The 57671-nt window shown below is 48.9% G+C and carries 56 protein-coding genes and 3 tRNA genes (1 of these 59 running past the window's edge); 49 read left to right on the top strand and 10 right to left on the bottom strand.

The window, feature by feature from the left end; genetic code table 11:
- Positions 1-120: the final stretch of an SDR family NAD(P)-dependent oxidoreductase gene (locus tag B2633_RS03130; protein ID WP_483169086.1), read on the top strand. 627 nt of this gene lie to the left of the window's left edge; only the last 120 of its 747 coding nucleotides appear in the window; its start codon lies off the left edge, out of view; the stop codon is at positions 118-120.
- 129 nt (positions 121-249) lie between these two features.
- Positions 250-555 carry a putative quinol monooxygenase gene (locus B2633_RS03125; protein ID WP_481041884.1) on the top strand — a complete coding sequence of 102 codons (306 nt, stop codon included), beginning with the start codon at positions 250-252 and terminating at the stop codon, positions 553-555.
- A 273-nt stretch (positions 556-828) separates the two neighbouring features.
- Here B2633_RS03125 and B2633_RS03120 read toward each other — a convergent pair whose 3' ends face one another.
- Positions 829-2796: a sigma-54-dependent Fis family transcriptional regulator gene (locus B2633_RS03120; protein WP_483169085.1), complete on the bottom strand. Its 1968-nt coding sequence runs from the start codon at positions 2794-2796 to the stop codon at positions 829-831.
- 852 nt (positions 2797-3648) lie between these two features.
- Between B2633_RS03120 and B2633_RS03115 the strand changes: the two genes are divergently transcribed.
- From B2633_RS03115 to gltA, 9 genes are all read left to right on the top strand, one after another.
- On the top strand, positions 3649-4116 hold the full coding sequence (locus tag B2633_RS03115; protein WP_483169084.1) for a MaoC family dehydratase: 468 nt from the start codon (positions 3649-3651) through the stop codon (positions 4114-4116).
- 55 nt (positions 4117-4171) lie between these two features.
- A complete protein-coding gene (locus B2633_RS03110; RefSeq protein ID WP_483169082.1) occupies positions 4172-4960 on the top strand; it encodes an enoyl-CoA hydratase-related protein in 789 nt (262 codons plus the stop codon).
- Positions 4961-4987: 27 nt separating this feature from the next.
- Entirely contained in the window at positions 4988-5839 is an 852-nt protein-coding gene (locus B2633_RS03105; RefSeq protein ID WP_483169080.1) for a 3-hydroxyacyl-CoA dehydrogenase family protein, read from the top strand.
- Positions 5840-5872: 33 nt separating this feature from the next.
- Positions 5873-6652, top strand: a complete 780-nt coding sequence (locus B2633_RS03100) for an SDR family oxidoreductase (RefSeq protein WP_483169079.1) — start codon at positions 5873-5875, stop codon at positions 6650-6652.
- A 23-nt stretch (positions 6653-6675) separates the two neighbouring features.
- Positions 6676-7983, top strand: coding sequence for a thiolase family protein (locus B2633_RS03095; RefSeq protein WP_483169077.1), 1308 nt, complete (start codon positions 6676-6678; stop codon positions 7981-7983).
- 101 nt (positions 7984-8084) lie between these two features.
- Positions 8085-9311: a CaiB/BaiF CoA transferase family protein gene (locus tag B2633_RS03090; protein WP_481041868.1), complete on the top strand. Its 1227-nt coding sequence runs from the start codon at positions 8085-8087 to the stop codon at positions 9309-9311.
- 58 nt (positions 9312-9369) lie between these two features.
- Positions 9370-11169, top strand: coding sequence for an acyl-CoA dehydrogenase (locus B2633_RS03085; protein ID WP_483169075.1), 1800 nt, complete (start codon positions 9370-9372; stop codon positions 11167-11169).
- A 185-nt stretch (positions 11170-11354) separates the two neighbouring features.
- Positions 11355-12200 (top strand): sulfide/dihydroorotate dehydrogenase-like FAD/NAD-binding protein, encoded by an 846-nt coding sequence (locus B2633_RS03080; RefSeq protein ID WP_481043050.1) that lies wholly within the window; start codon positions 11355-11357, stop codon positions 12198-12200.
- Positions 12188-13588, top strand: coding sequence for an NADPH-dependent glutamate synthase (gltA, locus tag B2633_RS03075; RefSeq protein ID WP_483169073.1), 1401 nt, complete (start codon positions 12188-12190; stop codon positions 13586-13588). The genes B2633_RS03080 and gltA overlap by 13 nt, the downstream gene beginning before the upstream one ends.
- An 80-nt stretch (positions 13589-13668) precedes the next feature.
- Here gltA and B2633_RS03070 read toward each other — a convergent pair whose 3' ends face one another.
- A complete protein-coding gene (locus B2633_RS03070) occupies positions 13669-13875 on the bottom strand; it encodes a hypothetical protein (protein WP_481041862.1) in 207 nt (68 codons plus the stop codon).
- A gap of 713 nt (positions 13876-14588) precedes the next feature.
- Between B2633_RS03070 and B2633_RS03065 the strand changes: the two genes are divergently transcribed.
- Positions 14589-15878 (top strand): MFS transporter, encoded by a 1290-nt coding sequence (locus B2633_RS03065; protein ID WP_481041860.1) that lies wholly within the window; start codon positions 14589-14591, stop codon positions 15876-15878.
- 381 nt (positions 15879-16259) lie between these two features.
- Here B2633_RS03065 and B2633_RS03060 read toward each other — a convergent pair whose 3' ends face one another.
- Positions 16260-16859: a TVP38/TMEM64 family protein gene (locus B2633_RS03060; protein WP_483169072.1), complete on the bottom strand. Its 600-nt coding sequence runs from the start codon at positions 16857-16859 to the stop codon at positions 16260-16262.
- Between the two features lie 271 nt (positions 16860-17130).
- On the opposite strand from B2633_RS03060, the gene B2633_RS03055 reads away from it, so the two are divergent.
- The 14 genes from B2633_RS03055 to B2633_RS02990 all read left to right on the top strand — a co-directional run bounded on the left by B2633_RS03055 (position 17131) and on the right by B2633_RS02990 (position 27310).
- A complete protein-coding gene (locus tag B2633_RS03055) occupies positions 17131-17763 on the top strand; it encodes a CvpA family protein (protein ID WP_483169070.1) in 633 nt (210 codons plus the stop codon).
- 67 nt (positions 17764-17830) lie between these two features.
- On the top strand, positions 17831-19213 hold the full coding sequence (locus B2633_RS03050) for an aminopeptidase (protein WP_483169068.1): 1383 nt from the start codon (positions 17831-17833) through the stop codon (positions 19211-19213).
- 56 nt (positions 19214-19269) lie between these two features.
- The gene (gene selD / locus B2633_RS03045) at positions 19270-20283 is read left to right on the top strand and encodes a selenide, water dikinase SelD (RefSeq protein ID WP_483169106.1); all 1014 of its coding nucleotides are present in this window, start codon (positions 19270-19272) and stop codon (positions 20281-20283) included.
- A gap of 21 nt (positions 20284-20304) precedes the next feature.
- Positions 20305-20505: a DUF951 domain-containing protein gene (locus B2633_RS03040; protein ID WP_483169066.1), complete on the top strand. Its 201-nt coding sequence runs from the start codon at positions 20305-20307 to the stop codon at positions 20503-20505.
- Between the two features lie 63 nt (positions 20506-20568).
- Positions 20569-20784 carry a hypothetical protein gene (locus B2633_RS03035; RefSeq protein WP_481041848.1) on the top strand — a complete coding sequence of 72 codons (216 nt, stop codon included), beginning with the start codon at positions 20569-20571 and terminating at the stop codon, positions 20782-20784.
- A gap of 130 nt (positions 20785-20914) precedes the next feature.
- Positions 20915-21208: a 30S ribosomal protein S6 gene (gene rpsF, locus B2633_RS03030; protein ID WP_481041846.1), complete on the top strand. Its 294-nt coding sequence runs from the start codon at positions 20915-20917 to the stop codon at positions 21206-21208.
- Positions 21209-21234: 26 nt separating this feature from the next.
- The gene (locus B2633_RS03025; RefSeq protein ID WP_481041844.1) at positions 21235-21678 is read left to right on the top strand and encodes a single-stranded DNA-binding protein; all 444 of its coding nucleotides are present in this window, start codon (positions 21235-21237) and stop codon (positions 21676-21678) included.
- Positions 21679-21696: 18 nt separating this feature from the next.
- Positions 21697-21921: a 30S ribosomal protein S18 gene (gene rpsR / locus B2633_RS03020; RefSeq protein WP_481041842.1), complete on the top strand. Its 225-nt coding sequence runs from the start codon at positions 21697-21699 to the stop codon at positions 21919-21921.
- 145 nt (positions 21922-22066) lie between these two features.
- Positions 22067-22381: a MazG-like family protein gene (locus tag B2633_RS03015; protein ID WP_483169063.1), complete on the top strand. Its 315-nt coding sequence runs from the start codon at positions 22067-22069 to the stop codon at positions 22379-22381.
- A 4-nt stretch (positions 22382-22385) separates the two neighbouring features.
- Positions 22386-23336 carry a DUF2232 domain-containing protein gene (locus tag B2633_RS03010; protein WP_483169062.1) on the top strand — a complete coding sequence of 317 codons (951 nt, stop codon included), beginning with the start codon at positions 22386-22388 and terminating at the stop codon, positions 23334-23336.
- Between the two features lie 3 nt (positions 23337-23339).
- Entirely contained in the window at positions 23340-23786 is a 447-nt protein-coding gene (rplI, locus tag B2633_RS03005) for a 50S ribosomal protein L9 (RefSeq protein WP_483169061.1), read from the top strand.
- A 14-nt stretch (positions 23787-23800) separates the two neighbouring features.
- Complete coding sequence (gene lonC / locus B2633_RS03000; protein ID WP_483169060.1) at positions 23801-25714, top strand: Lon family ATP-dependent protease; 1914 nt, start codon at positions 23801-23803, stop codon at positions 25712-25714.
- A 191-nt stretch (positions 25715-25905) separates the two neighbouring features.
- The gene (locus tag B2633_RS02995) at positions 25906-27183 is read left to right on the top strand and encodes an adenylosuccinate synthase (protein WP_483169058.1); all 1278 of its coding nucleotides are present in this window, start codon (positions 25906-25908) and stop codon (positions 27181-27183) included.
- Positions 27184-27235: 52 nt separating this feature from the next.
- Positions 27236-27310, top strand: a tRNA-Val gene (locus tag B2633_RS02990).
- 408 nt (positions 27311-27718) lie between these two features.
- Here B2633_RS02990 and B2633_RS02985 read toward each other — a convergent pair.
- The 6 genes from B2633_RS02985 to B2633_RS02960 form a co-directional block, all read right to left on the bottom strand.
- Positions 27719-29113 (bottom strand): PH domain-containing protein, encoded by a 1395-nt coding sequence (locus tag B2633_RS02985; RefSeq protein WP_483169056.1) that lies wholly within the window; start codon positions 29111-29113, stop codon positions 27719-27721.
- A gap of 19 nt (positions 29114-29132) precedes the next feature.
- Entirely contained in the window at positions 29133-29615 is a 483-nt protein-coding gene (locus B2633_RS02980; RefSeq protein ID WP_483169055.1) for a PH domain-containing protein, read from the bottom strand.
- A gap of 265 nt (positions 29616-29880) precedes the next feature.
- Complete coding sequence (locus tag B2633_RS02975) at positions 29881-30144, bottom strand: putative Se/S carrier protein (protein ID WP_483169054.1); 264 nt, start codon at positions 30142-30144, stop codon at positions 29881-29883.
- 8 nt (positions 30145-30152) lie between these two features.
- Positions 30153-31427: a double-cubane-cluster-containing anaerobic reductase gene (locus B2633_RS02970; RefSeq protein WP_483169053.1), complete on the bottom strand. Its 1275-nt coding sequence runs from the start codon at positions 31425-31427 to the stop codon at positions 30153-30155.
- Between the two features lie 33 nt (positions 31428-31460).
- Positions 31461-32231 carry an acyl-CoA dehydratase activase gene (locus tag B2633_RS02965; RefSeq protein WP_483169052.1) on the bottom strand — a complete coding sequence of 257 codons (771 nt, stop codon included), beginning with the start codon at positions 32229-32231 and terminating at the stop codon, positions 31461-31463.
- Positions 32228-33358 carry a double-cubane-cluster-containing anaerobic reductase gene (locus B2633_RS02960; RefSeq protein WP_483169050.1) on the bottom strand — a complete coding sequence of 377 codons (1131 nt, stop codon included), beginning with the start codon at positions 33356-33358 and terminating at the stop codon, positions 32228-32230. The genes B2633_RS02965 and B2633_RS02960 overlap by 4 nt, the downstream gene beginning before the upstream one ends.
- Before the next feature lie 354 nt (positions 33359-33712).
- Here B2633_RS02960 and B2633_RS02955 point away from each other — a divergent pair.
- From B2633_RS02955 to msrA, 22 genes are all read left to right on the top strand, one after another.
- Positions 33713-33788: transfer RNA gene (locus B2633_RS02955), tRNA-Asp, on the top strand.
- Between the two features lie 32 nt (positions 33789-33820).
- A tRNA-Gly gene (locus tag B2633_RS02950) sits at positions 33821-33895 on the top strand.
- Between the two features lie 538 nt (positions 33896-34433).
- The gene (locus tag B2633_RS02945) at positions 34434-36899 is read left to right on the top strand and encodes a sigma 54-interacting transcriptional regulator (protein WP_483169049.1); all 2466 of its coding nucleotides are present in this window, start codon (positions 34434-34436) and stop codon (positions 36897-36899) included.
- A 24-nt stretch (positions 36900-36923) separates the two neighbouring features.
- Positions 36924-37139 (top strand): hypothetical protein, encoded by a 216-nt coding sequence (locus tag B2633_RS02940; protein ID WP_483169048.1) that lies wholly within the window; start codon positions 36924-36926, stop codon positions 37137-37139.
- 256 nt (positions 37140-37395) lie between these two features.
- Positions 37396-38160: an SDR family NAD(P)-dependent oxidoreductase gene (locus B2633_RS02935; protein ID WP_483169046.1), complete on the top strand. Its 765-nt coding sequence runs from the start codon at positions 37396-37398 to the stop codon at positions 38158-38160.
- A gap of 92 nt (positions 38161-38252) precedes the next feature.
- Complete coding sequence (locus B2633_RS02930; RefSeq protein ID WP_483169045.1) at positions 38253-39683, top strand: MFS transporter; 1431 nt, start codon at positions 38253-38255, stop codon at positions 39681-39683.
- A gap of 67 nt (positions 39684-39750) precedes the next feature.
- Positions 39751-40509 carry a cyclase family protein gene (locus B2633_RS02925; RefSeq protein WP_481041806.1) on the top strand — a complete coding sequence of 253 codons (759 nt, stop codon included), beginning with the start codon at positions 39751-39753 and terminating at the stop codon, positions 40507-40509.
- Between the two features lie 193 nt (positions 40510-40702).
- Positions 40703-42001 (top strand): acetyl-CoA hydrolase/transferase family protein, encoded by a 1299-nt coding sequence (locus B2633_RS02920; RefSeq protein ID WP_483169043.1) that lies wholly within the window; start codon positions 40703-40705, stop codon positions 41999-42001.
- A gap of 44 nt (positions 42002-42045) precedes the next feature.
- Positions 42046-43188 (top strand): acyl-CoA dehydrogenase, encoded by a 1143-nt coding sequence (locus tag B2633_RS02915; RefSeq protein WP_483169041.1) that lies wholly within the window; start codon positions 42046-42048, stop codon positions 43186-43188.
- Positions 43189-43205: 17 nt separating this feature from the next.
- Entirely contained in the window at positions 43206-43631 is a 426-nt protein-coding gene (locus tag B2633_RS02910; RefSeq protein ID WP_481041800.1) for a MaoC family dehydratase, read from the top strand.
- Positions 43632-43658: 27 nt separating this feature from the next.
- A complete protein-coding gene (locus B2633_RS02905) occupies positions 43659-45128 on the top strand; it encodes a 4-hydroxyphenylacetate 3-hydroxylase family protein (RefSeq protein WP_483169040.1) in 1470 nt (489 codons plus the stop codon).
- Positions 45129-45231: 103 nt separating this feature from the next.
- On the top strand, positions 45232-45552 hold the full coding sequence (locus B2633_RS02900) for a hypothetical protein (RefSeq protein ID WP_483169039.1): 321 nt from the start codon (positions 45232-45234) through the stop codon (positions 45550-45552).
- 245 nt (positions 45553-45797) lie between these two features.
- Complete coding sequence (gene scfA / locus B2633_RS02895; RefSeq protein ID WP_483169037.1) at positions 45798-45944, top strand: six-cysteine ranthipeptide SCIFF; 147 nt, start codon at positions 45798-45800, stop codon at positions 45942-45944.
- 76 nt (positions 45945-46020) lie between these two features.
- The gene (scfB, locus tag B2633_RS02890) at positions 46021-47397 is read left to right on the top strand and encodes a thioether cross-link-forming SCIFF peptide maturase (RefSeq protein ID WP_483169105.1); all 1377 of its coding nucleotides are present in this window, start codon (positions 46021-46023) and stop codon (positions 47395-47397) included.
- Positions 47398-47550: 153 nt separating this feature from the next.
- The gene (locus B2633_RS02885; RefSeq protein WP_483169036.1) at positions 47551-48822 is read left to right on the top strand and encodes a peptidoglycan DD-metalloendopeptidase family protein; all 1272 of its coding nucleotides are present in this window, start codon (positions 47551-47553) and stop codon (positions 48820-48822) included.
- A gap of 72 nt (positions 48823-48894) precedes the next feature.
- Positions 48895-49803 (top strand): thioredoxin-disulfide reductase, encoded by a 909-nt coding sequence (gene trxB / locus B2633_RS02880; RefSeq protein WP_483169035.1) that lies wholly within the window; start codon positions 48895-48897, stop codon positions 49801-49803.
- A 68-nt stretch (positions 49804-49871) separates the two neighbouring features.
- On the top strand, positions 49872-50723 hold the full coding sequence (locus B2633_RS02875) for a peptidase MA family metallohydrolase (protein ID WP_483169034.1): 852 nt from the start codon (positions 49872-49874) through the stop codon (positions 50721-50723).
- A gap of 8 nt (positions 50724-50731) precedes the next feature.
- Positions 50732-51976 carry a UDP-N-acetylglucosamine 1-carboxyvinyltransferase gene (gene murA / locus B2633_RS02870; RefSeq protein WP_481043046.1) on the top strand — a complete coding sequence of 415 codons (1245 nt, stop codon included), beginning with the start codon at positions 50732-50734 and terminating at the stop codon, positions 51974-51976.
- A gap of 325 nt (positions 51977-52301) precedes the next feature.
- Complete coding sequence (locus B2633_RS02865) at positions 52302-53372, top strand: S1C family serine protease (RefSeq protein WP_483169103.1); 1071 nt, start codon at positions 52302-52304, stop codon at positions 53370-53372.
- 50 nt (positions 53373-53422) lie between these two features.
- Positions 53423-53902, top strand: coding sequence for a 23S rRNA (pseudouridine(1915)-N(3))-methyltransferase RlmH (gene rlmH, locus B2633_RS02860; RefSeq protein WP_481041785.1), 480 nt, complete (start codon positions 53423-53425; stop codon positions 53900-53902).
- A gap of 132 nt (positions 53903-54034) precedes the next feature.
- Positions 54035-55519: a methyl-accepting chemotaxis protein gene (locus B2633_RS02855; protein WP_483169031.1), complete on the top strand. Its 1485-nt coding sequence runs from the start codon at positions 54035-54037 to the stop codon at positions 55517-55519.
- Between the two features lie 275 nt (positions 55520-55794).
- The gene (msrA, locus tag B2633_RS02850) at positions 55795-56343 is read left to right on the top strand and encodes a peptide-methionine (S)-S-oxide reductase MsrA (protein ID WP_483169030.1); all 549 of its coding nucleotides are present in this window, start codon (positions 55795-55797) and stop codon (positions 56341-56343) included.
- Between the two features lie 208 nt (positions 56344-56551).
- On the opposite strand, the gene B2633_RS02845 is transcribed toward msrA, so the two are convergent.
- Positions 56552-56827 carry a hypothetical protein gene (locus B2633_RS02845; RefSeq protein WP_483169029.1) on the bottom strand — a complete coding sequence of 92 codons (276 nt, stop codon included), beginning with the start codon at positions 56825-56827 and terminating at the stop codon, positions 56552-56554.
- Between the two features lie 289 nt (positions 56828-57116).
- Between B2633_RS02845 and B2633_RS02840 the strand changes: the two genes are divergently transcribed.
- Positions 57117-57620 carry an RDD family protein gene (locus tag B2633_RS02840; RefSeq protein ID WP_483169027.1) on the top strand — a complete coding sequence of 168 codons (504 nt, stop codon included), beginning with the start codon at positions 57117-57119 and terminating at the stop codon, positions 57618-57620.
- Positions 57621-57671: the final 51 nt, after the last annotated feature.

Raw genomic sequence — 57671 nt, 5'->3', positions numbered from 1 at the left:
TTAGGACGGTTTGGACAGCCGATTGACATTGCCAATGGCATTATGTTCCTATGTTCGGAATATTCGAGTTTCATTACCGGATTTACTCTGGATATTAACGGCGGCATGTATATGCGTTAATAACTTAAATTCATAATTGGGGTTTTCTGTATCTACCGTAACTATTGCAATTAAGTTTATGAAGAACAAATTTATTTTTACTGTAAGCAATATTGTATTGGGATTATTGAAAATATTGGAGGCATATTAATGATAGTGCTTGTAGCTACTTTTAAAGCCAAAACAGGTTGTGAAATGGAGCTAGAAAATAAACTAAAAACCTTGGTCCAGCATGTGCAAGGAGAAAAGGATACCCTGGTTTATACTCTTCATAGAGGAATGGATGATATTAGCAAATTTCTAGTTTATGAAGTATACAAGGATAAAGAAGCGCGTGAGTTACACCGCAGCCAGCCTTATGTAAAAGAAATCTTAGGTTCTATAACAGACCTTGTCCAGGAGCCTCCAGCCATAAATCTTTTTGAAGATATATGTAGTATAGATGACAAAGTATAAGTTTTTCCTTGTAAACAAGCTCATTGTATGCGCCTAGTTTAGTTATATTTTATCGGAATGTTCCTGATATCCATTCCTTTTGCCAGACTTGTTAACCTGTCTAATCCTTTTTCTGGACCCAATTTATCGACAGAATTATGAAATGCATAGAAGAACGAAGCTACCAAAAACTATGGGACAAATGGTTATTCCAATTGTCCCATAGTTTTTGGCCTAAATTATAATATATGTCTTGGCAAAGCTGCCTGTAGGAAATTTAAGTATAAGGCGGGATTAATTCATATCGATCCCATACTTTTCCAATTTTCGGTATAGACTACTCCGAGATATATTTAAAGCTTTAGCCACATTCATTTTATTATTATTAAATTTCAACATATAAGTCCTTATCATCTCTTCCTCCATATTATCCTTAGTAATCGTATCTGCCCAAATTGATATCGGTTTTTTACCCCCCTCCCCTAAAATCTCTTTTGTTAAGAGATCCGGAGTAATAATGCCATTTCTGGTTAAGTTGATGGCGCGTTCAATATAATTACTCAGTTCTCTGACATTACCAGGCCAATCATAGTACATGAATAAATCCATAACCTCGGCATCAACTCGTTTTATTTTTTTCCCTAAGCGGTTGCTGAAACTCTGGACAAAATGATCGACCAATAGCGGAATATCTCCCCTTCTATGTCTTAATGGAGGTATGGATATTGATATTACACTAAGCCTGTAAAATATGTCTTGACGAAAGCTACGATTTCTAATTTCCTCTGACAAATCGCGGTTTGTAGCACTTATAAGGCGGATATTAACCGGGATGAATTCCCTCCCGCCAACACGCATTATTGTCTTTTCTTCCAAGACTCTCAATAGTGAGGCTTGAAGATCCATGGGCATTTCGCCAATTTCGTCCAAAAACAATGTTCCCTGATCGGCCAATTCGAATGCCCCAGGTTTCCCACCCTTACTAGCTCCGGTAAAGGCGCCTTCATTATAACCAAATAATTCGCTGGATATTAACTCTCTAGGAATAGCGGCACAATTAATGGCAAAAAATGGTTCACTTCTTCTACTGCTATAATTGTGGATGGCTTTGGCAAACAAGTCCTTCCCAACTCCACTCTCACCTAGCAATAAAACATTAGAATTATTTTCAGCCGCCATTTTAGCATGTTCTATGGCTTCTTTAAATGCGCTGTTTTCGCCGATAAGATTGTCAAAAGTTATATTTGATTTAGCCCCAATTATTTTGGTAACAACATGATGGAGCTCATGAAGAGTTATGACATTGCCTGATATGCTCTTGTCCTCATTTATTATGGGAGTACAATTCACAAGGAATTTCTTTTTACCACGCGTTGTATCAATATGCACTGTTTCGCCATAAACATGTTTGGCAGTTGTAATTAAATTGAAGAAATATTGATTATCCTTTGGTAATGCTTCCCAAATACTGCTATTAATGCAATCGCCTTTTAAATCTAACATCTTACAGGCTTGGGGGTTAATTAATGAAATGCGGCCTTCACTGTCTAAAGCCAATAAACCTTCCGCAATGGATTTCATAATTGCGCATTTAAGCATATTGGCATCTTTTACTTCATCGTATAAATTATTTAGGAATAACGACCGCTCAATAGAACGAGCTGCAGACACGACCATTCCAAGCGTGTGAGCATGAGCATTTTTGTAGGGTCCTGTTAAATCAAGCACCCCTATTATTGCGCCATTAGAGTCATGAATAGGTGCTGCTGAACAAGTTGATAAACAGGCGCATTTACAAAAATGCTCATATCCATAAATTTGACTAGCGGCGTCAGTAACCAAGACCATCGCTACTGCATTGGTGCCCATTATGTGCTCTGACCAATTCGATCCTTCTACAAAGTTGCTGTAGTCTGTAAAGTTCATTTCCGCCTGCTCGCCAATTCTCTTAAGAATGAAACCCTCATTATCGCTGATAGTAATGCAGAAGCCAGCATCCTTGGTAATAGAATGAAGGACATTCATATGTGGAATAGTTATAGAAAGAAGTTCTGAATTATGCTCTAATTTCTCTTCCAATTCTTTTTGGGATAAAATGATATCGTTTTTTTCCATATATCGATCAACGCCGTAAGCTTTACTACGCTCCCATGATAACTGTACCTCGGCAGGAATAAATAATTCTTCGGGATTGTGTTGGTTTTCATGGAGGTTCTGCCAGATTTCCATGATTTGTGCGGGACGCAATATTTTTGGATACATTATATTTCCTCCTCGGTAAGACCCTTAGTAACAACACAATTCATGGCTGAGAACACGATTATAAACCGATATGTTTCATTTTGATACACTTAGATATTACGATGAAGGATGCATCTATTCAATAACGTAATATTTGTAATTTAATCATTCCAATGAAATTTTGTCATAAAATAGGTTGTTTTACAAGAATTCCGGGCCGTTATTTCGGTTCAATTACATGGCGATAAAAAATTTGTAATAACCGAAAAAACAAAATGCAGCCAGAACAAACATTATCGTACCAACTACATTAATGATGAAATCATGAGCCTTCAGGCATTTTTTACACAGACCCGGTTTTGAGACCGGCTGGCTGCATTTTGAACAAACATGCTGATCATTCATAAAAAACCTCCTTAATATATTGATACAAAATATCTATGCAAATCTCATGCCTTCGCGAATAGTATTCTACAATATCGAATTGTATGGCTAGTATCAGTGATCAGCACCGGGTCGGTACCTTTGCGTGTCCCAAATCAGGACACACCTTTTCAAGCAAGGTGTTGTTACTACAGCAAGAACCGTTAGGATAAATAATAAAATTTTTAGTGCTTTAGTAGTCTCCAGCGTAGGCTTGAGACAGATGATGGAAAAAATAAATATGTGTATCGAAACAGGACGCCTCTAAGACGTCCTGTTTGTTTCATTATCGGTCTATTTCCTTAGAATTACCTATGTAACTGGCTCTGAGCACGGTGTATGACCCGCTGTGCTGCCGAATTATAGGAATCTGCAAAGTTTTATCCCGGAAAACTGTAATTGGCATATCTTTTGCGATATCTGTTGCAAATGCTGAATGGAGGCGTTTATATGCAGGGAAAAACTGTGCAAGAGATAAAAGTTGGGGATTCTGCACAATTTAGCAAGACCATTTCCGAATCGGATGTTTATTCGTTTGCAGGGGTTACGGGAGATATGAATCCAGTTCATATTAATGTCGAGTATGCTGGTGAAACCGTGTTTGGTAAACGGATTGCCCATGGCATACTGGCGATTGGCTTTATCTCCAACGTGTTGGGAACCCAATTGCCTGGACCCGGAGCTATATATCTAGAGCAGACTTGCAGATTCCTCAAGCCCGTTTTTATAGGGGACACGATCACCGCTACGGTAGAAGTGCTGGAGAAAGATGACGCCAAAAACCGGGTGCGGCTCCGCACCTATTGCACGAACCAAAGGAACGAAATAACTCTCGAAGGAGAGGCGTTGATGATGCCACGCAAGCAAAGCAAACTGGAAACCCAACGCGAATCGCTGTCGCCAGGCCTGGCTGGCTAAACCGCGCATCTGTAGCCATTTATTTATATTGTTCAGGAAGGAGGTGTTAACAATAATGGTATATCAGTACGAAAACCTAATTTGTTCTCTGGAAAACTACGTTATGTTAATTGAAATCAACCGTCCTGCAGTGTTAAATGCACTCAATTCTGCTGTTTTTAATGATCTATACTCAGTATTTCAGCAGATGAGAGAGGATGATGCTGTAAGGGTGGTTATTCTTACCGGTAGCGGAAACAAATCTTTTGCAGCCGGTTCAGATGTAACTGAAATGTCTGCCTGTAATTTGCTAGAAGGGCGAAAATTCGCTCTCGGTGTCTACCGCGCGCAACAGGCCATAGCCTTATTTCCCAAGCCTACCATCGCCGCCATTAACGGTTTCGCTTTTGGCGGAGGGCTTGAGGTAGCAATGTGCTGCGACATACGCCTTGCGTCCGAAAAAGCCAAAATGGCCAATCCTGAGATTAATGTAGGGATTATTCCGGGGGGGGGCGGTACTCAACGGTTAGCCCGGTTAGTAGGAGCTGGAAGGGCCAAGGAGATCATCTTCACCTGTCAGACTATAGATGCGGCAACAGCCTATAGAATCGGTTTAGTCAATCATGTCTTTCCGCCCGAACAACTCATTGACGAAGCAAGGAAAATGGCGAATACGATTGCCAGCAAATCACCTGTATTAGAGGCTTTAGCCAAACAGGCCATCAATATAGGGCAAGATCTCGACCTTGAAAATGCACTCAAAATGGAGGTCGAGTTATTTGCCCAATGTTTTGGAACGGAAGACGGCAAAGAAGGTCTGCTGGCATTCGTCGAAAAGAGGCAACCCAATATCACAGGGAGATAATAATTGATTGAAAGGTGGGACCAATTCATGGAAGTAAACACAATTGCTGTTATAGGAGCAGGAGCCATGGGCAATGGTGTAGCCCAGGTAAGTGCTGTAGCAGGGTACACCGTGGTTTTGAACGATATCTCAGAAGAGGCTCTTAAGAGAGCTATGGCTACCATTGAGAAGAACCTCAATAAGCTGGCCAGCAAAGGCAAAATTGCCGAAGCCGATGTAAGTTCTGCGATTTCCAGGATTACTGTTACTACTGATCTGGCAGAGGCATGCAAAGATGCCGATCTGCTGGTGGAATGTGTATTCGAAAACCTGGAGCTTAAGAAGAAAATGTTCGCAGAATTTGAAAGGCTCTGCAAGCCGGAAGCCATACTGGGAACTAACACCTCGGCTATCCCGGTTACCGAAATTGCCAGCGCTACCACTCGGGGAGACAAGGTCATCGGTATTCACTTCATGAACCCGGTGCCGCTAATGAAAGGCGTGGAAGTCATTAGAGGCCAGCTAACTTCTGAGGAGACCATGCAAGCTACCTTGGACTATATTAAGAAGATTGGTAAGGAATCAGCCATAGCTGTAGATTTTGCCGGGTTTATCGTCAGCAGGCTGCTGGATGTTCTCATGAATGAAGCCGTTAAACTGGTACAAGAAGGCAACTCCCCCGAAGATATCGACAAAGCCATGCGGCTCTGTGCCGGGCATCCTATGGGACCCTGCACGTTGCTGGATTTGGTAGGAGCTGAAATTGCCATGCACGGAATGGAAACTATGGAAAGAGATTTTGGTGACCGCTACAAACCGCATCCATTACTTAAAAAACGCGTTTTGGCTGGTCTCTTAGGTCAGAAGTCCGGAAAGGGCTTTTACGATTACGAAAAATAATGTTAATAATAGCCCGTGAAAGGAGGTTATAGCTTGAGAAGCAATACGGAATTATTCGATTTATCAGGTCAAGTAGCAATAGTAACCGGTGGGGCAGCCGGCATTGGTGTTCAAATGGCGTATGCACTAGGCGAAGCCGGCGCCAATCTGGTTGTTGCGGCTAGAAACCTTGAACGATGCCAAGAAATGGCTCAAAAGATGGAGAAGGATTTGGGGGTAAAAGTATTACCGGCCAGAGCTGACGTTAAAAATACTGATGAAATCGATGCTTTATACGATTTAGTAATGAAAGAATTTGGCCGGGTAGACATTTTGGTTAATAATTCCGGAGCAACCTGGGGGGCGCCATCGCTAGAGTTTCCTCTGGATGCCTGGAGAAAAGTAATTGACACCAATTTGACGGGTTCCTGGTACATGGCCCAAAAGGCGGGCCAGATTATGGCTAAACAGAATTATGGCAGAATTATCAATCTGGCTTCATTGGCCGCTTTTGTTGGAGCTCCCGCAGAAATCATGGATACGGTAGCCTATCAGGCCAGCAAGGCTGCTATTGCCGGATTGACCAAGGATCTTGCTGTGAAATGGGCTAAGCACAATATTACCGTTAATGCTATTGCCCCGGGATGGTTCCCGAGCAAAATGACCGCCGGGACGCTTGATAAAAGTGAAGAATTAATGTTGCAATATATTCCTGTTAAGCGTTTTGGCGCGGATGATGAGTTGAAAACCGTTACCTTGTTCTTGGCAGCTCCCGGCTCCGGGTATTGCACTGGTGTAATATTGAGTGTTGACGGTGGCTGGGTTGCCCAATAAGTGAAATGAAAGGAGCAATCGATATGGCATTCAAAAAAAGCAAAGATGACATAGTTGTAATCAGTGCGGCCAGAACCCCGTTTGGCAAATTCGGCGGCTCGATGAAGGATATTGATATCTACGATCTGGGTGCTATTGCCATGAAAAATGTTCTGGAGAAAATCGGCATGGCCCCTGAAGTCATAGACGAAGTCTGGTGGGGCTGCGGCGATACCACCAACTGCAAAGATCCCTATACCCCGGTGGTTGCTAGACAAAGTATGCTGAAAGCCGGCATCCCCCCTGAAGTACCTTCGCTGTATTATGATCAGGCTTGTACTACCGGTATGACTACCGTTAAATACGGCAGCCGCAGTATCAAACTGGGAGAAGCTAATGTGGTCATGACCGGTGGAGCTACCAGTTTCAGCACCGTTCCATTCCTGCTTCGTAATTTAAGATGGGAAGGCAAACGGCACAGTTCTTTCCTGGTTGAAGACCCCATTATTCCCTTGGGATACAAAGACTACGCACCAGTGGCTGTTGATTCAGGTAATGTTGCGATTGAATACGGTGTATCCAGAGAAGAACAGGACGAGTTGGCTTTTGCCAGCCATCAAAGATATGGCAAGGCGTGGGAGCGTGGTTTCTTCAAAAACGAGATGGTTCCTCTTGAAATAACTAAAAAAGATAGAAAAGGCAATGTTATCTCCAGCAAGGTTTTGGATAAAGACGAACAGTATCGGCCTGATATAAGCATGGAGGAACTCGCCCGGCTGAAGCCCATTTTCAATAATCCGACCTGCACCGCAGGCAATGCACCGGGAATGAACGATGGAGCAACCGCCCAAATTATCACTACCCGTGAAAATGCTGAAAAACTGGGGTACGAACCACTCTATACCGTTGTAGCTACTTCGGCCATCGCCTTACAGCCTAGAATTATGCCGGTTTCCCCGGCTTTCGCGATCAAGAAATGTCTGGACGATGCCAATTTGACCATTGATGATATGAAGTTTATTGAAATCAACGAAGCATTCGCCTGTGTACCGCTGGTAGCCCTTAAACTGCTGTCAAATGATCGCTTTTTGAAGAGCGATTACTGGGAAATGGTCAAGGAAGTTTCTTCCCAACCGATTCTTGACAATGATGACAGCAAATACCAGGCATTGAAAAATATACTCAATGTAAACGGGAGTGCTATATCGGTCGGGCATCCCAATACATCCAGCGGCGCGCGTATTATGATGACTGCCGCTTATAACCTCAAGGAAAATGGCGGCGGATTCGCCACATGCGCTATATGTGGAGGTTTAACCCAGGGTGGGGGAGCCGTCATCTGGGTGGAATAACTTTAGCTACGCAGCCCTCTTAATCCCCTTCTTCAAATATAAGCAGGGGGTCATTCGGACCCCCTGCACCCCTAACCTAAAAGCAAGGAGGTATTGGCAAATTGGACAAGAAGAAAATTCTGGAAGGCATCAGAGTCGTAGACCTCACTAGAGTTTATACCGGCCCATTCTGTAGTCAGATACTGGCTGATATGGGTGCAGAAATAGTAAAAGTTGAGGATGACGGTCCAAACAGCAACGAAAGAAGTTGGCCGCCATTCGCTCCCGGGACTGAAGAATCCACCTATTTTATTGGCTTAAACCGTGGCAAGAAAAGCATAGAACTGAATCTCAAAGAAGATAAGGCCCGGGAAGTATTCTATAAACTGGTTGAGAGTGCCGACATCGTTATGGAAAATTTCGCTCCCGGTGTTGCGGACAAATTGATGGTCGGTTATGAAGCCTGCAAAAAAATAAAACCCGATATCATTTACCTCTCCATTTCTGCCTTTGGACAGTATGGGCCGTTAAGCAAGCTGCCTGGTTACGATATGCTTGCCCAGGCTATGGGGGGAATGATGAGTATAACCGGATTTCCGGACACGCCACTGAGAGTAGGTTCGTCTCTGGGAGATGCTATTGCCGGGCTTTATGGCGCTATAGGAATCTTAGGCGCTCTGAATTACAGAAAAAACACCGGAGAAGGGCAGCACATCGACGTTGCTCTGGTTGACAGCATATTCACGGTATTGGAAAACAATGTACCTGCCTACACAATAACCGGAAGGCCTACTAAGAGACAGGGGAGCAGACATCCCGATGGCGGACCATACGACACTTATAAATGCAAGGACGGATTTGTCTGTGTAGTTGCCTCCAATGAAAAACTATGGGGAAGCATGTGCAAGATAATGGGAATGCCCGAATTAGCCGCCGATCCGAAGTTCGACAGCAATGTCACCAGAATGGAGAATATTGAGGAAATGACAGATATAATCAACAACTGGATGGGCAACTATGCGGTTGATGAGGTTGTATCTATGCTGCGCGAAGCTCGCGTTGCAGTAGCCCCGATCCTTGAAGTACCACAGATCTGTGCAAGTGATAATACCGCGGCACGCCATATGTTAATTGAATATGATCACGCCACGGCAGGTAAGGTTAAAGTACCTGGCAATCCTATTAAGTTTGGCGCTTATGAAGCTTTGGCTGAACTGCCGCCCCCTTTTAAAGGGCAACATACCCCGGAGGTCTTAAGAGAACTGGGCTATAGCCAGAGTGACATTGATAATCTTTTATCCGCTGGTGTAATCGGCGATGGTTTCATAACTAGAGCGAAAAAGAATTAATACAAGCGTTTTGGCGTTGCGTACTTTGAAAAAAGTACCAAGGGGAGGTTTACAAAGAATGGCCGAAAAATTCGCAAGCAGAAGGAATATTGATTTTTTGATCAACGAGGTCTTTAATGTTGTGTCATTAAATCGTTTTCCCTATTTCGAAGATCACGATGAAGAAACCTTCAAAATGATCCTGGACACTGCCATGAATATCAGTACAGACCTGATGTTCCCTTATTTCAAAGAAATGGATACCAATACCCCTTACTGGGAAGACGGCAAGGTACATGTCCATAAAGCTATCGTACCATTCCTTAAAGAAATGGGTGAGGGTGGTTGGATTCAATGCGAGAAGCCTTATGACATCGGCGGGCAACAACTGCCTCTGACCATAAAGGAGCTGGCTTATTTCCTATTCGGAGCAGCAAATTATTCAATGCATGTATATCCGATGCTTACTGCCGGTGCAGCCAATCTGATTTATCAGTACGGCGCCCAAGAAATGCAAGACATGTATCTGGAAAAAATGTACTCCGGCAAATGGCAAGGCACGATGGCACTGACTGAACCCGATATCGGCAGCTCTCTGGGCGATCTTACCACAACCGCAGAGCCAACCGATCAGGGGTACTACATGATAAAGGGGCAAAAGATTTTTATCTCTGCCGGCAACAGTGATATCACAGAAAACGTTGTTCACTTATTGATTGCCAGATTAAAAGACGGCCCGCTGGGTGTACCGGGAATTTCGTTATTTATTGTTCCGGAAAAGCGCATTAATGAGAATGGCGAGCTTGAAGACAATGACGTACAATGCGGCGGAATCGAGCATAAGCTCGGTTACCGGGGTTCTCCGATCTGTCAGCTTACTTTCGGTGAAGAGAAAAACTGTCGGGGCTGGCTGGTTGGTGAACTGGGTAAAGGCCTGGCGCAGATGTTCAAAATGATGAATGAAGAAAGAATTAATATTGGCATCGGCGCAATCAGTAAAATTTCAGCGGCATACTACGCGGCATTAGAATATGCTCAGCAGCGAAAACAGGGCAGAAAACCCGACCAGAAAGACCCTGCTACACCCATGGTGGAGCTTATCGAACATGCTGATATTAAAAGAATGCTTCTGTTCCAGAAGGCTGTAATGGAAGGATCACTGGCTCTAGCCCTGCAGCTGTCTTTGTATCAGGATCTGGCCATGGTTGGGCAAGACCCCGAAGAAAATGAAATGCTGGTGGACTTCCTGATTCCCATTCTTAAAACCTATCCGTCTGAAATGGGTATTCTGGCCACCAGTGCAGCCATTCAGATTCATGGCGGTTATGGCTACTGCGGGGATTTTCCGGTAGAACAGTACTACAGAGACATTCGCATCGATCCCATTCATGAAGGCACCACCGGTATTCAAGGCCAGGATATCCTGGGCCGTAAAGTAAGCATGAAAAAGGGAAAAGCATTCGAGTTATACATCAACGAGGTTGAAAAAGCCATAGCAGAAGCCAAGGCCTATCCGGAACTGGAAAAGCAGGTTGAGGCCCTGGAAAGTGCCATGGGGCTGATGAAAGACCTTACCGCAGAGTTGCTGGCAAAAAAAGCGCAAATTTCCAATGAGGCTTTTTTGGCTGATTCTGTGCTTTATTTGGACTTCATGAGCCAGATTGCCGTCGCCTGGCAGTGGCTGAAATTGATGACTGTTTCTGTAACTGCCTTAAAAGGCCAGCCCACCGATCAAGATAGGGTCTTCTATCAAGGGAAAATCTATGCCGGTCGTTATTTCTTTGACTATGAGCTCACTAAGATTGACAGCCTGGCCATCAGACTACGGTCAGATGACAAAGTGACGGTAGAAATCACAAAAGAATTTTTCGAGGATTAGTAACTTTCTAAAATTAGCCTGGCTGATGATTATTGAAGATATATAAGCTTGATTGTTGGTATGGCCGGCTAGTATTTGTGGCTTAGTAAACGGGTCGGGGTATGCCGAATGTTCGGTCAGGGAGTGAATATGACTTAAAGCAGTCGGCATACCTCTAAGACAGAATGGCAGCAAGGAGTGACTTCATGTACCAAATAATAGACAAACAAATTCTGGCGCCTGCAATCAAACAATTCATCGTTTGTGCTCCTGATATCGCGAAAAAGGCACAGCCAGGACAGTTCATTATTCTTAGAATCGATGATATTGGAGAGAGAATACCGCTAACAATTGCTGATTTTGATAGGCAGAGCGGGACAATAACACTGATATTCCAAGAAGTGGGCAGAACCACTTATGAGATGGGTAAACTCGATGCAGGCGATTACATTTTGGATTTGGTTGGTCCGCTGGGGAAGGCATCAGAAATAGAACCTTATGGCCATGTGGTTTGTATTGGCGGCGGTGTTGGAGTGGCTCCAGTATATCCCATCACCAGGGCACTAAAACAGGCGGGAAATCGAGTGACCTCCATCATTGGCGCTCGAAGTAAAGAGCATTTAATCCTCAAAGATGAAATGGCAGCAGTGAGTGATGAGTTATTTGTAGCTACAGACGATGGCAGCGAGGGGCAGAAAGGCTTCGTGAGTGATGTTCTTGCGCAAGTTATCCGCCAAAGTGACAGTATCGATTTAGTGGTTGCAATCGGACCGTTGCCCATGATGAAGGCTGTTTCAGCCGTTACCAAACCATTCGAGATTCATACCACCGTAAGCCTTAATCCTATTATGGTTGATGGTACTGGAATGTGTGGAGCCTGCAGGGTGAGTGTCGGAGATGAGACCAAATTTGCTTGTGTTGACGGGCCTGAGTTTGATGGCCATCTGGTAGATTGGCAGCTGGCACAACAGAGAGCCCGGATGTTCACCAATGAAGAGGGCATTGCTATGAAAGGTTTTTGTGCAGGGGGTGAATGTCAATGTCAGAAGTAAAAGCAGCTAAAACAATTCCTGCCCGCGAGGAAATGCCTGTTCAAAGTCCTGTATTAAGGATATGTAACTTTGATGAAGTTGCTTTGGGGTACAGTGAAGAGCAAGCATTGATTGAGGCATCCAGGTGTTTGAAATGCAAGAAACCCAAATGTGTCGAGAGCTGCCCAGTTGAGGTTGATATTCCGGCATTCATAGGACTTTTGGAAAAGAAAGAATACCAACAGGCCATAAACAAAATAAAGGAGAAGAACAATCTCCCCGCTATTTGCGGTCGAGTTTGTCCACAGGAAAGCCAATGTGAAAAGACCTGTATCCTGGGAAAGAAAATGGAACCGGTAGCTGTCGGAAGATTGGAACGTTTTTTGGCCGATTGGGATTTAAGATATGGGAAAAAGTCTATTCCTATAATAAAGCAGTCGGGAAAAAGGATTGCTATTGTTGGGTCAGGTCCCGCAGGTCTTACCGCAGCGGCAGATTTGGCCTTGATGGGACACCAGGTAACGGTATTTGAGGCTCTACATACTGCCGGGGGAGTCTTGGTATATGGCATACCGGAATTCAGACTGCCCAAAGCCATCGTGCAGAAGGAGATAGAAAGCATTCAGAAGCTGGGTGTTGAAATAAAAAACAACATGGTGGTCGGAAAAGTGAATACTGTGGATGAATTGCTCGCCCAGGGCTATGATGCTGTATTTATCGGAACTGGAGCAGGATTACCGTATTTTATGGATATACCGGGTGAGAATTTAAATGGCGTCTATTCAGCCAATGAATTCTTAACCAGGACGAATCTGATGAAAGCTTATCTTTTTGATGAGTTTTTGACCCCCATTAGAATTGGAAAAAGAGTGGCAGTAATCGGTGGCGGCAATGTAGCCATGGATAGTGCCAGAACCGCCTTGCGTCTTGGGGCCGAGGAATCTTATATAGTATACCGCCGGTCCATGAATGAACTGCCGGCACGAAAAGAAGAAGCGGAACACGCCCAAGAGGAAGGCGTAAGGTTTAAATTGCTCAGCAGCCCTATAGAGATAAAAGGCGATGATAATGGATGGGTCAAGAGTATTGTCTGCCAGAAGTACCAGTTGGGGGAACCCGATGCCAGCGGTCGGAGAAGCCCGGTTCCTATACCTGGAGAGACCGAAGAGATAGAAGTGGATACCGTGATTATGTCTATTGGCCAGGGGCCCAACCCGCTGGTACCGCATACTACTCCAGACCTGCAAACCAATAAGCATGGAAATATCGTAGCTGATGAAAAAACCGGGCAAACCAACAAAAAGGGAGTCTTTGCCGGCGGCGACATCGTAACCGGTGCGGCAACCGTAATATTGGCAATGGGAGCCGGGAAAAATGCAGCCAAGGCAATTAATGAGTATCTGATATAAGCATAATTAAAAATAGCAGTTGAGTTTGAGGACTACCCCGGCACCTTTAGGTTTGGTTCGCTGTGCCAACATGGTAATCTCTAATTCATGATTACAACTAACATTCCCTCACTTAAGGCGAAGATATACTGGTTTACAGTATTCTTCGCCACCTTCCTAATTGAGAGTGCCTTATTACCAGAAAATATTGTAAATGGAGAATCTATATTGTCATATAACTTTTTTTTAGCAGGATTTGCAATTTTGTTCTTATCAACGGTGTTTGTGCCTTTAACAATCATATCCATAACCTGGGCTATCAGAATCTTATATCCGTCATTCCCCAAAAGTATGCCGGGAAAGCATGAGCTGATGTTCTAAAACTCAGAAATCTGATGCTGAGAACAACATACTCATGGCTCTGCCATAAACATAGACTGCGCTTCGGCCTTCATCCCATTCAATCTCCGTATAGGTAATATACTTCAGCTTACTCCTATAAATAAAGCTTTGTAAGATTCTTTAGAGAAAGCAAATATGCTGTGTCGGCTTTCATAAATACAGCAGGCTAATCTATATATACTTACATTTCCCCGAATCAAGACCACAACCTCCGGCAAATGCACCAGATAAACGAATCACAGCAAATGTGTCCGGGAATGAGACACTATGATCAGCCCCCAATTGTATCATTTTTATACCATATAAAATGCCTGTGCAGTTTTTCAAATAATAATTTCCCAGAGCGCATACAAAAAATGGCTTCCTTTCTTCGATAATGCCCGATATTTGGAGAACGAAAAGTGATTGGTACTTCTCTGAAATAGCTTGAGTGCATGGCACAGTTATTGCTTGATTTAATCAATAGATGAAAGGGCGATGCATATGCAGCCATGAGAGTAGCTTCTAATGATGCCTTTGAGAAGAGGTTGGAAGCTATCAAAAGAATAGCCGGGAGGTGGAGTGAAAAAAGAAAAAATAAGGTCAATAGCGGGACCGAATGTATTAAGGAGGTATTTATTTGAGTAAAGAACGGTATGTGCCATTACCGGACAAGGATGCCCCACTTAACGGCCAAATGATCCTGATATGGGTATTTGCCTGGTTGGCCTTAGTATTGGATGTATTGGATTGGCAATTGGTGTCAGTATCGGCTACAGCTATCAGCAAAGAATTTGGTATACCATCTTCGATGATGGGATTTATTCTAGGCGCCCCTTTGTTAGGCGCGGGGGTAGGCGGACTCATTTCAGGGGTACTGTCTGACAAGTTTGGTCGAGTTAGAGTCATGTTTTGGTGTCTGGTCTGGTATTCGTTGTTTACGATCGCTTTCGCTTATGCTAATAATGCGACGACAATGTTGATTCTGAGATTCTTGGTAGGCTTAGGCTTAGGAGCTCAATGGGGTGTTGGAAACACTTTAGTTGCGGAATGCTTGCCTTCGCGAATCAGGATTATGTGTTCGGCTGTAATCCAGACCGGGTTCGCCTTTGGGCCTATGTTGGCCGCTTTCCTGGCCAGGACCATGCTGCCCGCCTATGGCTGGAGGCCTTTATTCTATGTTGGCGCCCTTGGATTAGTAGTAGCAATTCTTGCCAAAATGCTGATTCCTGAACCCGAGGCTTGGGTCAAGACTAGAGACCAGGCCAAAGACAGCGGTCTGCAGATGGGCAGTGTCAGTAAACTGTTCAGCACGGAGATATACGCTTTTACTGGAACAACGATCAGACGAAATACCCTGGGCGCCTTTTTCATGGTGTTATTCACATTGCTGGCATACTGGAGCGCAATGAGTTGGATTCCGAGCTGGCTCGCTACTGATAAACATATGGATATAGTAAAATCAATGAATTATATGATGTTTTTAAATATCGGTGGCATATTTGGTTATATATTATTTGCCTTCATTGCCGACCGCTGGGGGAGAAAGAAACCAGCTTACGTTGCCCTGGCCGCTTCCTTTGTAGCCGTAATGATTTTTGTAAGTATTGATAACAACAACACCCTGTTATGGTACGCCCCGGTATACTCGTTTATAACTTATCCAATCTTCGGCCTGTTCGGAGGTTATATGGCTGAGCTATTCCCCACTGAGGTTAGGGCAACAGGGGTTAACACTATTTATAATCTGGCGCGTATGACCAGTTTCTGGGGGCCGGCGATGTTAGGTGCAGTTGCGGCCGCAACTTCTTTCTCAGTTGCAATTGGAGCAAGTGCAGTCCTGTACGTAGCTGCTATAATTCCTTTGGCCTTCCTGCCTGAGACTATTAAGCGGACAAGTGCTATTCCATCTCAAAAACAGGCTGCATAAATAGTCGGTTAAACAATGGGGATCTATGGGCAGGCATGCATGGAATGGCGGGATACTACCGTCAACAAGAGCTAAAATGCAGTTGTTTGGACACTGGACCAGAAGATCGCCCGGGTAATTAGCCAATATTTTGAAGTATATTCAATTTACTTCGAAAATTGCATATCTAAACTCCTCTTCCATGAGCTGTTGAATTAAATTTCAACAGCTAATTTTTTCAATAAAATAAGGGTGTTTGGTGCAGAATGCAGCGAAATGTCCGAGGCAAGGGTTCGAGCCCCCCGACCTGCTTCAGTGAAAAACAACAACTTATGATCAATTAAATTATTTCCCGGGAAATAATTACATGTTTCGCACCCCGGATATACAAATGCTGTCGAGCTAATCCCGGGCTCGAGAGCAAACCGGTATGCGTCCTTTGGAGAGGTGGCGCCCGGTCCAGGCCAGGAGCAGGATCAAAGCGAGAATCAATATGGTTGACTTAATATCCCGGTTGCGCAACAGTGAGATGCCCAAACCCGTATAAAGGACGGCAGTAGGAATTTTCCCCAGGGCTGAGGAGAAAAAGAAACTCCAGAAGGGGACTTTGCCGATCCCTGCTACCACATTGATTACCGGGGTAGGGAAAACAGGAATGATGCGCGCCAATAAAATGCCCCAGAAAGCCAGCTCTTGGTCGAAATGGTTCACATCATAGCCCCAGCGGGATAGTATTTTCTGGCGAGCCCAGTTGCCTCCTGCCCAACGCGACAGCATGTAGGCCAGGCAGGCGCCCAGCAAGGCCCCTGACCAGGACAAAAAGAAGCCCAGTTTAAAACCGAACAACAAACCGCAGGCGCTGGCCAGTATCACATAGGGAAATACCGGTAAGGCCGCTTGTATGACAAAAAGTCCAAAGGCAGCCAGAGGGGCCAATATGCCAAAGGACTGCACATAAGTGATTACCATGCTGATGCTCACATTGCCTAAACCATAACCCATAGATCATCACATCCCCTGCTCATAGTAAGACGCCGTCAAACGGCGGTATTTACAAATATTCATAGAATAGTAATTTGGTGCATAATGAGGATATACATTGGATATACCCTATACCGGGTAGGTTGTAAAGAGGAATCTTCCCGTCTGTTTCGACAGGTTTCAACCAGCTGACCGCAGCCATAAATTGGCTGTAGTAACAATAGTTGTCCATATCCGTGCAAGTCCTGTTATAATTAGGGTGCAAAAGGGATTAAAGGCGGAGCAAAGAAGCATGGTGCCAAGCCTCCTGACATTTAATACGGTTGACTATCTGCTGCTGCTCATTCTGGTTTTGTGCGCCCTGACTGGATTGAGGCAGGGATTTGTCATGACCGTGGGCAGTGTTATAACATTCGTTGCCAGCATCGTACTGGCGGTCTTTTATTATGATGACCTCTCCATCTATATGGAACGCAGTGTCGGAATCGTCTCCAAGCTGGACCATTTCCTGAGTGAGCATGCCCCTCTGCAGGCTCTGGGGATTCCCTACAGCTTTCTGGTAAAAGGCTATACCATCGAGGAAGCCTTGCATAGTCTGGCCAACTGGTTGGTTCGCCTGGCTTGTTTTTTAGTCATCGCCTTGACCAGCCGGCAGTTGATCTGGCTCAGTTTGGGCTGGTTCGAAAACTTAATCAACGTTGGCCCGGGATCGACTTTGAATCGGCTCCTGGGTACGGTTTTGGCCGTGTTGCAGGGGGCGATCGTCTTGACGGTTTTAATCTGCTTCGCCTTACCGGTGCTTCAGACTGTTGCCCAAATGGGGGTTGATGGCGCCGGAGTCCTGCTGTCCAGCCTGAACCAATCGGTTTTGGTCAGCTGGATGACGGAAGCCTACCGCTGGGGGCAGGCAGCCCTGGGGATATAAGTATAAGAATAAGCCTGTATTAAGACAATAGAGATATAAATTGTGTTAATTTAAGGGAGGATCAGCATTGATAGAAAAACGCAACAACCGTCCCAATGTCTGGGACAGGGGTGACGGAAAACAGCATGCCGCCATTCACGACTTTAGCCGGGGCTATGTGGATTTTCTCAATCAGGCCAAAACCGAGCGTGAAGCCATAGACTATGTGCTGCAGAAGGCACAGGAGCAAGGGTTTATGTCCCTCGAAGCTCAGAATTCAGTCAAATCCGGGGATAAGCTATTTGTCAATCAGAAGGGCAAATTATGCGCCCTGATTATGGTGGGCCAAAACATGGCAGATGGCTTCAACCTGGTGGTTTCTCATGTAGACACCCCCCGCTTGGATCTTAAACCGCGCCCGCTTTATGAAGCGGATAATATGGCTTTGCTTAAGACCCACTATTATGGGGGAATTAAGAAATATCAATGGCCGGCCATTCCACTGGCCCTGCACGGAGTGGTGGTCAAGAAAAACGGAGAGCGTATTAAGGTGTGTATCGGGGAGAAGGAGGATGACGCGGTTCTGGCCATTACGGATCTTCTGCCTCATTTAGCCAAAGACCAGATGGAGAAGAAAATGAACGAGGGCATCAAAGGGGAGGACCTCAATATCGTGGTCGGTTCCTGCCCGGTGCAGGATCTCAAGGAGGATGCCTTTAAGCAGCACATACTGAACCTTCTGCAGCAGCAGTACGGTATAGAAGAAGACGACTTCACCAGCGCGGAATTGCAGGCTGTACCGGCTTTCAAGGCCAGGGAAGTAGGGCTGGATCGCAGTATGATCGGTGCTTACGGCCAGGATGACCGGGTTAGCGCGTATACCGCCTTAGAGGCGGTCTTGAACATGAAACAGCCGGCCCGAACCGCAGTGTGCTTGTTTGCCGACAAAGAAGAAATTGGCAGTACCGGCAACACCGGTTTACAGTCCCTGGCTCTGGAGAACATTACCGCCGAGCTGCTCTCCAAGGCTGGTTTAACTGATTATTATCAGGTGCGTAAAACCCTGGCCAAGAGTTACGCCCTGTCAGCAGATGTCAATGCCGCTGTAGATCCTACCTTCCCCGACGTTTTCGAAAAGATGAACTGCAGTTTTGTGTCTGCCGGAGTAGTTTTAACCAAATACACCGGCTCCCGGGGTAAAGCCGATTCCAATGACGCCAACCCCGAGTTTGTTGCCGCCATCAGGCGTCTGTTCGACGAGGAAAACGTAGTGTGGCAGGTTGGAGAACTGGGCAAGGTGGACATCGGAGGAGGAGGCACCGTAGCTCAATACCTGGCCCGTTACGGTATGGAAGTAGTGGATTGCGGAGTGGCCGTTTTGAGCATGCATTCACCCTTTGAGATAGTTAGTAAAGCCGATGTATACATGGCTTACCGCGCCTACCAGGCGTTTATGGAAAAAATGTCCTGAAAAGCGGATACCTTAAGAGGGGAGGGCTGGCAGTGGAAAAACGCAGATTAACCCAAATGGTCAGGGCTGCCGGGTGAGCTGCTAAAATAGGTCCGGGGACCTTGGAAAAGCTTTTACAAGACATCCCGGTTACGGTGCAGGAAAATATTCTGGTCGGGATGGAAACGCGCGATGACGCAGCTGTGTACCGCCTTGACCGTGATAAAGCCCTGGTTCAAACTGTGGACTTCTTTACCCCCATGGTGGATGATGCTTACCTGTTTGGGCAGATCGCAGCCACCAACGCTTTAAACGACATCTATGCCATGGGCGGTCAGCCGCTCCTGGCCTTGAATATTGTATGCTATCCGACCTGCGAAGATCTCCACACCCTGGGGCAGATCCTGGAGGGAGGCCTGGATAAGGTTAAAGAGGCCGGGGCTTTCCTGCTGGGAGGCCACAGCGTAGATGACAATGAGCCCAAATACGGCTTAGCGGTTACCGGACTGGTCAACCCCGAGCGGCTATTGACCAATGCCGGGGCCAGACCCGGAGACAGGATATACATCACCAAGCCGATCGGCAACGGTATTATAGCCACGGCCATAAAAGCGGAAATGGTTTCGCCGCAAGCGTATGACGAAGCTATATACTGGATGACCATGCTCAATAAGGAGAGCAGCGAGATAGCCGCGGAGATGGGGGTCAATGCGGCCACCGATGTCACCGGTTTCGGTTTGTTGGGGCATCTTGCTGAGATGGCTCAAGCCAGTCGGGTCACGGTGCAGTTGCATGCTGGGGCGGTGCCGCTCATAAGCGGTGCCTGGGACGGTGCTTCCATGGGCTTAATACCGGGCGGAACTTACAACAACCGCACTTACCTGGAAGAAAGAATTAGTGTAGATCCCGGGCTCAATCCGATCTGGCTGGATTTGCTGTACACTCCCGAAACCGCGGGAGGACTGCTTCTGGCAGTCAGTGCCGGGCAAGCCTCGATTCTGGAAGAAGCTATGCAAAAACGACAGATTTTTTGTGCACTTATCGGTAAGGCGGTAGAAGCCTGCTCTTACTCCATAGAAGTGATGGCCTGAAGGGCGGGGGAGGGGAAAACCATGCAGCGCAAAGAATTCAAAATCGGCGATGTGGTCAGGATGAAAAAAAAACATCCCTGCGGCAGCTTTAACTGGGAGGTTACCCGGATGGGAGCCGACATCAAAATAAAGTGCGTGGGTTGCGGCCGACTGGTGATGATTCCGCGGATGGAATTTGAAAAACGCATGATCAAAGTAGAGACCTCGGCTGAAAGTCAATAGCACTTATTTCCTGCTCAGCATAGAATATACTATATCATTCTATGGCTATAAGGGGGGTAAGAAGTGGAGGGTACAAGCAAAGATAAAATGCCCTTTCAAGTCGGGGACCTGGTAAGTGTAAAAAACATGCCCCGGGAAGAACGCTTCTGTATCATCGGATTTAAGAGCAGCCCGGAAGGGCAGCCTGTGGCTATACTGAAAGCGCTGTTTAATGATACCTTTATTACCGAGAAACCCGTATCCGAATTGCACAGCCTGTTGATAAGAGGGGTTTTATAATAAAACCTTTCCAGTATCTTGCATGCTGGGGTAAAATACTGTTATAATAATTTGAAGTCCCTGCTCCGGTTAAAAACCGGAGCCTTTACTCGTATTAGCACGAGTTAGTCCATAGGGAGGAGGTGTAACGATGCGCACGTATGAGATGTTGTTCTTGCTAAAACCCGATTTGTCTGAAGAGGCCATTGCCGAATCCAAGGAAAGACTGCGTACCATCATCGCAGATTTCGGCGGAGAGTTCGTCAACGAGGCCGAAGGCTGGGGCAAAAAACGGCTGGCGTACGCTATTGAAGATTATCATGAAGGAATTTATTCCTTATGGTACTTCAAAGGCCAGCCCGATACTGTTTCAGAATTGGACAGGGTTATCAAAATATCGGACAATTTCCTGCGCCACATCATCATCCGCCAGGATGAGAACTAACTAAAATTCAGGTGGGAGGGAATTTTGTGTTGAACCGAGTGGTTTTAATTGGTCGCCTGACCCGCGACCCCGAACTGCGTTATACCCCGAATGGGGCTGCAGTTGTCAGTTTCACCATAGCTGTCGACCGTAAGTTCAATCGCAACGAAGCCGACTTCATTCCCATTGTGGCATGGAATAAACTTGCTGAAAATTGCGCCAATTACCTGGGCAAAGGCAGGCTGGTGGCAGTGGAGGGCAGGCTGCAGGTACGCAGCTATGAAACCCAGGATGGTCAAAAACGCTGGGCAACCGACGTAGTCGCTGATGAGGTTAAATTCCTCGACAAAGGCGGGTCGTCAGCCAGTGCGCCTGGTTCAGCAGCAGCACATACCTCCTCTGGCCAGGATGGCTGGAATGATGTGGGACAAGAGTTAGTAAACGATATCGACTTCGTTGACCGCAACGGGGATGATGACATTCCCTTTTAGTTAGAGGAGGAATCGTATTTGAAAAAGGAAAAGCGCAAAAAAAGAAAACAGTGCAATTTTTGCGCCGATAAGATTGAGCACATAAATTACAAAGATATTCCTCGGCTGCGCCGCTACGTAACCGAACGCGGGAAAATTTTACCCCGTCGCATCACCGGCAATTGCGCCCATCACCAGCGGCAATTGACAGTATCCATAAAAAGGGCCAGAACCATGGCTTTGATGCCCTATACGTCCGAGTAAAGCTAGCTGACAAGCCCTCTTTTGAGGGCTTGTTTTTATTAGAGGATATCAATTGACCGGCCCAAAGGACTGTTCTCACTGTACCCGAGTTTTTAGGAGGAAATGACGGCTCCTTGTTGAACAGTTTGAAAAGGGGGTGTTATAAATGGCCTTAAAAGGCGATCTGGATATAACCAAAAACCTGAAGATGGTGGAATGGCTTAAGGCTGAATTAGTTCAATCCGTGGGGGCCTTGTTCAAGAGCCTGCTTAACGCCTCTGCCGAAGCAACCGCCGATAAACTTGCGGCTATCATCATTCTAATCTACCTCCTGGGATGCCGGGTGGGGGTGTCTTTTGCCGCCCTGGATCGCGCAGTTAAACTCAAGCTGGAACAGAGTCTGGCCGCAGCTCAGCTTGAAGACCGCTGGTATCAGGATATGACCGCTCTCAATGATCACTTGCGCCACAGAACGAGGTGATAAAATGCCCACCTTCTTAATATACCTGATTTTAACCGTGCTGGCCGGCCTGGTAACGATTGCAGTGCCTGCTCTGACTATGATTTCAGCCTTATTATGGGGCGCCCTGTTGATCATGGCCGGCCTGCATTTGGATGCCAAGAAACTCTTGACCTTATTCGCGGCCAATATAATTATTGTCACAGTCAGCGGGGGAACGGCCAACCTGATCTATTTACTGGCTTTTTATGGAATACCGGCCATGGTGATGGGATTTTTGACTTTAAAACAGGGCAGCTATTATGACGCCCGCCGCTGGGGAACCGTGGCCCTCATAGCCGGGGTAAGCCTGTACCTGGGGGCCTTATATCAATCCGGAGGAGGAAGCTACTTTGCCCAGCAGGTGAACGAGATGGTAATGCAGGCCAGCAGTTATTATGAGAACCAGGGCTGGACCCAGATATACCAGCAAGCGGGGCTGACCCAGGAGGAAATAAACCAGACCCTGCAGAGCATGGGCCTCAACATCTTGCATCATCTGCCCGCTATTTTCTATGTTCAGGGATTACTGGCAGTATTTTTAATGCTGTGGCTAGCCTCTTTTTTCACCTGGAACCAGCATGCCAGCCGTCTAAAAAAGAAACCTTTTGCGCAGGAACTGATGCCCTGGGAACTGGTATGGCTGGTAAATCTGGGTTTGGCTCTGTGGCTTTTAGGCTGGGATGAACACAGCCTCACCTATTATGCAGGCTCGAACATCCTGGTTATCATGGCGGTAATATCATTTTATTATGGCCTGGCCAGCCTGGTTTTTCGCCTTAAATACGAAAGGGGCCGGGGGAGGTCCTGGATGATTTTCCTGCTGGCAGTACTGGCGCTGTTCTTTCCGCTGTCAGCCCTGGGTTTCCTCTGTATTCTCGGCATATTTGACAGTCTCTTGGACCTGAGAAAACCATTTACCGGACAGGAGGTATAATGCGTGAAGGTTATATTGACACAGGATGTTAAAAAACTGGGTAAAAAGGGTGAAATTAAAGAGGTCAGCGACGGCTATGCCAGAAATTACCTCATTCCCAAAGGTTTTGCCCAGGAAGCTACCACTACCCGTTTAAAAGAAACCGAGGATCAAAAGCAGCGTCTGGAAAGGCAAAAAACCAAAGAAGAGAATCAGGCGAGGCTGGTCAAAGACAAACTGCATGGCAAAATGGTGTCAATCAAAGCCAAAACCGGCGGGGGCGACAAGCTTTTTGGAGCAGTTACCTCCCGGGAAATAGCAGAAGTCTTGCAACAGCAATTTGGGGTAATGGTTGACAAGAAAAAGATTGAATTAGGAGAACCTATTAAACATCTGGGTGAATACCCGGTGCACATCAAAATATACCCGGGCATACACGCAGATATACAGGTTAGCGTGGAACCCGGATGATAGGGGCGCATTAAGTGAAATTTAAAAGCAATAAAAAAGACCAGAAAAACCGGGCCCTGTACTGGCAGGTGGAAAACCTCTATCAAAGTCTGGACAGCCTTTACGGGACTCAGGGGCTGGTCTTGCGGGCCAGTAAACTGGATGCCATCGATTTGATCAAGTCAGAGCGTTTGGAAGAGAAGATCCTGGGGCTGCACCGCATACTGGCCGAAGATCCTACTATCAATGAACTCAAGTTTCACGGCAACCTGGAGCAGGAAACCGCTTACCTCGAGGAATTACTGGCCGAGGAAAGTGCCAGGCGCTCCGTAGAAGCGGAATGGCAGAAACGCATCCAGGAAAAGGTGGATCAAAACTATCAGGTCTATGTCAGGGACCTTCAGGTCCAGCTCTTCAAAGAGCAAAATAATTCCCCCGAAAACGCCCGCACTTTAAAAAAGCTGGGATTTATCGAAAAGATGGAAAGAACCGGCTTGAACCGCTCCGCTCTGGAGCTATTGAGGCCCGCCAACATCAAGGAACTGATTGGGCAGGAAAAAGCGGTAACTGCCCTTTTGGCCAAGTTGAACACCCCCTATCCACAGCATCTCATCCTGTACGGCCCGCCCGGGGTGGGCAAGACCAGTTGCGCGCGCCTGGCCTTGGAGATGATTAAAGGCCGGACCTCCAGCTGCTTTGCCGAAGAAGCCCCATTTATTGAAGTGGACGGCACCACCCTGCGCTGGGATCCCCGTGAGGCTACCAATCCACTGGTGGGGTCGGTGCATGATCCCATTTACCAGGGCGCTCGCAGCGACCTGGCCGAGGCCGGCATACCTGAACCTAAACCGGGCCTGGTTACCGAAGCCCATGGGGGAATCTTGTTTATCGATGAAATCGGGGAGATGGACCCTGAACTGCAGAACAAGCTGCTCAAGGTTCTGGAAGATAAAAGGGTTTATTTCGAATCCTCCTACTATGACCCCCACGACGACCGGGTGCCGCAATACATCAAAAAGATATTCGAAAAAGGACTTCCTGCGGATTTTATTCTCATAGGCGCCACAACCCGCAGCCGGGAAAACATCAGTCCGGCTTTGCGCTCCCGCTGTATGGAGGTATTTTTCGAGCCTTTAACCCCGCAGCATATACAGAAGATAGTGCAAATCTCGGCAAACAAACTGGGTATTGAAATGCAGCCCGGTGTACCCGAAATAATCAGCGAATATACCAGTGAAGGCCGCTCTGCCAACAAACTGCTGGTCGACGCCTATGCCCTGGCCTTAAATGAACCTGGGGATCACCGTGAGTCTCGCCTGGTATTAAAACGGCATGTGCATCAAGCCGTGCAGTTCAGCCGCATTACCCCGGTTTCGCCCCGGGTAGAGCTTGATAGCAGTGAGGTAGGCAGGATAATGGGACTGGGGGCTCATCACTATCACGGAGACGTTTTAGAAATAGAAGCCGTGGCTTTTCCCGCTTCCGCAAGCGGTGAAGGCAGTATCCGTTTTAATGACACTGCCGGTTCTATGGCCAGGGATTCGCTGTTTAACGCGGCTTCGCTACTGCGCCAGCAGCTGGCCGCCAACCTAAAAGACTATGATCTGCATATCAACATCGTAGGGGGCGGAAAAGTAGACGGTCCCTCGGCAGGCGCCGCCCTTTATCTAGTTGTCGTCAGCGCCATAACCGAAGTGCCCATAAGCCAGGATGTGGCCATAACCGGTGAGATATCTCTGCGCGGCAAGATCAAACCGGTAGGAGCCATATGGGAAAAAATCCAGGCAGCCAGGCAGGCAGGCCTGCGTAAAATACTGCTTCCGGCAGCGAACCTCAAGGATGTCCCCGCCGGAACCAAAGGCCTGGAAATAGTGCCCCTTGAATCCATCGATCAGGCCTATCCGCACATATTTGCAGGGCCGATTCCCCGCCAATCGGAACCCCTATAAGCCGCTGCCGATGCTATTGACAAAGCCGCCTGAGCAAGCTGTATACTCTTATACAGTATACAAAAACCCCGAGATTCCTTAACTTGCCTTGGTTGACACTAATAAATGGTAATGCTAATATGAGTTTGCCGGCCACTTCGCGAAGGCCTGGTGTGGCGGCTAACTGGTGAATATACCAAGGGGGTGGCCTGATGTCAGCAATCGTTTTGATAGGCAGCCAATGGGGAGACGAGGGCAAAGGCAAGATTACCGACTTTCTGGCTGAAAAAGCGGATTGTGTGGTTCGTTATCAGGGGGGCAGCAATGCCGGACATACGGTTGAAGTTTTGGACCAGCAGTTTAAACTGCACCTGATTCCATCAGGCATTTTATATCCCAATACCCAGTGCATTGTCGGCAACGGGGTAGTGGTGGATATGGGTGAATTAATCAAAGAATTGGATGAACTGGAGAGCCGGGGAATAGACACGAAAAATCTGCGCATAAGTCAGCGCGCCCCGCTGGTACTGCCATACCATAAGAGGATTGACAGCCTGGAGGACCGGGCTTCGAATATCGGAACCACCAAGCGGGGCATAGGGCCTACCTACGCGGATAAAATCAACCGCACCGGGTTCAGAATCGGAGATCTCTTAGATTCCCCGGCTTATTTTGAGCCCCGCTTCGCGGCTCAGGTAAAACAGAAGAACCGCATCATCGAAGAGATCCATGGCGAACCGGGCTTCGATTACCGGGAGCTGCTGGAGGAGTTGCGGGAACAAGTAGAACGCTTGCGCCCCTATATAGCCGATACCTCGTTATTGATTTACCAGGCCATGAAGAACCATAAAAAAGTGCTTTTTGAAGGCGCTCAGGGGACCCTGCTAGATATAGACCACGGCACCTATCCCTATGTCACTTCCTCACATCCCATCGCAGGCGGGGCTTGTGTGGGAGCCGGGGTGGGTCCTACCTGTATCGACCGGGTAATTGGGGTAGCCAAAGCTTATACCACCCGGGTCGGTGAAGGGCCGTTTCCGACCGAGCTGAACGATGCTGATGGGAATATGCTGCAGCAGCGGGGCATGGAATTCGGCACAACCACTGGCAGAAAACGCCGCTGCGGCTGGCTGGATGCGGTGATACTGCGCTATGCCGCGCGCTTGAACGGATTGACTGACCTGGCCATCACCAAACTGGATGTACTGGATGAGTTTGCGGTGGTCAAGATATGCACCGGATATAAATACAAAGGCACCATTATCAGCGAGTTTCCGGAAAGTATAGAGGTATTGGAAGGCTGCCAACCGGAATACATGGAGCTGCCTGGCTGGCAAGAGGATATCAGCGGAATTACCGAGTACGATAAGCTGCCGCACAATGCCCGCCGCTACCTGGATGTCATCTACGACCTCACCGGGGTCAAACAGACCCTGATCGCGGTTGGGCCCAAACGCAGCCAGACCATAGTTCAGGACCAGATTTTTTAACCAGGCCCAGGATTTGAAATAAGGCCGCAGAAATGATACACTATCTAGCAGCGGGCGCATAACTCAGCGGGAGAGTGCTACCTTCACACGGTAGAAGTCGCAGGTTCGAAACCTGCTGCGCCCACCATAGAAAGTAAGTGATACCGGGGTTTTAAAGCCCCGGTATTTTTTATTTTGGGGTATACCTTTTGGCCCCTGGGGGCAGATTTGGGGACAAACTGGTGCAGGATGATGCTGCCTCTACCGCTGTCCCGCCTGTAAGGGGTAACATTGGCCCAACGAAAAAACCCGGATTTCGGGCGGCCAATAAGGTTAAATAAGGCGCTTGGCTTTCATAAATGGTTCTGAGTTCTGGGCGCCTGAGGGACCGACGAATAGAAAGAAGACCCTAAGCCTAGGCGTGGAGACTATGCCGACTTCATCCTGGTATATGCTGGGAGAATCCGGAGGGGATACGGTTATTCTACAAGTAGCGCTGGCGCTTGCCGCATTTCTAATATTCAAGGGCATGAAGCTGGGGGGCGTAACGAATCGGTCAATGCCGTTGGGCAAATAGCCATTTCATAATAACGCTGCTTTTTTGTATATCCATTCCTCTTAACTGAACGGTGGCAGCGGCGTTGGATGAGGCCACCGCGATCCTTAAGTTGCTCAGGTTGCCGCGGGCCTGGAGGGGGTTCTGTGAAACATGCATAGACTGAACGCGTTGCTTGGGAATGATGAAAGTCACTCTGCCCAGATGGCGCGATCTGAGTAATAATCTATTATTCTCCACCTGATAACCGGCATCATTATACTGTGCGTTGCCCAGGGCTGCCCCCAGCAGAGGCAGAATAAACGCAACATATCCCCAGGGCAGGTAGACGGTGCATAAAATAGCGATGATCAGTGCCGGAATGGTGTTGATCAACAAATAGCCCCATTTTGATCTGGCAGGTAATCCGTGCAGTTTCATTGACATGGTGAATTCGGGTGCGATTTTCTCAACAAACCCGGGCAGCTCTGCCTTTGGCAATATTGGGAAAAGCACATTGCCTTCTTCTTTCATGCCGGTAGTACTCATACTTACCACTTGTAAACTGACCATACCCAACGGCTGTCTTAACAGTCCTTCAACTACTTTAATGGCCTGAATGCGTTTAATCGGTATGCTCATTTGATGTTTTTCAAAAAGTCCTCGACTTATAATGATATTATTGCCTTCTCTTCGCAGCTGAAAACCGCCGAATTGCATGATGGTTCCCAGCAGAGACAGAAGCCAGGCCAACAGGATTATGAGGAAGACAACCAGGATAATAAGGCTTATTTTCCCAGCAGCCAGATGACCGGCATAGGCTGCAAATTTACCCCAAACATCCGCTTTGGGAAAGAAATCGTCCAGCTGTGAAATGACAGCCAGGATGGCGCTTAAAACTATGCCAATGCCATTGGATGTGCTGGCCAAAACCAGCAGGGATCGGGTCGATAATTTGTATTCGATGTATTCTGTTTCATTACCGGGTTCCTCATGATGCTGCGTCTTTTCCTGCAGGATATGCTGCAGTTCCGCGGCAATATCTCGCGGCAGGGCCGCCAGCACAAACTCAGCCTGGCTGCCCCCGCCGGCGGTTTCGACCTGAACTTTTACCAGGCCAAACATGCGGTGCAGAATACCGGCAGAAATCTGTATAGTCTGAATCCGTTCGAAGGGGATATATCTTTTCTTTTTTATCAGAACCCCATATTCCACGCGCAGTTCTTGCCCACTGATATAAAATACATAGCACAGCCAGTAAAGGATGCCATAGGCAACCATGAAGGCCAGCAAAAGGGGGAGGCCCCAGAATAGCCAGCGGCGCATCTCTGGCTGGGCGAAGGCGATGAGAAGGAGGGGTATAAGCCCTTGCCCCAGCGAGTAGACAGTGCGCAGAGTAAATTGGAGTATAGCCATAGGGTGAACCCGCTGCGGTTTATACATCTTCTTCTACCACCCGGGCCAAGACTGAAATTCTATCTCTTAAAAGATCTGCCACTTCATCTGCCAGGGCAGGTATCTCATGGTTTCCCGCCGCAGTGGAGATGGTAACGGATGAAAGCCCGAAACGACGAAGCAGCGGGCCCTGCTTGGTATCCACATGCTGCACCCGCACCATTGGAATCAGGGTCCGGGTTTTAATGAATACTCCATGCAGTAAATCGATTTCCTGTTCGGATACTTCATAACGCCAGGTTCTCCAAGTAATCTCAGGTTGAAAAACCACTGCGAAGATATCATATGCCAGGGTAAGAAACAGCAGGACGAAAGTAATCCAGGTGGGCCAATGCTGCCAGTGTTGCTGCGCGATATAATAACCGCCCGGAATAAGAAGTAATAATACTGATTCTATGGCGGCAGAACACCGCCAATATGGCACCGCTTTGGGATCAATAGCTTGTGCGGGATAATTGCGCAAAATATCATCACCTCGCTTCTACGAAGCCTTTATCTTTTACGGTCCAAGCTGCCTGAAAAGACTGGAAAAGGTCAATAGAGCAGCAGTTGCTTGAGCACCTTGTAGTAGATTCAATTATAGTATTATTTCCCCGATAGTGGTAGTTAAGCAAAATGATGCGGAAGAACCGCTTCCGTGACGGAAAAACGCAGATCCAAGACCTGCGTTTTCCATTACCTGTTGCTATTCGATGGGAATGCTCGGAACCAGCGTTTTACATCACTAGCTAACAGCTGCGATATTTCCAGTCCCCGTCCCGCTTGGGAGCCGGAGCGATTTTTTCAACTACGATTTCATGCTCAGCGATCACCTGACTGGCCTCTTCTAAATCACCGCCCTTTACAATAAGGGATATCCCGCAGCAAGTGCTGAGTTGGCGCGGGGTTGGAGCAATCAAGTAATCGATGCCCCGCTCCCGCAGCAGTTGGCTTAATCGCAAGCCTTGATGGTGGTTGGGAAAGAGTATATAAAACCTGTTGTCTGTCTCCACCCTCCAGCCTACTCCCGCAGCATTTCCAGGAAGGCCTGTACCCGGGTGCGCAGCTGTTCGAAATCCTGCTCGCTGTAATCAGTCTCCAGATGCAGGACCGGTATATTCTTCTCAGCCAGGGCCTGTTTGACCAGGTGACTCTCGGTCGAATACAGGTTGCAGAACTGCAAATTGGTGTCAATGATGCCGTCGACCTTATATTCTTCGGCCAGGCGCAAGATATCATCGATGCGGGCCGAATTCGGGGTGAAACAAGCGCAATTGGTCTTCATGTAACGCTCCGCCAGGGCTCGGACTTGTCTTTCCAGGGTTGGGGCGGTTTCATCCACCAGATTTTCGAAATAGCGGGTTCCGGTACAGGATTCTTCAACAACCACTGCCGCCCCGGAAGTTTCTACGATATGGTGCAGCTTCCAGTTGGGGATGGCCATGGGGGTACCGGAGATCATTATCCGCAGGGTGTCTTCAGGGAAAACCCCTTCCTTGCGGCTGATACGCTCTTCCAGTTCTTCGCTTAGCTGGTTGGCCATCTGCGCGCAGCGGGAGGGGTCATCATAAAAAGCGATCTGGGTGACCAGCAGGGCGTCTTTGCCGCTGATGGGCACTGCTGCCGCTTTACGGGCCTCATAGAGGCGCTGCAGGGCTTTTCTTTTATTGTTGATCAGTTTGATGCTTTCACCCAGGGAATCGGCACTGATCTTGCTGCCGGTAAAATCCTCCACCACCTTGATAAAGCTGTGAATCTCACGCTCAAACGCATTGACATCCTGCGCTCGCTTCATCTGCGGGATGTCGATCACATGCATGGGGACTTCGGAAGCCAGAATCTCCCAGGCCTTCTTTTTGCCGTCGCAGGTGGTCTCCCCCACAAACATATCAGCGATGCGGAAAAAGGGGCAGGTTTTATCCAGCCTGGCCCCCACTGAGGCTTTTATCAGGGGACAGGTGTTGGGGGGCAAGACCTTTTCCCCTGCCGCTACCCAGAATTGCGACCCCCCGCATAACCCGGTGGCGATGCCCCCGGCGGCAAAAACGATTTCATCAGGCACATACACACAAAAAGTGCCGAAAACCTTGCCCCCCGACTTTTGGTGCTCAATCAACTCGGCCGGTCTGACCCCATGGATTTCAGATACCACAAAATCATAAAAATCCATGCCCCGAGGCCGTTTCTGCTGCGAAAGATACACTTCTCCAAATACTTCGGGCAGAACTTGACACAGCACATCATGTTTTTCCAGGTCCATGTCCAGATTTGACCACATTTCACGATAGTCAGCCACAAACATACCTCCCCTGTTATTTTGTTAAGATATTCACTGCTTCCCGGACTGGCAGGCCAGCAATGCAGCCCCCAGCGCGCCTGTATACTGGCAGCTTTCGACTACCATTACAGAGCATTCCAGTTCCTCTTCCAGCGCCCTCTTCACACCCCGGTTCAAAGCTACTCCTCCGGTAAAGGCCACCTGCGGTTTTACCCCCATCCGTCTGGCCATAGCGGCCACGCGTTTTCCCACCGACTGGTGCAGCCCGGCTATTATGCCTTCCTTGGGGTTGCCCCTGGCCAAAAGGCCTACAATCTCAGATTCCGCAAAAACGGTACACATGCTGCTCACCGCCAGCAGCTTGTTGGGGTCTTCCACGTTGCCCAGCTCGCTGACTTCCAGGCCCAAAGCGGTTGCCATCACCTGCAGGAAACGCCCGGTGCCGGCAGCGCATTTGTCATTCATGGCGAAGTCTACAACTTGTCCGCTGCTTCCCAGCTGAATGACCTTGCTGTCCTGCCCGCCGATGTCGATGATGGTTCGCACCTCGGGATACAGGTGGGAAACACCGCGGGCATGGCACTTGATCTCGGTTACTATCCGATCAGCGCTGTCAAACGCTACCCGCCCGTAACCGGTTACTACGACGCTTTCCACCCCATGGCGCTCAACTCCTGACAGAGCGAGTAATTTTGCAATAGCCTCATGGCCTGCAGCCCTGGGGTTCCATCCGGTGGGAAGTATAACCCGGTAATAGCTCTGGTCTTTGATCAAAACGCCTTTGGTGGCTATGGAGCCGATGTCGATCCCAATCCCCGTCATTTCTCAATCATCTCCAGCATGGCTTGAACCCTGACCTTAATATTTTCTTTATCCGAATTGGAATAATCACTCTCCAGGTGCAGGTAAGGCAGCCCTTTTTCTTTAACCAGTTTGCCCACATGGTAGGACTCTATATTATAGGTATGGCAGGCCTGCCAGGTGAGGTCGATCACCGCGTCGACCTTAAAATCAGCGATCATGCGCTCTATTAATTCCAGCCGCTGCGGGTTGGGGCTCATACACGAACAGGGAATGCCTAAATACATCTGCGCCAGAGCGATAATGGGGTCATCGATGGTATTGTCATATTGAAGATCCACAGTCTTGTACCCTGAACAGTTTTCCATGGCCACTATGTGGGCTCCCAAGTCTTCAGTTACAGTTATGACCTTTTCGCTTCCCAGGCCCACCGGACACCCGGTCAGGAGTACCCGGGGAGCCGGGGTACCGGTTGGCTTTTCGCGCACATTCTCCAACAACTGCTGCAATTGTCCAATCAGCCCACCTTTGTCGCTGCTGAAGTTGCGCGACCAGGAAACGGTAAGAAGCTCCAGCCCGGTAAACAAGGGCGGGTCTGCCTGGTTCAAATCGAACATCGCTTTAATAAATTTTCTCTCCTGGCCAACCAGTTCCATAGCCTGCCAGAGGGACTCATCCGTGATCCTGGTATTAAGCTCCTCTTCCAGACGTAATCTCAAACGGCGTAATTCATCGGCCCATAAGTCAAATGCAGCCGGACTGACATTGTTATGGGGCAGTTGCATGACGTGTACCGGTTTCAATTCGTGCATGAGCTCGAACATCTTTCTTTTGCCGTCACAAGTGGTCTCCCCGATAACCAGATCCGAGAAATGAAAAAATGGGCAAGTATCTGTGACCGCAAAACCGAATGATGATTTAATCAGGGGGCAAAGATTGCGGGGTAAAAGCACTTCTGCAGCCGGAATAGGTTCTTCCCGGGTTCCGCATAAGCTCACCGGTATGGCGCCCGCGGCCAGTATCAATTCCTGCGGGCAATAGGCGCAATAAATTCCCACCACTTTCCGGCCGCTGGCTTTAGCAGCCTTTATCTGCATAAGGTTAATGTCTCTAGCGTTTGAGAACGGCGCTATATATTGATTAGACATAAACATTCCTCCCCTAGACAGATATAGTGTAACACACAAAAAGTTATACATAAAATAACTAAATATTATCATTAGAAGCAGCCGCCCGGGAAGCCGTTTTTACGCAGATGTCTTCCGGCGGGATTAAGCAAGTGGGCGATCATCAGGTACTAAGCTCTTGATGATATCGCGGTTGTATCAGGAGGGGCTAAATGACATAAACATGAATTGTCGAGAATTTACCGTAATATATACTCAGGCAACGACGAGCGCTCATGCCTCAAGCCTGACCGGCAGGCCTTGACAGCGCGTTAACCCTTCAGGACTTGAAATTTCATGATGACTTTGTTAATATATCTATGCGATTGAAAATGCGGAGCCGTGGTGTAGCGGTTAACATGCCGGCCTGTCACGCCGGAGATCGTGGGTTCAAATCCCATCGGCTTCGCCAATTTTAAGTACATCGCCGATCATCTTAATTAAGCGGGAGTAGCTCAGTGGCAGAGCACCGGCTTCCCAAGCCGGGTGTCGAGGGTTCGAACCCCTTTTCCCGCTCCAGAAAGACCTGGCACTTTCAATATTTTGAGAGTGCCTTTTTTGTTATGGCCAAGGTATTATAGCCCGGGTATGATTAGGCTTATAAAAAGCGCCCAGTTTACGATGTAGCGGGGTTTTTAAGCACCGGCGTTTTTACCTCAAAGTATAATTTGACATAATGGAAGATAATAACAGGGACCTTGACAGAACATATGTTGTATTATATAGAGTGCTAAAAGGATAACAACACCGCTGGATAATCAAGCCGGCGATGGTTTAATAAGACATAAACTGACGCAAGTTAAGGGGTGTCAATAACCCCGTCAGGCTGTGTGAAAAGTCCCGAAATGGGCGATTTAATTCTCCAGAGTGGGAGAGGAACGAGTTATTCCGGTCAACAGACTAGCCTCCGCCCCGAATAAAAGCCAAAAATCGGCTGTAAGTGGGGCCCACAGAATAGTTTTCACACCGTCTGCCATTCTTGTGACACGCCACCCATGTAGTGCGGAGGTTTTAAATAACTCCGTTACCATGACATGGAGAAGGGAGGTATATAGCAATGAGAATAAATGATGTCATGTCGCACAGACCGATTACCATCAGTCCGGACAAGTCCATACAGGATGCTGCGGAGGTATTTTTAAAATACGGTATAGATGGAGCTCCGGTAGTAGATGAAAACCAACGTTTATTGGGGATGGTCACGGAATTGCATTTATATAAGGCTTTAGCCGGCCAGCAGCCTTTGAACGTGCCGGTTAAAGAAATCATGTGTACAGACGTGAACACCCTGGACGAAGAAATGCCGGTAGATATCATTCATGGCTTGACATTTGGCCGCTTCCCCGTGCTGCACAACGGCAGGGTTACCGGCATGTTGACCAAATCTGACGCCAACCGGGTGTATACTAGGGAACTTAAGGATATAACCAAGCGCATGCATGCCGTACTTGATGCCGCCTATAATTCCATTGTCAGCATCGATGAGGACAGGATCATCCGCATATTCAACCGGGCCGCCGAAGAACTGTTCGAAATGAAAAAAGAAGATGTGCTGGGGGCTTTGTATACCGATATATTTCCAGATGGCGCTTTAATCGATATTTTGGAGACTGGAAGGGTGGTAAAGGGTGAAAAGTTCAGCTATAAGGACAAAACCATCCTCAGCAACCGTACTCCCATTATTGGTTCCAATGGCAGCATCATAGGTGCGGTTGCGGTTGCTCAGGATATATCGGACATGGAGAGCATCACCAGAGAATTGAATATAGCCCGGGAAATGAAAGAAAGCATGGATTACTTTTTAAATGAATCACTGGACAGCTTTTTCGTTGCCGACAAAGAGGGCCGGGTTATAAATGTCAACAAGGCCTACACCCGCATCACCGGGCTCAAAGCTGAAGATATCGTAGGAAAATCAATGTATGACCTGGTTGAGCAGGGCTACTACAACAAGGCCGCTACCCTGATGGTTCTGGAAAGCAAACAACCGGTGATGTATAAAGAGACCACCTCAACGGGGAGAGTGGCGCTGTTTACGGGGCTGCCTATTTTTGATAAAGAAGGCGAACTCGCCAATGTGCTGGTCAACATAAAGGATATAACCGACCTGGAATCAGTGGCCGGGGAACTTGAAAAAACCCAGGACATGAAAGACGAATTGCAGGCCGTTATTGAAGCCTCTTTTGACGGAATATGCCAGACCGACGCGCAGGCTAATATCATCCGGGTAAATGATGCCTATGTGCGTATAACCGGGATGTCCCGGGAAGAACTGGTCGGCAAGAACGAGCAAGGACTGGCTGAAGAAGGTTATTATGATCATTCTGTTTCGATGATGGTGATTGAGCAGAAGAGGCCTGTAACAATTGAGCAGAAGTTGAAGACCGGAAAAAGGCTCCTGGTAACGGGCAACCCGGTTTTCGACGATCGCGGTGAACTGATCAGGGTGATAACCAATGCCAGGGATATGACAGAATTGGAACAGCTGCGCCAGGAAATGGAGCAGGCCCAGGAGCTAAGCCGCCATTACCAGGAGGAACTGCAAAAGATCAGGATCAGCGAGGAAAGCAATTTCATTGCTGAATCGCGTCAATCCAAAGATATTATCGACTTGATCGTCAGGCTGGGCCGGGTTGACTCCACGGTATTAATCCAGGGGGAATCCGGGGTCGGCAAGGAAATCATTGCCCGGGAATTGCATAAGAACAGTACTCGTTGTAAAAAGCCTTATATCAAGATCAATTGTGCCGCCATTCCCGAGAGTCTATTGGAATCTGAACTATTTGGGTATGAAACGGGAGCCTTCACCGGGGCCAAAAAGGGCGGCAAGAGCGGTATATTCGAGGTGGCCAACACCGGCTCCCTATTCCTGGATGAGGTGGGGGAAATCCCTATGCATTTACAGGTCAAGCTGTTAAGGGTTTTGCAGGAGAGCGAATTTACCAGGGTGGGAGGAGCGCAACCCATCAAGGTGGATGTCAGGGTTATTGCTGCCACTAACCGCGATTTATCCAAAATGGTAGCTGAAGGCAGGTTTAGAGAAGATCTGTTTTATCGTTTGAACGTAATTCCCATAAATGTTCCCCCGCTAAGAGAAAGAAAAGAGGAGATTGCCCCGTTGGTAAGGCATTTCCTGCAGATGTTTAATGACAAATACGGCTTCAATAAGACCATAACCGCCTCCGCCCTGGGTGTATTGATAGACTATGACTGGCCTGGCAATATCAGGGAACTGCGCAATGTGATTGAGAGAGCTGTGGTCACCAGTGCTGACACGGTAATTGAGGACTTCGGTTTTCTGCAACAGGGGCAAAAAGGCATAAAGCCCATAGTGGAAGGCGATTACCGGCCTGTAAATCTGAAACATGAAGTTGAAGAGTTTGAAAAAACCATGATCAAAAAGCATTTGCTCATACAAGGCAGTCTGCGCAAAGCTGCGCAATCTCTTGGAGCCAGCCAAACCACCATCTGGCGGAAGGCATCCCAATACGGAATCAAGCTGGATGACAAGCCGTCAGGATAAGCTGCTTGTAGAGGTGTAACGGAAATGGAACGGCTGACCCGCAAATGGGTCAGCCGTTTTTGCTCCGGCGGTGTTGGGCTTGTGCCAAAACAGAAAACCACCCTCGATCAGAAGCGATTCAATAATGGGTCGGGAAAAAGTGAAAAGGATAACGTGAACATGGAAATATTTTGGATGGATTTATCGTTTGAACAAAATTTTTTTTTCAATGATTTTTTGACAGATTACTCCATATATTGAGCTGCGGGCGCCTCGATAAGGCCTAGTTCATGGCCTCTGTAAAGCAGATCTACAATTTGTGAATTTACAGAAAAATACAGTTATATCAGCTCTCCTCAGCAGAGGCGGTTCGCTAACAGATTATCTGGCATGAAGGTTGCACAATAAGACAATGAGATTCTCCTGGAAGTACTTGCTGCTGACGAGCTTCAGGGAACAGGGAATCGAACCTTGCAAGGGAGAGCGCGAAAGTGGAGTGGAAAAAGAGGTGATGAGTATGTCTAATATCACTGTTGACCTAAACGGGAAAGTTGCAGCAGTAACCGGCGCTGGCAACGGTATCGGCAAAGCCTGTGCACTGGCCTTGGCCTCCAGTGGGGCGCAGGTGGCATTAATCGATATCTCGCCAGCAGCAGCGGAACAGACTCAGGCAGAAATTGCCGCTCTGGGAGGAAATAGCACCGTTTATGTGTGTGATGTCAGAGACGTGCCGGCTATAAATACAACTTACCAGGCTATAGCGGAGCAATTCGGCAAGCTCGATATTGCCGTCAACTCAGCAGGAGTTAATGTCCAGCAGCGTGGGGAGGATGTCACTGAGGAGGCCTGGGACAAAGTTCTGGGGATCAATGCCAAAGGGGCTTTCTTCTGCAGCCAGGCTGCCGGACGCATTATGATGCAGCAAAACCAAGGCAAAATTATCAACATCGGTTCGGCCATGTCGGTGGTGGGATATGTCAAGCGTTCAGCTTACTGTGCCAGTAAGGGAGCAGTCGCGCAGTTTTCCAAGGTATTAGCGGGTGAATGGGCCCCCTACAACATTACAGTCAATACTGTCGCTCCTACCTTTATTTATACGCCTTTTACAGAACCAATGTTTAAGGATGCGGAATTTAAGGAGGATGTGGAGCGCAGGATATTATTGAATCGCATTGGTGAGGTCAGTGATGTTACGGGAACGGTGTTATTTTTAGCTTCAGATGCAGCCGATTTTATAACCGGTTCAATTGTTATGGTCGATGGAGGATGGACAGCCTGGTAAAAACAGGTATGCAAACGTCTTTAATATACAGCCGCTTTGATTCAAAGCAGAAGCTTTACCCCAATCAACATTGTTAGGAGGACGAAAAAAATATGGCCAGATCAGCATCGGGTTTAATTTCCCAGCTTGATAATTCCCATCTAACCAAGAATCACTATAAAGTGATTAGTGCCGCCGTCCTGGGGGATATGCTGGAGTTTTTTGATTTTACTATCATCAGCTTTGTTATCGCCTTCATTATGGTTCCCTGGGGCCTGACCTACAGCCATTCAGCAGCTATTCTGCTGGCTTCCGGGTTCGGGGCTATCATAGGCGCGGCCGCATTTGGTTATATCGCTGACAAAATCGGACGCAGGCCGATATTTATCTTTACCATATTGTTTAGCGCAGTAATGACCGGTTTGATGTACTTTGTTCCCGAAGGGAACTGGTTGTTTCTGGTAGCGCTGCGCTTTCTGACCGGTTTGGCTCTGGGCGGCTTATACTGTGTTGACCTGCCCCTGGTGCAGGAATTTGTGCCTTCTCAGTACCGCGGCCGGGTCAGCGGAATTGTAACCGCATTTATTCCCATCGGCACCATGATTGCCAGCAGCAGTGCTGCCTTTCTAACCCCGTCTATCGGCTGGAGGGGACTTTTCCTGGTAGGATTGGTTCCCGCCTTGTTATGCCTGTTAATACGGATATGGGTCCCGGAATCACCCCGCTGGCTTATCGGCAACAAACGGTTTGACGAAGCTGAAGCAGCAGTCGATTGGGTTACCGGGCAACACCATGATTTCCGCCAGGCCACGGGTAAAAAGGATCAATGGGTCGACGACCTGCCGCCGGTGGTTAAACAAAGTTGGAGTGAGCTCTTTAAATATCCCCGCAGTATCATAACTACCTGGGGAACCAACATTGCTCAGCAGTGCGGGTACTATTGCTTCACCATGTGGGGGCCAGCATTGTTGGCCCTGGTTATAGGCAGGACACCGCAGGAAGCCGCCAAGCTTTATATATTCGTTACCCTGGGCGGTTTTATCGGCAGATGGTTCTGGGCTTTTATGTCCGACTTGCTGGGGCGTCGTACCAGTGGTATGGCCCTGGGCGCCGGAGCCGCTGTTATGCTGGTGTTCGCCATTTTCAACATCGGGAACTTTATCGGCGGAATCTCAGTGTTCTGGCTGTGCATGATCGGTATCTACTTCTTCGCTGACGGCGGTTTCGCCCTGGTAGGACCCTATGGTTCCGAAGTATGGCCTTCTCAGCTGCGCGCCGCTGGTATGGGGTCTGCCTACGGTATGGGCGGCATCGGCAAGTTGATCGGACCCATGATAGTCGCATTCTTTGCCGGCTCCTCCAACCTGGTAAGCCCCAAGGCAACCGCTGACGCCATCGGTTCAGTTTACCTCTTCCTGGCGGTATGTTTTGTCATCCAGGGTGTATTGTTCTATTTCGCCCGGGAGACCAAAGGAAAAACCATGGAACAGATTGATTTGGAACTGGAAGCGGAGAGAGCCAAGATGCAGCCGCAAACGGCTTAATCATAATCAACACCTGATAACCGCACGACTCTAAAACGTTTAATTATATTTAATCGGAGGGTTTATCATGAGTGAAAACAACGTAAAAATCGATGTAGTCGAATTTATGGGCAAAAAGCTTAATTTCCTGGACTTAGGCAAGGATATCAGTCCGGATATCCCGGTCTATCCCGGCCATATGAAAACTGACTTCTGGTGGCACAAGACTCATGAAGAAACTGTATTCAGCCTGGGCGACAAGAGCAACTACAAACTTGGCTTTGGGGTGAAAGGGATCATAACCTGCGACCACACTTCCACCCATGTTGATGCAGTTTACCATTTTGATCCCAATAAATCACATTTATCAGTGGACAAGATCACCCTGCAGGAGTTGATCACCCCGGCGGCTTGGATTGACCTATCCTTTGTGCCCAACCGCACCCATATAACCCTGGATGCTGTCAAGAAAGGCCTGGATGCCGCGGAAGTAACCCTGAAGCCCGGCATGAGTCTCTTGTACTGGACCGGGATCGAGCCGTATGGTGTGACCGATCCGTTCTATTATCTGAGCCAATATCCGGGATTGGATGAAGAGGCTACTACCTGGCTCCTGGATCAAGGCTTATTGAACATCGGCACTGATGCCGCCAGCCTGGATACCCCTGCTGATCTGGATTATCCCAACCATTCGGTTCATGCCGAAAGAGAGGTAATCCATACCGAGAGCCTGGTGAATATCACCAAGATCCCGCGGCACAAGGACTTCTATTATGCTATGTTCCCGCTTAAATGGGTCGGCTTAACCGGCAGCCCGGTAAGGGCCTTCGCCATCTGGGAAGACTAGGCGGATAATAAACAAAACTAAATATTGAGGGCAACTGGGGGTCCCGGCAGCCCTGGAAAGCAGCCCAAGGCTGTCCCCCCTCTTCTCCAGGGATGAATTGCAGCAAAAATCATTACCAGGACCGGGACCCCATTTTAACTCAATATAAATATTTTTTTAAACAGGTATTTCCTTTGGCACTGGAGGGTGAGGTATGAAATGGCAGGAGCATTATAAGGACAGGACCTGTGCAGCGGCAGAAGCTGTGCGTTGTATAAAATCTGGCCACACGGTAGTGGTTGCCCACGCTTGTGGTGAACCGAGGTCATTGACCGGGGCCATGAGCGACAGGTACGACGAACTGGAAAACGTCAAAGTAGTGCACAGAATAGGTATGGGTGAGTGCAGATATGCTCAACCCGGAATGGAGCCGAGTTTCCGCCATGTGTCCCTGTTCGGCGGCCCTAATACCAGGCAGGCCATCAATAGCGGCCGGGCCGATTATTTACCCAGATTTATATCAGAGATTCCGGCGTTGTTTATAAATGGGATTATACCGGTAGATGTAGCACTAATAACAGTTTGCCCGCCGGACCAGCATGGTTATTGCAGCCTGGGAATTTCGGTGGACTACACGCTGCCTGCGGCTAGAAAGGCCAAAACAGTTGTTGCCGAGGTTAACGAGCACATGCCCAGAACCCACGGTGATTCCTTTATGCATGTCAGTGAGATCGATTACTTTGTTCACAGCAACCGGGAATTGATGGGTATAGAGCGGGCCCCATTCACCGCAGTGGAAGACGCCATAGGCAGCTATGTCAATACCTTGATCAAAGACGGGGATACCTTGCAACTGGGAATCGGAGCTATTCCTGACGCAATATTGTCTTATCTCAAGGGCAAGCATGATCTGGGGATTCACACCGAGATGTTCTCCGATGGGGTAATGGAGCTTACGGAAATGGGTGTGATCAACGGCTCACGGAAAACACTGCATAAGAACAAGATCGTCTCCACTTTTATGATGGGCAGTAAAGAGCTTTATGCCTGGGTAAACGACAATCCCTTTATTGAGATGCACTCGGAAGATTACGTAAACAATCCCTATGTTATCGGTCAGAACGATAACATGGTCTCCATAAACTCTGCTTTGCAGGTTGATGTTCTGGGACAGGTAGCGGCTGATCAGCTGGCTGGCCAACAATACAGCGGGGTAGGCGGACAGGTGGATTATATCCGCGGTATTCACCTCAGCAGGGGCGGCAGATCTATCATCGCCATGCCGTCAACCGCCGCCAAGGGTAAAGTCAGCCGCATTGTGCCCGCGCTGTCACAGGGAACAGCGGTAACTACCAGCCGCAATGAAGTGAGCTGCATTGTTACAGAATACGGAATTGCCATGCTGGAAGGCAAGACCAACCTGGAAAGACTTAAAGCATTGGTAGCTATAAGCCATCCTGATTTCAGAGATGAAATCATGGCGGAAGCCAAAATACTGTACTACGGCGCCTAAGACATTGATGCTGGTACCAACAAACAGAAAGGATGAATGGATAAATGGATTTCAAACTGGGTGAAGAGTATGAAATGCTTAGACAATCAGTTAGGGATTTCGCCGAAGGAGTCCTGGCTGCCGGAGTTGTTGATAGAGATGAAAAAGAATATTTCGATCGCTCCATTTACGAGAAGATGGGCGAACTAGGACTTACAGGAATACCTTTCGAGGAAAAATACGGCGGGGCCGGCATGGATTATCTGGCCTATGCTATCGCCGTGGAAGAACTGGGCCGGGTAGACGCTTCGGCCGCCGACACCCTTTCCTCCCATGTTAGCCTGGGGGCCTGGCCCATATGGAGGTGGGGAACTGAAGAGCAGAAGATGAAGTACCTGGTTCCTCTGGTCGAAGGCAAGAAATTGGGGGCCTTTGGTCTTACCGAAGCCGGTGCCGGCTCTGATGCTGTTGCCATGACCTGTAAAGCTGTTTTGGATGGAGACAGCTATATATTGAACGGAAGGAAAATTTTTATAACCAATGCCGAAGCTGCAGATACTTATGTAGTGTTTGCCCGCACCGGGCCCAAAGAAATGAGGAGTAAAGCTTTCAGCGCGTTCATAGTTGAAAAAGGAACTCCGGGATTCACTTTCGGCAAATTCGAAAAGAAGATGGGGCTCAGGGGCACGCAGAACTGCGACCTGGTCTTTGAAGACTGCCGCATTCCCAAAGAGAACCTGTTGGGCCAAGAAGGCGAAGGCTTTAAGATGTCTATGGAAACACTAGATGGCGGAAGAATTGGTATCGCTGCCCAGTCGGTAGGCATAGCCCAGGGGGCTTTCGAATTAGCCTTGGCTTACGCAAAACAGAGAGTGCAATTCGGCAAACCTATTTCAGCTTTGCAGGCCATACAGTTCAAACTGGCCGATATGGCTTTGGAAGTCAAGGCATCGCGCCTTCTAACCTACGACGCCGCCTGGAGAAAGAGCCAGGGTCTGGATTTTGGAACTGATGCCGCCATGGCCAAGCTCAAAGCTTCGGAAACCGCCAACCGGGCGGCCAATCAAGCTGTGCAGATTCATGGAGGCTATGGATACACCCGCGATTATCCGGCGGAAAGAATTATGCGGGATGCCAAGATAACCGAAATCTATGAGGGAACCAGCGAGATTCAGAGAGTAGTCATAGGCAACGCCATTTTACGTTAAGCGGAGGGAAGCAGAACATGAATTACAGCGAAAAAATCAAGCATTGGGAAGATATGAGTGTAGGCGATTCCGCTTCATTTACCAAAACCATCACCGAAACCGATGTTATTCTCTGGGTTGGTTTAACCGGGGATATGAACCCCATTCACATCGACAAGGAATACAGCAAGACTACACGCTTCGGGGATGTTATCGTACCTGGATTAATGGTGGCAGGACTTATTTCCACCACGGTTACCATGGCTACCTTTGGAAACGTTTATGCCAATCAGAACATCAAATTCCTCAAGCCGGTATATATTGGCGACACCATTACCGCCACCGCAACCATTATAGAAAAGCTGGAAGACAAGCACATGGTCAAACTGGAGACCAAGTGTGTTAATCAGAAGGGCGAAGCGGTCATGATCGGCCAAGGCATGGAGTATATCCTGAAGGAATAATGGAAAAATGGGGAGGGTTTGATAAAAATGGCCTTGAAGACAGCGCAACAATACCTGGATGATCTTAGATCAAGAAATATCGAATTATATATGTTCGGCGAAAAAGTTGAGAACTATGTGGATAATCCCATTATCAGACCGTCGATCAATTCTGTGGCTATGACTTATAAACTGGCCTTGGATCCGGAATATGAGGATATCATGACTGCAACCTCCAACCTGACCGGACAAAAGATCAATCGTTTCACCCATTTGCACCAAAGTACTGAAGATCTGATTAAAAAAGTCAAAATGCAGAGACTGATGGGGCAGAAGACCGGTTCCTGCTTCCAGCGTTGTGTGGGGATGGATGCTTTCAACGCCGTGTACAGCACCACTTATGAAATCGACCAGGCTTATGGAACCGAGTACCATCAGCGCTTCGTCAAATTCCTGGAATACGTGCAGGAGAACGATATGGTGGTAGACGGTTGCATGACCGATGCCCGGGGCGACCGCAGCAAATCACCTGCACAGCAGCCTGACCCCGATGCTTACCTGCATGTGGTGGAAAGACGGGAAGACGGACTGGTGGTGCGGGGCTGCAAGCTGCACCAGACCGGGATGATAAATTCACATGAGATACTGGTTATGCCCAACAACAGCCTCAAGGAAGACGAAAAAGACTGGGCAGTATGCTTCGCAGTACCCGTGGACGCGCCGGGGATGATCTATGTTTACGGCCGGCAGGCCAGCGATACCCGCAAACTGGAAGGCGGAAAGGTGGATATCGGCAATATCCATTTTGGCGGGCAGGAAGTAATGACCATTTTCAATAACGTTTTTGTCCCCTGGGAAAGGGTTTTTATGGATGGAGAAACCGACTTCAGCACTATGGTGGTGGAGCGATTCGCCGGTTACCATCGCCAGAGTTATGGCGGATGTAAAGTAGGGGTAGGCGACACCCTGATCGGCGCCGCCAAGGCTATCGCTGACTATCAGGGAGCCTCCAAGGCTTCCCATATCAAAGACAAACTGGTGGAGATGTGCCACTTAAACGAGACCCTGTATGGCTGCGGGATTGCCTGTTCAGCCGAGGGCAGGAAGACTGCGGCGGGAAACTATCTGATCGACCAGCTTCTGGCCAATATCTGCAAGCAGAATGTAACCCGTTTTCCGTATGAGATCGCCCGGCTGGCCCAGGATATAGCAGGCGGCTACTTTGTTACCATGCCCTCTGAAAAGGATTTCAACAACCCGGATATCGGACCTCTGGTCAAGAAATATTCCACCACCCAGAATGATGTGCCGGTCGAACACCGGCAGCGCATGGCCCGGCTGATTGAAAACCTGACCCAGGGAGCGGCCGCAGTGGGCTATCTGACCGAGTCCATGCACGGGGCCGGGTCGCCTCAGGCCCAGAGAATCATGATCACCCGGCTGGTGGATATGGAACACCGTAAGGAACTGGCTGAAAATCTATGCGGGGTGAGGGAGAATCCTGACATAGATTGGTAAACACCGTGGGCGTTGAAAACGCTGCGGGAGCAAAAAGGGGAGGGGGTATGCCCCTTCCCCTTTTGCTTCTGTTTGGATTCGGCCCATTGCAGAGAGGGAAGTTATGAAGTTGTATATCAAGTACTGCGGCGGCTGCAATCCCGTTATTAATCGCAAAAAGCTGGTCAACGAAGTTGTGAGCCAATTAAAACAGTACACTGCGCTTGAGCTTACAGAACAAGGAGCGGATGTGGGTCTGGTTGTAGGCGGGTGCCCGGTTTGCTGCGTGAACCTCGACGAGATCAAAGCAAAAGCCAGGAATTTCGTCCTGGTAGGAGGGGAGCTGGTAAACGGTATCAAGGTGCCTCCCGAGCAGCAAGCCGGCGTTGTAGTGCAGCAGATACTAAAGAGCGCTGATCATAACCGGCTGGGCGAGGTATCATGATGCACTCATCCGCAGTTCCTGGAAGGTAAAACAGAATACAGGCCCGCCGGGTGCTGACAGGCTTGACATAATTGACTAAACCCGGCCATATATTATAGAATATCCCTGTTAGATTGATGCTGTGGGAAAGCTGATTAAGAACCGGCTGAAACATGGATAAAAATTGGCGCCGCGTGGCCGGGGCAATGATTTCAGCACAGCTGGTCCCGAGATTTTTCTATATGTAATAGGGGGAGGATCCATTCATGAATAAACATATCGCTACCATCATCAAGCCCAGTATAAGAAAGTCTGAAAATACCACCAACTGCCGCGAATGTGCCACTTCATGCCAATCCGCATGTAAAACATCCTGCACCGTGGGCAATCAGGTGTGCCGCCAGGAAGCATAGCTTGATCATGAACAGGGGCAAAGCCCCTGTTTTGACGTGCCTATAATTTGCTGGCCGCGGTGGGAGGGATCGTCTTCTGTTCTGGCAAGATTATGACTACAAGGCCAACCTGCATGTATTTCCCTGGAAAGATGATTATTTTGCGGTCGATGTGAACAGCGGCGCGGTTCACGTCCTGGATCAGCCTGCCTATCTTTTGCTGGCCGCTCTTATGGAGACCAATGGCGATTGCCGGCAAGCCCGGAAAAGACTGGCAGATCAATTGCCCGCCCACACCCTGGATGAAGTCTGGCAGGAAATTGAACAGCTGCATCAACAGGGAGCGCTTTTTACCGAATTGGATGCGGTGCGGGTGGACACCGGCCAGATGGTCCTCAAGGCATTGTGCCTGAATGCGGCCCATTTGTGCAATATGAATTGTAAATACTGTTTCGCTGCACAGGGCGATTTTGGTATGAAACCCGGATTGATGAGTTTTGATGTAGCTCAAAAAGCGGTGGATTTCCTGATCGTTCACAGCAAAGGGCGCCGGCACCTGGAGATCGACTTTTTCGGCGGGGAGCCGCTGCTGGCAGCGGGGATGTTGCAGCAACTGGTTCAATATTGCCGGGCTTTAGAACCTATTCATAACAAGGAGTTCGCTTTTACTTTAACGACCAATGCCCTCTTGCTCGATACAGATATTATAGAGTGGGTAATAGCCAATAAAATCGGGGTGATTTTGAGTCTGGACGGACGTCAAAGGGTGCACGATCAATACCGTCCTTTAAAAGACGGGTCAGGCAGCTATGCTGCGGTTGTCCCCAAAATTAAGGCCATGGTGGCGGCAAATCCAGTCTCTTACTATGTACGCGGCACCTTCACCAGGCAGAATCTGGATTTTGCGGAAGATTGCCGGCATCTGCTGGAATTAGGTTTTTCAGCGCTTTCCCTGGAGCCGGCGGTAGGGCCTGACAACGGATATGCCATTCAGGATGCTGACCTCCCCCGGGTAAAGCAAGAATACGAGCGCCTGACCGAGATTCTGATGGAGCGTTCCCGATCGGGACAGGCGGTGCACTTCTACCATTTCAATCTGGATATGCAGAAAGGACCCTGCCTGGCCAAGCGCTTGACCGGCTGCGGCGCCGGGGTGGAATACCTTACAGTCACTCCGGAAGGGGACCTGTATCCCTGCCACCAGTTGGTGGGAGAAGCTGGTTTTTTGATGGGCAACGTTGTTCAGGGAGAGATTGATTACGGCATTAAACAACGTTTTTCGACATGCCAGGTTCATGATAAGGAATGCGTCCGGTGCTGGGCCAGATACTATTGCGGGGGTGGTTGCCTGGCGCAGGCCTATCTGCAGAATGGTGATTTGAACAAGCCTTATCCGGTGAGTTGCGAGATGCACCGCAAGCGGGTGGAGGCTTCGATTTTCCTGGATTATTATAGGCGAATAGGAAAAACATGATCAAAAAAGCAGGAAAAATAGTACCAGGCATAGAATATAGATAACGCTAAATAAAAAACTATGGAGAATTTTGTCATGCTTGCTTATTTACGACAACGGAAGCAGCTCGTGCCAGCTAGCTGTATTACCTTGGCTTTTACGATCTTTTCTTGTATGTGGCTACTTGCTGCCAAAGCCTCCGCCATCGCCGTAATCGTTGATGGTGAAACCCAATTTCTGGTAGCATCCCGCCAAGAAGTCCTGCAAACCCTGACGCAAATGGAAATAGACAAAGAAGGCCAGGTAGGTTTTGACCTGGAGATGGGCAATGAAGTGGAATTCAAAGAGGTTTTTGCTCTTTCCTCCAAGCTGGTTCGCGCCGAGCAGTTGGCGGCCTTGCTTGAACAGAAGGTTGACTTTAACGCCGTTGCGACAACTATCATGGTAAACGGCCAGGCTGTAGTCAGTCTGGTGAATGAGGACGAAGCCCGGCAATTGGTGGAACAATTCAAGGGCGAGTTTGGAAGTGTTGATCAAGGCGAAAAGCTCATTCAGCTGGGATTTGAAGAACAGGTCGAGGTAGTCGAGGAAAGGGTTGCGCTGGATCAGATCTGTACCCGCGAACAGGCCTATGATCTCATCAAGACCGGTACTCTCAACCCCGAGAAATATATAGTGCAGGAAGGCGACAACTTGTGGCTGATTGCACGGCGCAATGATACATATGTGGATGAAATCAAAAAGTCCAACAACCTTACTTCAGAAAATTTAAGCCTGGGTCAGGAATTGATTGTGGTCAAGACTAAACCCTTGCTCACCGTAGTCGCTCAGGTTGAGGGCGAAAAGGTGGAGGCCATTCCTTATGAAACCCAGGTGGTTGTGGATGCCAGCGCGCCGGCTACGGTCAGAGTAAGAGAACAGGGCAGTGACGGGGAAAAGAAGATTACCTACCAGGCGGTCAAAAAGAATGGAGTCATCGCAGAGCGAGAGATTACCAGTGAAGAAATACTCAAGAATCCGGTAGCCCGGGTTTTGGTCAAAGGCAATCAGGTGGTACAGGTGGCATCACGCGGCAGTTCCGGCATCAGCAAAGGCGTCCTGGATTGGCCGGTTTACGGGCCTATCAGCCAGTATTATCGGGGAGGACACCCGGCTATCGATATTACCGGAAAGACCGGTACCAGCCTGCGGGCCTCAGGCAGCGGGTATGTTGTATCCGCTGGCTGGAATGGCGGTTATGGCAACTGCGTCGTCATCGACCACGGCAATGGTTATTCCACCCGTTATGCGCATTGCAACAGCCTCAATGTATCTGTGGGGCAAAAGGTATCCCGAGGGCAGGTTATCGCTACCCTGGGCAGCACCGGACGCAGTACCGGCCCCCATTGCCATTTTGAAGTGATGTACAACGGTTCAACTGTGAACCCCTTGAGTGTTTTGAAGTAATGATAAATAATTCACCCTGGCCGTCTCTGGCCGGGGTTTTTATATTTTGTGTACTAAAAGGAGGCAGACCCAGTGTATGATGTAATAATCCTCGGTGCCGGACCAGCCGGGTTGACTGCGGCGATTTACACCGGACGGGCTAAATTGTCTACCTTGGTTTTGGAAGCGGCTATGGTAGGCGGCAATGCCGGCATTGCCGACCTTATTGAGAATTATCCCGGTTTTCCTGAAGGCATTAATGGCAGCGAGCTGATGGCCCGTTTTAGGCAGCAGGCCGAAAACTGCGGCGCCGAGATCCGCTATGATGAGGTCCTGGATATCGAGCGGTCAAGTCGAGGCATCCTGGTAAAAACCCGCTGTGGAGAGTTGACCGCGCGAGCGGTTTTGGCGGCTACCGGAGCCAGGCGCAGGGAACTGCAGGTCCCTGGAGAGCAGGAGTACTTGGGGAGAGGGGTTTCCTACTGTGCCACCTGTGATGGCGCCTTTTTCAGGAATAGTCCAGTAGCGGTGGTCGGGGGCGGAGATTCAGCAGTAAAAGAAGCCTTATACCTGGCCGGCATCGCTTCAGAGGTTTATCTTATACACCGCCGTGAGGGCTTCCGTGCCCATCAGGCTCTTGTGGAAAGAATGCACAGCAATGAGCGTATTGTTCTTAAGCTTAACCAGGTGGTACAGGGGATAGAGGGTGATCAGAGCGGGGTCAAACAGCTCCTGGTAAAGGATGTCAACGATGGCAGCATCAGAATTATACCGGTCGAAGGCGTATTCGTCAGTATCGGCATGGTGCCGGCCGTTGGCTTTCTTGAGAACCGCCTGGAGACGGACAGCGGATATATCGTGGTCAATGAAGAGCTTATGACTTCCATGCCCGGTGTTTTCGCGGCTGGAGACATCTGTTCCAAAAAGGTAAGGCAAGTTGCCACCGCAGTTGGGGACGGGGCTCTGGCAGGGGTAGCAATTACTGAGTATTTAAAGGAGTAGCACCAGGATTTGTCTTGTCATTCCCCAAGACCGGCATAGTATAATGGGATGCGAGGGGAGTGGGAATTTTGTCGTCCGTTAGATTTGATGGGGTCAAGGTGCCCCTGCTTTTAATTACTGTATTTATCATTATTATGATTTTGGTCAAGAACAGCCATGTTCTGCAAAGGTTTATGGTCAATCAGGAAATCCGTTTGAGCACCTCTCAATATGAGGTGACCAGCACGGAGCATTTTGACGTTAAATATCTGCCTATTGATGAAGCCTATGCCCCTATGGTGGCCGCTGTGGCAGAAGATGCCCGCCAATCGGTAAGCGGCATGTTCGGGGAACAGCCTCCAGAGCGAACTACCTTGATTATTTATCCCGACAGCGCCAGCTTGGCCAAAAGTTTTGGATGGAACAAAAACGCCAAGGCCATGGGGGTCTATTGGGGAGGATCGATCCGGGTCTTATCGCCCGGGGAATGGCTGAAAGAACCCAGTCAGGAGGCCTTTATCCGGGAAGGCCCGGTTTATCATGAATACGCGCATCTTATGGTGGATGAGGTCACAGAGGGGAATTACTCGCGCTGGCTTACCGAAGGCATAGCCCAGTATGTGGAAAAGCACCTGACCGGATTTGAATTTGCCAGTCCGGCGGTCAGGAACAGGGAGGTCACCCTGTATTCGCTGCGTCAGCTGGATAAAGACTTTGACAGCCTGGAAGAAAGCGTAGCTTACTGGCAGTCTTTACAGATAGTGGAGTATATTGTCGATCATTACGGAGAAGCTGCCATATGGCAGATCCTCAATGACCTGGGTGATGGTTATCAAATCGATGGAACGGTGGAGAAGACCCTGGGATTGAGTTATGAACGCTTTGAGGATGAAATGCTCACGGCTTTGGAAAAAGAATGGATTAGAGGGTGTAAGGTTTGAACAACAGGATGATTATAACTGGAGGTAATCCTCTTTTTGGCAAGGTGCGCGTCAGCGGCGCGAAAAATGCCGGCCTGGTATTGATGGCGGCCAGCATCCTGGCGGAAGGTGAGACCATACTGGACAATCTGCCCCGCATCCGGGATGTTGAAGTGATGACCCAGATCCTCAACGAGATAGGGGCCGACACCAGGTGGAACTCTGACGACAGCCTGTCTATACTGGTCCCCGGAGGGTTGCTTGGCCGCACCACGTCTTACGAACTGGCTAAAAAACTCCGGGCCTCCAATCTCTTGATGGGCGCCTTGCTGGGGCGCCAGGGAGAAGCGGTGATTTCCCTGCCGGGCGGATGCGATATCGGTTCCCGGCCTATGGATCTGCATCTTAAGGGTGTACAGGCCCTGGGGGCGATCACTCAGATCGAACATGGCTATATATACGCTCAAAGCCATAAACCGGGGGGAGCGCGGGTGTATCTGGATTTCCCCAGCGTCGGCGCCACCGAAAATATTATCATGATGGCCAGCCGCACCCCGGGTATGAGTGTGATCGAGAATGTGGCCAAGGAGCCGGAAATCGTCGATCTCGCCAATTTTCTCAACTCCATGGGGGCCCGCATCAGGGGAGCGGGAACCGATGTGATCAAAGTTGAAGGGGTTTCACAGCTGAAGCCCTGCCGCTACGCCATCATACCTGACCGGATCGAGGCCGGAACTTATATGGTTGCTGCTGCCATATCCGGCGGGGAAGTAAAGGTGCAAAACGTCATCCCCACTCATCTGCATCCGGTTATCGCCAAGCTGCAGGAGACCGGGGCCTATGTTGAGGAATGCGATGAGGGCATATTGGTCAGGGCCGGGGAAAACATCCATCCGGTAGACATCAAGACTTTGCCTTATCCTGGCTTCCCCACAGATATGCAGTCCCAGATGATGGCCCTGCTATGCCGCAGTCAGGGCTCAAGCGTCATCGTGGAGAATGTATTTGAAAACCGTTTCCAGATCGTTGATGAGTTGAAGCGCATGGGCGCCAACATTAAGGTAGAGGGCCATACCGCTATTGTAGAGGGGCAGCCCCTTTTGTGCGGCGCCCGGGTGAAAGCCACCGATTTGCGCGCTGGAGCAGCCCTGGTTTTGGCCGCCCTGGCCGCCAGGGGCGAGACCATAATCGACGATGCCGGCCATATTTTCAGGGGTTATGAGAAGATGCCCGAGAAGCTGACCAGACTGGGGGCAGCGGTGCGAACCGAGTAATTTCCCCGCTGATCAAATCCGGGCACATTGCTATAACCATATCAGCCCAGAGGCCTTCAGGCCTCTTCAGACCGTCGACAAAAGCGAATAACTGCGTTGCTCAATAGGTCCGCTCAATCAACGTACTATTTGTACGCCTCAATCGCGGTCTTATTGAGCGCCTTGCTCTTCGCTTCCGTCGTTCGCTCTGCCCAGCTTGTTGACTTTATCAACAAGCTGAAGAGGCCTGAAGGCCTCTTTTTTTATGGGCAGATATCATGGAATAATTAGTTCTCAGCAGCACAAGCTATAGGGAAAAAAAGCAGGGATTGGATGTGATTAGTTGATGAAAGAAGTGGGAGTAAAAATCTGGCTGGTCTTTGCCGGCTGTTTTTGCACCGGTTTGCTGCTATTTACCCTATTATACACTGGTTTGGGAAATAGCCAGCCAACGGTCGTTCCACAGCAGGCGGAGGGGAGCATCAGTGAGGTGGCGGCTGCAGTAAGCCCTTCGATTGTGGGCATCAATAATTTTCAGCAACAAGGGGATGTTTATGATCAAATCAGCGTTGAGAGCACCGGATCCGGCGTTATTATTGACTCTGAAGGGCATATCGTCACCAATAACCATGTGATCAAAGGGGCCGATCGCATAACCGTTACCCTGGCAGACGGAAATGAAAAGGAAGCGCAGCTTATTGGCGCAGATCCCCAGACCGATTTGGCTCTGATTAAAATACAAGTGGATGGCAAGCTTTCGCCCATCATCTTTGGCGATTCCGAGCAGTTGGTAGTTGGCCAGCAAGTAGTGGCAATAGGCAATCCCCTGGGTCTGCGTTTTGCTCGTTCGGTTACGGCTGGAATCGTCAGCGGCCTTAACCGCTTGCTGGCTACCGAGGAAGGCAGCGCTTTTCGCCTGATTCAAACCGATGCAGCCATCAACCCGGGCAATAGCGGCGGGGCTTTAGTCAACCTGGATGGGCGGCTGATGGGTATCAACACCGTAAAAATCGTCGAAGCCGGTTTTGAAGGCATGGGTTTTTCAATCCCTTCCAATCAGGTGCAAAAAGTGATCGATCAGCTCAAGCGTCATGGCAAAGTGATACGCCCTTTTCTGGGGATAAGAATTCTGGGGGAGATAAATGGAGAACAAGCCCGGCATTTCAGCCTTCCAAGCAGGTCCGGGGTAGTGGTGGAGCCGGTCGCTAAAAGCCCGGCCGCTAAAGCTGGAATCAAATCTTACGATATAATTATCAGCATCGATAATGAGGATGTGGCAACCGGCCTGGAGCTGCAGGAGAAGATCGCTAACCGCAAGGTGGGGCAGAGCATAGAAGTTAAACTGCTGCGGCTGGTGGGGGGCGACCTGTCTCAGGCTCAGGTGATAACCGTTCCAGTGGTACTCCAGGAAGGATAACCACCTGAGAAGATCCTGGCCACAGGCCTTTTAAAGGGAGCAGTGCAGTTTTGAAAATACGTATAATTTCCGTAGGGAAAATTCGGGAACCGTTTTATCAGGCCGGAATTCAAGAGTACGTTAAACGCCTCACCCCATACAGCAATGTGGAACTTGTAACCGGTTTTGAGGAAAAGGCCCCGGCCCGGCCTGGCGATCAAGACATCATTCAGGTAAAACAGAAAGAGGGGCAGCGCATCCTACAGCAGATCGCTCCCGGGGAATACCTGGTATTATGTGATGTGCAGGGACAGGCCGGCAGTTCTACGGAACTGGCAGCCAGGGTCGGGCAATGGATGCTGAGCGGCAAATCCCGGATTAACATTGTAGTCGGCGGTGCTTACGGACTGGACAGGGGAGTAATAGAAGCTGCTCACGAGCGGATATCACTCTCCAGGCTGACCTTTCCGCACCAAATGGCGGTGTTGATACTGGTTGAACAATTATACCGCACTTTTAAAATACTACGCGGCGAACCGTATCACCACTGACATTAACAAATGCCATATTCACCAAGATTAGAAATCATCTTGCCAAGATAAACTGCAGGCTTTAGAAGTTGATCAGAAATACGGGAGTATGGGCTTTAAAAAAGAGAAGGAGAAAGCGGGAGGAGGACTATAATGACAAACATAGTGATCGTAGGGGGAGGGATGGGCGGCAGTACCATCCTGAGGTCATTCCACGGTATCGACACATTCCGGGTTTTGGGTATTTGTGATGTAAACCCGGCGGCTCCCGGTATGCGGCTGGCACAGGAATTGGGGATACCGGCCTTTTCAGATTTAAAAGAGATGCTGCAATTGCCGGCACTGGACATTATCATTGAAGCCACCGGAAATGGCCGGGTGCGCGAACAAGTGATGACTGCCAAGCCCGATCATGCCACATTGATGGATTCTGCCGCCGCCAATCTAATGATGACCTTCGTAGAAGAGCATGAAAAGGTTTTAAACCGGGCGCGCAGCAAAAAGCAAGCCTTTCGCACCACCGCACCGTTTCTGGTGCAAACCTATGGACGGGACGGAGTGATCTATTTTAGCACTGACCTGGAACGTTTTGACTTTGTGGAGAACCATAATATCAACGTGGCCGGTATTCGTGTCGGGGAGCGCCTTAATCAGGACGGACCCATTCAGCGCTGTATCAGTCAGGGACGCGTTATTTCTCAAGCGGTTGATGAAAAAGTCTATGGCATACGCCTGTATGTGTGGGTAATGCCGATTTTCGAGGCTGAGGATGAGAAAAAACCGGTGATAGGCGCCTGTGGGGTATTTGCCCCCAAGCTCCATCCGGTTGCCAAGGCATTTGACATCTTTGCGCCTATCATCATTGAATCTCAGCCAGAAGGAGCCTGGGTGGGGGTGACGGACCTGGAGAAGGTCACACATCGCATGGGCTCTGACAAATTCGACCTCAAGGAGTTTGTAGCCGGAACCCCTCTGCAGGACGGAGACACTGGCTCAGCCACTATCAGAGCCCGGCGCAAGACCCAGGTGGATATCGCTACCAAGAAGTACGGCAATATGCGTATGTTGGGAATCCCTCTCTTTGACGAGGACAGCGGCGAGCTGGTTGGATCATTTGGCATTACCACCCCCAGAAATCTGGCCCGTGATCTGCAGGAAATGGCAGCCAAATTGAGCCTGACCACCGCAGAAATCGCCGAAGCCATGCAGGGTATTGCCGAATCAGCCGGCGAAATCACCCATACCGAAGGCCAATTGGCCCAGCATATCAGAGCTGTTCAGGACAATTCAGCCAGTATCAGTGAGATATTAGGCTTTATTAAGAGCGTGGCCGACCAGACCAAGATGCTGGGTTTGAATGCGGCAATTGAAGCAGCCCGGGCAGGAGAACACGGACGCGGATTCGGAGTGGTGGCCGAAGAAATCCGCAAGCTATCGGACCAATCCAAACAAACCGCCGATGAAATCGGCAAACTGATCCGGGAGATAGACAGCACCGTGAAAGAAGCAGTTGCGGCTTCAGAGGGTACAGTACAGCAGAGCCAGGAGCAAGCCGCTTCTACTGAAGAGATCACCGCTTCCGTGATGGAGATGGCCCAGATGGCGGAGAAGTTGACCGGAGTTGCCAAGACCCTTTAAAAAGGGCTACAAGGGGGCCGGACACAAGCCCGGCCCCCAGACCGTCGACAAAAGCGAATAACTGCGTTGCTCAATAGGTCCGCTCAATCAACGTACTATTTGTACGCCTCAATCGCGGACCTATTGAGCGCCTTGCTCTTCACTTCCGTCGCTCGCCTGCACAGCTTGTTGACTTTGTCAACAAGCTGGAGGCCGGACACAAGCCCGGCTCCTATTTTCATTCTGAAGGAAAAATACCCCGGTGGGGCAATATATTCTAAAAGGGGTTTTGAAATATGGAAAGGGAACTTAAATCGGTCCCGGGTGTGGCTACTTTTGCCGGGGGATGCTTTTGGTGTATGGCGCCGCCGTTTCTAAACCATCCCGGAGTCGCCGAGGTGATTTCCGGATACACCGGAGGTCATTTGGAAAACCCCAGTTATGAGACGGTATGCAGCGGCGGAAGCGGACACTATGAAGCCGTGCAGGTTTTATATGATCCGGCCCAGGTCAGTTATGAAGCACTCCTGCAGATATTCTGGCAGCAAATCGACCCCACCGACGCCGGGGGGCAATTTTATGACCGCGGGGAATCCTATCGGACTGCGATATTCTATCATGATGAGGCTCAGAAGAGCGCTGCCCTGGCTTCAGTTAAACAACTGGCCGGGAGCGGCCGCTTTAAATCTGCAGTAGTGACCAAGGTTTTGCCGGCCGAAGCCTTTTATCCCGCCGAGGATTATCACCAACGCTATCACGAAAAGAATCCCTTGCATTACAAAAGCTACCGTCTGGCTTCGGGAAGGGACGCTTTTATCCGGCATTATTGGAAACCGCCCCAATAGCCGAGAAAAGAAGGACTGTTTTCGGGCTGCATATAGGTGCAGTCCAGAATCAGGCAGTTTAATGATATGCCAGGTCTTATTTGAGGTCATGTAAATCGCAGGAATCCAGGGTTTGTTTATGTTATTATAGATGATATGATGGGCTACTGGCCGCAAAAGGCCGCTCCACGCTTTAGGATGCGCAGAGAAAGAAGGCTGTGCTCATTATTTATTTAAATAGCTGATATTCCTGCAGCAATCGATCGTGTTCGATCTGCAGCTGGGCGGATAGGCGCTCATTTTCAGGGCTGACAAATTGCTGGGCTTGATAGATGCGAAGCAATGCTTCATGAACCCGGTTTTGGGCATATTCGATCTCCTGCATGGTCAGTCCGATCTGGGCCTGCATTACACTTTGATGTGCTGACTGAGCGCAGTCAAGGGCTTCGCTTATGGATTGGCCGGCCTGCGCCAGGAATCTACCGCTGCGATCCAATTGTGTCAACATAAAGCCTCCTTAGCCAGTAGTCTTGCTTACTATCAATATTTCCCAAGAACAAGATTTTTATAGAATGAGGCTTAAAGTTTGAGGCATATAGTTAGCCTAAGACAAAACCGGGAGGGGTTGAAGGAGGATGCGTTGTCCATTTTGTAGAGAGAGGATTCCCCAAGGATTAACGGAGTGCCCGGAGTGTTATGAGTCTTTGTTGGTACAGCAGCCCGAGTATTGCCCGATATGCGGAAGCGTTTGGAGAGAGGGCAATTTCTATTGCCGGTTTTGCGGGTCGCGATTGATGTGGATGCTAAATGAAGGCCTGTTGGAGCAGGCGTGCCCTGTCAAGAATGAGGTCAGGGAAACCCCGGAGGGGCTGGTATTGGTGGGGTTTGTACACCGGGCTATCGCCGGTGTTTTGGACACGGTAGTCATTCTTGCTATCATAGGGTTTTGGATGCCTCAGGCGGCCAGCCTGACATTTACCTGGCAAAGCCTTGTTTCCGCCGCGTTTTGGGTGGGGCAAAGCAGGGCTTTATTGACCGTTTTTGGACTAATGGTGTTGTATTATACGGCTTTTGAAGGCCTGCTGGGCTTTACCCCCGGCAAGCTGATCGCGCAGATCAAGGTGGTCGGTCAGGATGGTTCCAAAATAGGGATATTTGCCGCCTTATTGCGCAATCTCTTGAGAATCGTCGACCTCCAGTTCTTCTGCCTGGTGGGGGCTGTACTTATATGGAAAACCCCCTTACAGCAGCGCTGTGGGGATTTGGCGGCTAAAACCATAGTGGTTCGATTACTATAGAAACAGGGGCCCTGGCGGTAACCCCAGGGCCCAGACCGTCGACAAAAGCGA

This window comes from Syntrophomonas sp. UBA1041, from assembly GCF_002316705.1.
Taxonomy (GTDB): domain Bacteria; phylum Bacillota; class Syntrophomonadia; order Syntrophomonadales; family Syntrophomonadaceae; genus DTU019.
This window is presented reverse-complemented; position numbering and strand designations above follow the sequence as displayed.

What these genes read in the sequence shown, in the direction of transcription:
- B2633_RS03125 (WP_481041884.1), top strand. Translation starts at nt 250, where the DNA reads ATGATAGTGCTTGTAGCTACTTTTAAAGCCAAAACAGGTTGTGAAATG.
- B2633_RS03120 (WP_483169085.1), bottom strand. Translation starts at nt 2,796, where the DNA reads ATGTATCCAAAAATATTGCGTCCCGCACAAATCATGGAAATCTGGCAG.
- B2633_RS03115 (WP_483169084.1), top strand. Translation starts at nt 3,649, where the DNA reads ATGCAGGGAAAAACTGTGCAAGAGATAAAAGTTGGGGATTCTGCACAA.
- B2633_RS03110 (WP_483169082.1), top strand. Translation starts at nt 4,172, where the DNA reads ATGGTATATCAGTACGAAAACCTAATTTGTTCTCTGGAAAACTACGTT.
- B2633_RS03105 (WP_483169080.1), top strand. Translation starts at nt 4,988, where the DNA reads ATGGAAGTAAACACAATTGCTGTTATAGGAGCAGGAGCCATGGGCAAT.
- B2633_RS03095 (WP_483169077.1), top strand. Translation starts at nt 6,676, where the DNA reads ATGGCATTCAAAAAAAGCAAAGATGACATAGTTGTAATCAGTGCGGCC.
- B2633_RS03085 (WP_483169075.1), top strand. Translation starts at nt 9,370, where the DNA reads ATGGCCGAAAAATTCGCAAGCAGAAGGAATATTGATTTTTTGATCAAC.
- B2633_RS03080 (WP_481043050.1), top strand. Translation starts at nt 11,355, where the DNA reads ATGTACCAAATAATAGACAAACAAATTCTGGCGCCTGCAATCAAACAA.
- gltA (WP_483169073.1), top strand. Translation starts at nt 12,188, where the DNA reads ATGTCAGAAGTAAAAGCAGCTAAAACAATTCCTGCCCGCGAGGAAATG.
- B2633_RS03070 (WP_481041862.1), bottom strand. Translation starts at nt 13,875, where the DNA reads ATGGATATGATTGTTAAAGGCACAAACACCGTTGATAAGAACAAAATT.
- B2633_RS03060 (WP_483169072.1), bottom strand. Translation starts at nt 16,859, where the DNA reads ATGGGTTATGGTTTAGGCAATGTGAGCATCAGCATGGTAATCACTTAT.
- B2633_RS03055 (WP_483169070.1), top strand. Translation starts at nt 17,131, where the DNA reads ATGGTGCCAAGCCTCCTGACATTTAATACGGTTGACTATCTGCTGCTG.
- B2633_RS03040 (WP_483169066.1), top strand. Translation starts at nt 20,305, where the DNA reads ATGCAGCGCAAAGAATTCAAAATCGGCGATGTGGTCAGGATGAAAAAA.
- rpsF (WP_481041846.1), top strand. Translation starts at nt 20,915, where the DNA reads ATGCGCACGTATGAGATGTTGTTCTTGCTAAAACCCGATTTGTCTGAA.
- B2633_RS03015 (WP_483169063.1), top strand. Translation starts at nt 22,067, where the DNA reads ATGGCCTTAAAAGGCGATCTGGATATAACCAAAAACCTGAAGATGGTG.
- B2633_RS03010 (WP_483169062.1), top strand. Translation starts at nt 22,386, where the DNA reads ATGCCCACCTTCTTAATATACCTGATTTTAACCGTGCTGGCCGGCCTG.
- B2633_RS02995 (WP_483169058.1), top strand. Translation starts at nt 25,906, where the DNA reads ATGTCAGCAATCGTTTTGATAGGCAGCCAATGGGGAGACGAGGGCAAA.
- B2633_RS02985 (WP_483169056.1), bottom strand. Translation starts at nt 29,113, where the DNA reads ATGGCTATACTCCAATTTACTCTGCGCACTGTCTACTCGCTGGGGCAA.
- B2633_RS02965 (WP_483169052.1), bottom strand. Translation starts at nt 32,231, where the DNA reads ATGACGGGGATTGGGATCGACATCGGCTCCATAGCCACCAAAGGCGTT.
- B2633_RS02960 (WP_483169050.1), bottom strand. Translation starts at nt 33,358, where the DNA reads ATGTCTAATCAATATATAGCGCCGTTCTCAAACGCTAGAGACATTAAC.
- B2633_RS02945 (WP_483169049.1), top strand. Translation starts at nt 34,434, where the DNA reads ATGAGAATAAATGATGTCATGTCGCACAGACCGATTACCATCAGTCCG.
- B2633_RS02940 (WP_483169048.1), top strand. Translation starts at nt 36,924, where the DNA reads ATGGAACGGCTGACCCGCAAATGGGTCAGCCGTTTTTGCTCCGGCGGT.
- B2633_RS02935 (WP_483169046.1), top strand. Translation starts at nt 37,396, where the DNA reads ATGTCTAATATCACTGTTGACCTAAACGGGAAAGTTGCAGCAGTAACC.
- B2633_RS02930 (WP_483169045.1), top strand. Translation starts at nt 38,253, where the DNA reads ATGGCCAGATCAGCATCGGGTTTAATTTCCCAGCTTGATAATTCCCAT.
- B2633_RS02925 (WP_481041806.1), top strand. Translation starts at nt 39,751, where the DNA reads ATGAGTGAAAACAACGTAAAAATCGATGTAGTCGAATTTATGGGCAAA.
- B2633_RS02920 (WP_483169043.1), top strand. Translation starts at nt 40,703, where the DNA reads ATGAAATGGCAGGAGCATTATAAGGACAGGACCTGTGCAGCGGCAGAA.
- B2633_RS02915 (WP_483169041.1), top strand. Translation starts at nt 42,046, where the DNA reads ATGGATTTCAAACTGGGTGAAGAGTATGAAATGCTTAGACAATCAGTT.
- B2633_RS02910 (WP_481041800.1), top strand. Translation starts at nt 43,206, where the DNA reads ATGAATTACAGCGAAAAAATCAAGCATTGGGAAGATATGAGTGTAGGC.
- B2633_RS02905 (WP_483169040.1), top strand. Translation starts at nt 43,659, where the DNA reads ATGGCCTTGAAGACAGCGCAACAATACCTGGATGATCTTAGATCAAGA.
- B2633_RS02900 (WP_483169039.1), top strand. Translation starts at nt 45,232, where the DNA reads ATGAAGTTGTATATCAAGTACTGCGGCGGCTGCAATCCCGTTATTAAT.
- scfA (WP_483169037.1), top strand. Translation starts at nt 45,798, where the DNA reads ATGAATAAACATATCGCTACCATCATCAAGCCCAGTATAAGAAAGTCT.
- B2633_RS02885 (WP_483169036.1), top strand. Translation starts at nt 47,551, where the DNA reads ATGTGGCTACTTGCTGCCAAAGCCTCCGCCATCGCCGTAATCGTTGAT.
- murA (WP_481043046.1), top strand. Translation starts at nt 50,732, where the DNA reads ATGATTATAACTGGAGGTAATCCTCTTTTTGGCAAGGTGCGCGTCAGC.
- B2633_RS02865 (WP_483169103.1), top strand. Translation starts at nt 52,302, where the DNA reads ATGAAAGAAGTGGGAGTAAAAATCTGGCTGGTCTTTGCCGGCTGTTTT.
- B2633_RS02855 (WP_483169031.1), top strand. Translation starts at nt 54,035, where the DNA reads ATGACAAACATAGTGATCGTAGGGGGAGGGATGGGCGGCAGTACCATC.
- msrA (WP_483169030.1), top strand. Translation starts at nt 55,795, where the DNA reads ATGGAAAGGGAACTTAAATCGGTCCCGGGTGTGGCTACTTTTGCCGGG.
- B2633_RS02840 (WP_483169027.1), top strand. Translation starts at nt 57,117, where the DNA reads ATGTGGATGCTAAATGAAGGCCTGTTGGAGCAGGCGTGCCCTGTCAAG.